The 57,671-nt window shown below is 40.3% G+C and carries 59 protein-coding genes (2 of these 59 only partly in view); 22 read left to right on the top strand and 37 right to left on the bottom strand.

What is annotated here, in order from left to right; translation table 11 throughout:
- On the top strand, positions 1-161 hold the 3' portion of the coding sequence (locus tag KN1_RS10835; protein ID WP_225905664.1) for a DUF1059 domain-containing protein. The gene continues 67 nt to the left of window position 1, outside the view; the window shows 161 of its 228 coding nt (coding positions 68-228); its start codon lies beyond the left edge, outside the window; it ends in the stop codon at positions 159-161.
- Positions 162-651: 490 nt separating this feature from the next.
- On the opposite strand, the gene KN1_RS10830 is transcribed toward KN1_RS10835, so the two are convergent.
- The 11 genes from KN1_RS10830 to KN1_RS10780 form a co-directional block, all read right to left on the bottom strand.
- Entirely contained in the window at positions 652-1,128 is a 477-nt protein-coding gene (locus tag KN1_RS10830) for a hypothetical protein (protein ID WP_221287575.1), read from the bottom strand.
- Between the two features lie 39 nt (positions 1,129-1,167).
- On the bottom strand, positions 1,168-1,401 hold the full coding sequence (locus KN1_RS10825) for a hypothetical protein (protein ID WP_221287574.1): 234 nt from the start codon (positions 1,399-1,401) through the stop codon (positions 1,168-1,170).
- A gap of 23 nt (positions 1,402-1,424) precedes the next feature.
- Complete coding sequence (gene cobM, locus KN1_RS10820; RefSeq protein WP_221290707.1) at positions 1,425-2,222, bottom strand: precorrin-4 C(11)-methyltransferase; 798 nt, start codon at positions 2,220-2,222, stop codon at positions 1,425-1,427.
- Positions 2,215-2,895, bottom strand: coding sequence for a cobalt-factor II C(20)-methyltransferase (locus tag KN1_RS10815; RefSeq protein WP_221287573.1), 681 nt, complete (start codon positions 2,893-2,895; stop codon positions 2,215-2,217). The genes cobM and KN1_RS10815 overlap by 8 nt, the downstream gene beginning before the upstream one ends.
- The gene (gene cbiT, locus KN1_RS10810) at positions 2,892-3,473 is read right to left on the bottom strand and encodes a precorrin-6Y C5,15-methyltransferase (decarboxylating) subunit CbiT (protein WP_221287572.1); all 582 of its coding nucleotides are present in this window, start codon (positions 3,471-3,473) and stop codon (positions 2,892-2,894) included. The genes KN1_RS10815 and cbiT overlap by 4 nt, the downstream gene beginning before the upstream one ends.
- Positions 3,470-4,519 (bottom strand): cobalt-precorrin-5B (C(1))-methyltransferase CbiD, encoded by a 1,050-nt coding sequence (cbiD, locus tag KN1_RS10805; protein ID WP_225905663.1) that lies wholly within the window; start codon positions 4,517-4,519, stop codon positions 3,470-3,472. The genes cbiT and cbiD overlap by 4 nt, the downstream gene beginning before the upstream one ends.
- A complete protein-coding gene (locus KN1_RS10800; protein ID WP_221287571.1) occupies positions 4,497-5,258 on the bottom strand; it encodes a precorrin-3B C(17)-methyltransferase in 762 nt (253 codons plus the stop codon). Before KN1_RS10800 ends, cbiD begins: the two co-directional genes overlap by 23 nt.
- Positions 5,255-6,247 carry a precorrin-8X methylmutase gene (locus KN1_RS10795; RefSeq protein ID WP_225905662.1) on the bottom strand — a complete coding sequence of 331 codons (993 nt, stop codon included), beginning with the start codon at positions 6,245-6,247 and terminating at the stop codon, positions 5,255-5,257. Before KN1_RS10795 ends, KN1_RS10800 begins: the two co-directional genes overlap by 4 nt.
- Positions 6,248-6,296: 49 nt before the next feature.
- A complete protein-coding gene (locus KN1_RS10790; RefSeq protein WP_221287570.1) occupies positions 6,297-6,968 on the bottom strand; it encodes a cobalt-precorrin-7 (C(5))-methyltransferase in 672 nt (223 codons plus the stop codon).
- Positions 6,968-7,981, bottom strand: coding sequence for a cobalt-precorrin 5A hydrolase (gene cbiG, locus KN1_RS10785; RefSeq protein ID WP_225905661.1), 1,014 nt, complete (start codon positions 7,979-7,981; stop codon positions 6,968-6,970). The genes KN1_RS10790 and cbiG overlap by 1 nt, the downstream gene beginning before the upstream one ends.
- Positions 7,982-8,249: 268 nt before the next feature.
- Positions 8,250-9,593, bottom strand: a complete 1,344-nt coding sequence (locus tag KN1_RS10780) for an APC family permease (RefSeq protein ID WP_221287569.1) — start codon at positions 9,591-9,593, stop codon at positions 8,250-8,252.
- A gap of 322 nt (positions 9,594-9,915) precedes the next feature.
- Between KN1_RS10780 and KN1_RS10775 the strand changes: the two genes are divergently transcribed.
- Positions 9,916-11,193: a TM1812 family CRISPR-associated protein gene (locus KN1_RS10775; protein ID WP_221287568.1), complete on the top strand. Its 1,278-nt coding sequence runs from the start codon at positions 9,916-9,918 to the stop codon at positions 11,191-11,193.
- Between the two features lie 21 nt (positions 11,194-11,214).
- Here the strand turns inward: KN1_RS10775 and KN1_RS10770 are convergent, their stop codons facing one another.
- On the bottom strand, positions 11,215-11,979 hold the full coding sequence (locus KN1_RS10770; protein ID WP_221287567.1) for a sulfite exporter TauE/SafE family protein: 765 nt from the start codon (positions 11,977-11,979) through the stop codon (positions 11,215-11,217).
- An 86-nt stretch (positions 11,980-12,065) separates the two neighbouring features.
- On the opposite strand from KN1_RS10770, the gene acnA reads away from it, so the two are divergent.
- Together acnA and KN1_RS10760 are read left to right on the top strand one after the other, a co-directional pair.
- The gene (gene acnA / locus KN1_RS10765) at positions 12,066-14,609 is read left to right on the top strand and encodes an aconitate hydratase AcnA (RefSeq protein ID WP_221287566.1); all 2,544 of its coding nucleotides are present in this window, start codon (positions 12,066-12,068) and stop codon (positions 14,607-14,609) included.
- Entirely contained in the window at positions 14,599-15,846 is a 1,248-nt protein-coding gene (locus KN1_RS10760; RefSeq protein ID WP_221287565.1) for a ribonuclease FAU-1 family protein, read from the top strand. Before acnA ends, KN1_RS10760 begins: the two co-directional genes overlap by 11 nt.
- Here the strand turns inward: KN1_RS10760 and KN1_RS10755 are convergent.
- The 3 genes from KN1_RS10755 to KN1_RS10745 all read right to left on the bottom strand — a co-directional run bounded on the left by KN1_RS10755 (position 15,832) and on the right by KN1_RS10745 (position 17,905).
- The gene (locus tag KN1_RS10755) at positions 15,832-16,005 is read right to left on the bottom strand and encodes an AbrB/MazE/SpoVT family DNA-binding domain-containing protein (RefSeq protein ID WP_221287564.1); all 174 of its coding nucleotides are present in this window, start codon (positions 16,003-16,005) and stop codon (positions 15,832-15,834) included. The genes KN1_RS10760 and KN1_RS10755 overlap by 15 nt on opposite strands.
- A gap of 61 nt (positions 16,006-16,066) precedes the next feature.
- Positions 16,067-17,209, bottom strand: coding sequence for a VWA domain-containing protein (locus KN1_RS10750; RefSeq protein WP_221287562.1), 1,143 nt, complete (start codon positions 17,207-17,209; stop codon positions 16,067-16,069).
- A gap of 18 nt (positions 17,210-17,227) precedes the next feature.
- Entirely contained in the window at positions 17,228-17,905 is a 678-nt protein-coding gene (locus KN1_RS10745) for an FHA domain-containing protein (RefSeq protein WP_221287560.1), read from the bottom strand.
- A gap of 60 nt (positions 17,906-17,965) precedes the next feature.
- Between KN1_RS10745 and KN1_RS10740 the strand changes: the two genes are divergently transcribed.
- From KN1_RS10740 to KN1_RS10705, 8 genes are all read left to right on the top strand, one after another.
- Positions 17,966-19,054 (top strand): VWA domain-containing protein, encoded by a 1,089-nt coding sequence (locus KN1_RS10740; RefSeq protein ID WP_221287559.1) that lies wholly within the window; start codon positions 17,966-17,968, stop codon positions 19,052-19,054.
- A 38-nt stretch (positions 19,055-19,092) separates the two neighbouring features.
- On the top strand, positions 19,093-19,764 hold the full coding sequence (locus tag KN1_RS10735; protein WP_221287557.1) for a DsbA family oxidoreductase: 672 nt from the start codon (positions 19,093-19,095) through the stop codon (positions 19,762-19,764).
- A gap of 241 nt (positions 19,765-20,005) precedes the next feature.
- A complete protein-coding gene (locus tag KN1_RS10730) occupies positions 20,006-20,389 on the top strand; it encodes a CBS domain-containing protein (protein WP_420857146.1) in 384 nt (127 codons plus the stop codon).
- Between the two features lie 32 nt (positions 20,390-20,421).
- A complete protein-coding gene (locus KN1_RS10725) occupies positions 20,422-21,060 on the top strand; it encodes a class I SAM-dependent methyltransferase (RefSeq protein WP_221287556.1) in 639 nt (212 codons plus the stop codon).
- 580 nt (positions 21,061-21,640) lie between these two features.
- Positions 21,641-21,958 (top strand): hypothetical protein, encoded by a 318-nt coding sequence (locus tag KN1_RS10720; RefSeq protein WP_221287554.1) that lies wholly within the window; start codon positions 21,641-21,643, stop codon positions 21,956-21,958.
- Between the two features lie 383 nt (positions 21,959-22,341).
- Positions 22,342-23,946, top strand: a complete 1,605-nt coding sequence (gene thsA, locus KN1_RS10715; RefSeq protein WP_221287552.1) for a thermosome subunit alpha — start codon at positions 22,342-22,344, stop codon at positions 23,944-23,946.
- 72 nt (positions 23,947-24,018) lie between these two features.
- The gene (locus tag KN1_RS10710) at positions 24,019-24,489 is read left to right on the top strand and encodes a hypothetical protein (protein WP_221287550.1); all 471 of its coding nucleotides are present in this window, start codon (positions 24,019-24,021) and stop codon (positions 24,487-24,489) included.
- Between the two features lie 39 nt (positions 24,490-24,528).
- Positions 24,529-25,347: an isoaspartyl peptidase/L-asparaginase gene (locus KN1_RS10705; protein WP_221287549.1), complete on the top strand. Its 819-nt coding sequence runs from the start codon at positions 24,529-24,531 to the stop codon at positions 25,345-25,347.
- A 117-nt stretch (positions 25,348-25,464) separates the two neighbouring features.
- Here the strand turns inward: KN1_RS10705 and KN1_RS10700 are convergent, their stop codons facing one another.
- Together KN1_RS10700 and KN1_RS10695 are read right to left on the bottom strand one after the other, a co-directional pair.
- On the bottom strand, positions 25,465-25,794 hold the full coding sequence (locus KN1_RS10700) for a hypothetical protein (RefSeq protein ID WP_221287547.1): 330 nt from the start codon (positions 25,792-25,794) through the stop codon (positions 25,465-25,467).
- Positions 25,795-26,061: 267 nt separating this feature from the next.
- Positions 26,062-26,403, bottom strand: coding sequence for a hypothetical protein (locus tag KN1_RS10695; protein ID WP_221287545.1), 342 nt, complete (start codon positions 26,401-26,403; stop codon positions 26,062-26,064).
- A gap of 100 nt (positions 26,404-26,503) precedes the next feature.
- Between KN1_RS10695 and KN1_RS10690 the strand changes: the two genes are divergently transcribed.
- Positions 26,504-27,157 (top strand): PIG-L deacetylase family protein, encoded by a 654-nt coding sequence (locus tag KN1_RS10690; protein WP_221287544.1) that lies wholly within the window; start codon positions 26,504-26,506, stop codon positions 27,155-27,157.
- On the opposite strand, the gene KN1_RS10685 is transcribed toward KN1_RS10690, so the two are convergent.
- Positions 27,136-28,086 carry a glycosyltransferase family 2 protein gene (locus tag KN1_RS10685; RefSeq protein ID WP_225905829.1) on the bottom strand — a complete coding sequence of 317 codons (951 nt, stop codon included), beginning with the start codon at positions 28,084-28,086 and terminating at the stop codon, positions 27,136-27,138. The two genes, KN1_RS10690 and KN1_RS10685, sit on opposite strands and share 22 nt — an antisense overlap.
- Before the next feature lie 216 nt (positions 28,087-28,302).
- On the opposite strand from KN1_RS10685, the gene KN1_RS10680 reads away from it, so the two are divergent.
- Positions 28,303-29,418, top strand: coding sequence for an MFS transporter (locus tag KN1_RS10680; protein ID WP_221287541.1), 1,116 nt, complete (start codon positions 28,303-28,305; stop codon positions 29,416-29,418).
- Between the two features lie 564 nt (positions 29,419-29,982).
- The gene (locus KN1_RS10675; protein WP_221287539.1) at positions 29,983-30,456 is read left to right on the top strand and encodes a DUF2258 domain-containing protein; all 474 of its coding nucleotides are present in this window, start codon (positions 29,983-29,985) and stop codon (positions 30,454-30,456) included.
- A 26-nt stretch (positions 30,457-30,482) separates the two neighbouring features.
- Here the strand turns inward: KN1_RS10675 and KN1_RS10670 are convergent, their stop codons facing one another.
- A complete protein-coding gene (locus KN1_RS10670; RefSeq protein ID WP_221287537.1) occupies positions 30,483-30,740 on the bottom strand; it encodes a 50S ribosomal protein L13e in 258 nt (85 codons plus the stop codon).
- 137 nt (positions 30,741-30,877) lie between these two features.
- Between KN1_RS10670 and KN1_RS10665 the strand changes: the two genes are divergently transcribed.
- The 4 genes from KN1_RS10665 to KN1_RS10650 all read left to right on the top strand — a co-directional run bounded on the left by KN1_RS10665 (position 30,878) and on the right by KN1_RS10650 (position 34,050).
- Positions 30,878-31,789: a hypothetical protein gene (locus KN1_RS10665; RefSeq protein ID WP_221287535.1), complete on the top strand. Its 912-nt coding sequence runs from the start codon at positions 30,878-30,880 to the stop codon at positions 31,787-31,789.
- A gap of 86 nt (positions 31,790-31,875) precedes the next feature.
- Positions 31,876-32,841 carry an SPFH domain-containing protein gene (locus KN1_RS10660; RefSeq protein WP_221287533.1) on the top strand — a complete coding sequence of 322 codons (966 nt, stop codon included), beginning with the start codon at positions 31,876-31,878 and terminating at the stop codon, positions 32,839-32,841.
- The gene (locus KN1_RS10655) at positions 32,828-33,241 is read left to right on the top strand and encodes a hypothetical protein (protein ID WP_221287531.1); all 414 of its coding nucleotides are present in this window, start codon (positions 32,828-32,830) and stop codon (positions 33,239-33,241) included. The genes KN1_RS10660 and KN1_RS10655 overlap by 14 nt, the downstream gene beginning before the upstream one ends.
- Positions 33,242-33,270: 29 nt before the next feature.
- Positions 33,271-34,050 carry an aldose 1-epimerase gene (locus KN1_RS10650; RefSeq protein WP_221287529.1) on the top strand — a complete coding sequence of 260 codons (780 nt, stop codon included), beginning with the start codon at positions 33,271-33,273 and terminating at the stop codon, positions 34,048-34,050.
- Here the strand turns inward: KN1_RS10650 and KN1_RS10645 are convergent.
- Positions 34,020-34,553 (bottom strand): HAD family hydrolase, encoded by a 534-nt coding sequence (locus tag KN1_RS10645; RefSeq protein WP_221287527.1) that lies wholly within the window; start codon positions 34,551-34,553, stop codon positions 34,020-34,022. The two genes, KN1_RS10650 and KN1_RS10645, sit on opposite strands and share 31 nt — an antisense overlap.
- 48 nt (positions 34,554-34,601) lie before the next feature.
- The gene (locus KN1_RS10640; RefSeq protein WP_221287526.1) at positions 34,602-35,420 is read right to left on the bottom strand and encodes a cation diffusion facilitator family transporter; all 819 of its coding nucleotides are present in this window, start codon (positions 35,418-35,420) and stop codon (positions 34,602-34,604) included.
- A 209-nt stretch (positions 35,421-35,629) separates the two neighbouring features.
- Here KN1_RS10640 and KN1_RS10635 point away from each other — a divergent pair, with 209 nt between their 5' ends.
- Positions 35,630-37,153 (top strand): APC family permease, encoded by a 1,524-nt coding sequence (locus tag KN1_RS10635; protein WP_221287523.1) that lies wholly within the window; start codon positions 35,630-35,632, stop codon positions 37,151-37,153.
- A gap of 507 nt (positions 37,154-37,660) precedes the next feature.
- Here the strand turns inward: KN1_RS10635 and KN1_RS10630 are convergent.
- From KN1_RS10630 to KN1_RS10580, 11 genes are all read right to left on the bottom strand, one after another.
- A complete protein-coding gene (locus KN1_RS10630; protein WP_221287521.1) occupies positions 37,661-38,008 on the bottom strand; it encodes a DUF973 family protein in 348 nt (115 codons plus the stop codon).
- 77 nt (positions 38,009-38,085) lie between these two features.
- Positions 38,086-38,856 carry a hypothetical protein gene (locus KN1_RS10625; protein ID WP_221287519.1) on the bottom strand — a complete coding sequence of 257 codons (771 nt, stop codon included), beginning with the start codon at positions 38,854-38,856 and terminating at the stop codon, positions 38,086-38,088.
- A gap of 31 nt (positions 38,857-38,887) precedes the next feature.
- On the bottom strand, positions 38,888-40,240 hold the full coding sequence (locus KN1_RS10620; RefSeq protein ID WP_221287512.1) for an ATP-binding protein: 1,353 nt from the start codon (positions 40,238-40,240) through the stop codon (positions 38,888-38,890).
- A complete protein-coding gene (locus KN1_RS10615) occupies positions 40,237-40,746 on the bottom strand; it encodes a hypothetical protein (protein ID WP_221287510.1) in 510 nt (169 codons plus the stop codon). The genes KN1_RS10620 and KN1_RS10615 overlap by 4 nt, the downstream gene beginning before the upstream one ends.
- 867 nt (positions 40,747-41,613) lie before the next feature.
- On the bottom strand, positions 41,614-44,364 hold the full coding sequence (locus KN1_RS10610) for a hypothetical protein (protein WP_221287508.1): 2,751 nt from the start codon (positions 44,362-44,364) through the stop codon (positions 41,614-41,616).
- An 81-nt stretch (positions 44,365-44,445) separates the two neighbouring features.
- A complete protein-coding gene (locus tag KN1_RS10605; RefSeq protein ID WP_225905828.1) occupies positions 44,446-45,138 on the bottom strand; it encodes a class II glutamine amidotransferase domain-containing protein in 693 nt (230 codons plus the stop codon).
- Positions 45,139-45,726: 588 nt separating this feature from the next.
- Entirely contained in the window at positions 45,727-46,260 is a 534-nt protein-coding gene (locus KN1_RS10600) for a hypothetical protein (protein ID WP_225905660.1), read from the bottom strand.
- Complete coding sequence (locus KN1_RS10595; RefSeq protein WP_221290693.1) at positions 46,247-47,830, bottom strand: phospholipase C; 1,584 nt, start codon at positions 47,828-47,830, stop codon at positions 46,247-46,249. The genes KN1_RS10600 and KN1_RS10595 overlap by 14 nt, the downstream gene beginning before the upstream one ends.
- A 67-nt stretch (positions 47,831-47,897) precedes the next feature.
- Positions 47,898-48,887 carry an energy-coupling factor transporter transmembrane component T family protein gene (locus KN1_RS10590; RefSeq protein WP_221287505.1) on the bottom strand — a complete coding sequence of 330 codons (990 nt, stop codon included), beginning with the start codon at positions 48,885-48,887 and terminating at the stop codon, positions 47,898-47,900.
- Positions 48,862-50,424: an ABC transporter ATP-binding protein gene (locus KN1_RS10585; RefSeq protein WP_221287503.1), complete on the bottom strand. Its 1,563-nt coding sequence runs from the start codon at positions 50,422-50,424 to the stop codon at positions 48,862-48,864. Before KN1_RS10585 ends, KN1_RS10590 begins: the two co-directional genes overlap by 26 nt.
- Positions 50,421-51,158 (bottom strand): hypothetical protein, encoded by a 738-nt coding sequence (locus KN1_RS10580; RefSeq protein ID WP_221287502.1) that lies wholly within the window; start codon positions 51,156-51,158, stop codon positions 50,421-50,423. Before KN1_RS10580 ends, KN1_RS10585 begins: the two co-directional genes overlap by 4 nt.
- Positions 51,159-51,469: 311 nt before the next feature.
- On the opposite strand from KN1_RS10580, the gene KN1_RS10575 reads away from it, so the two are divergent.
- Positions 51,470-52,318 carry a hypothetical protein gene (locus KN1_RS10575; RefSeq protein WP_221287500.1) on the top strand — a complete coding sequence of 283 codons (849 nt, stop codon included), beginning with the start codon at positions 51,470-51,472 and terminating at the stop codon, positions 52,316-52,318.
- Complete coding sequence (locus tag KN1_RS10570) at positions 52,315-52,632, top strand: hypothetical protein (RefSeq protein ID WP_221287498.1); 318 nt, start codon at positions 52,315-52,317, stop codon at positions 52,630-52,632. The genes KN1_RS10575 and KN1_RS10570 overlap by 4 nt, the downstream gene beginning before the upstream one ends.
- On the opposite strand, the gene KN1_RS10565 is transcribed toward KN1_RS10570, so the two are convergent.
- The 5 genes from KN1_RS10565 to KN1_RS10545 all read right to left on the bottom strand — a co-directional run.
- A complete protein-coding gene (locus KN1_RS10565; protein WP_221287496.1) occupies positions 52,629-53,198 on the bottom strand; it encodes a carbonic anhydrase in 570 nt (189 codons plus the stop codon). The two genes, KN1_RS10570 and KN1_RS10565, sit on opposite strands and share 4 nt — an antisense overlap.
- A gap of 150 nt (positions 53,199-53,348) precedes the next feature.
- On the bottom strand, positions 53,349-54,488 hold the full coding sequence (locus KN1_RS10560) for an MFS transporter (RefSeq protein WP_221287494.1): 1,140 nt from the start codon (positions 54,486-54,488) through the stop codon (positions 53,349-53,351).
- Positions 54,489-54,513: 25 nt separating this feature from the next.
- Positions 54,514-55,017, bottom strand: coding sequence for a hypothetical protein (locus tag KN1_RS10555; protein ID WP_221287492.1), 504 nt, complete (start codon positions 55,015-55,017; stop codon positions 54,514-54,516).
- A 264-nt stretch (positions 55,018-55,281) separates the two neighbouring features.
- A complete protein-coding gene (locus tag KN1_RS10550) occupies positions 55,282-56,613 on the bottom strand; it encodes an APC family permease (protein ID WP_221287489.1) in 1,332 nt (443 codons plus the stop codon).
- Positions 56,614-56,946: 333 nt separating this feature from the next.
- Positions 56,947-57,671: the end of an AAA family ATPase gene (locus KN1_RS10545; protein WP_221287488.1), read on the bottom strand. The gene runs 1,051 nt beyond the window's last position; the window shows 725 of its 1,776 coding nt (coding positions 1,052-1,776); the start codon falls outside the window, past its right edge — the gene reads right to left on this strand; it ends in the stop codon at positions 56,947-56,949.

Raw genomic sequence — 57,671 nt, 5'->3', positions numbered from 1 at the left:
GTGAAGATATAGGCATGAAATGTGGATATCAAGTCAAAGGAGCCTCAAGTGAAGACGAATTATTACAGATCATTAAGATTCATGCGGAAAAAGCTCACGGATTAAAACAGATAAACCAAGATTTAATAGAAAATATAAAGAAAAATATAAAGAAAAAATAGAAGTTAGTTTAGACTTTTTTAATTTCTTTTAACTCTTTTTGTTAAAGAAGTTGGTTCGAATAATTTTTATGGGTATAATCGAGATTTATCTGCTGTTATTAACTTAATCATATATAGAGTAACTCTACGTTATTTGCTATTAACAAATTATAAAAAGATATTAGTAAGTTCACTAATAAGCAACTGCTTACTCATGGTATAGTTAAGGTTGGGTTTTAACTTAGTCCCAGTTAATCCAAAAGGTACTACTCGTTCTGATGACCATGAGAGGTTGATGAAGGAGAGGGTTTTGATAGCACTAGTTTATAAAGACAATAGTAATTAACTAGTATACGTATTCATCGCGAATATGATGGAAGACTTGCCCTTTAGTGTCTAACTGAGTATAATAGGTTTTATGAAGCAATCTTGTAGAAACTTATGGCTTAACAAGAGACCTAAGTTAACTTTCTACTTTCAAAAGATAGAGAGTAAAAACGATGCTAACTTTTTACCTGGTTTCTGGTGGAAATAATAGCTTAGTCCTATTCAATAAGACAGTCTTTAAGTTACCGAGAAGTGATTTTATTTGATAGACTTGGTCGGGAAAATTAGAAAGTGTTACTATTTGGTCTGCAATACTCACCATCTGTAAGTCGTTCTTATAAATCTCATCGAGTTGTTCTGTGAAAATTTTATACCTTGCATATATGTCCGCACCACCACCTTGCGCAGAGTTAAGTAATCCTATGATAGTCCTTATTTGTGAGATAGTATCTTCTATATTTTTAAGAAGAGGTGAGAAAGGATCTGTCCTGACTATTTGAGATTCAGAGTTTGAGAGGTTTGTCAGTGCTGTTTCTAGCTTTAAAATTGTAGCTTGTCTAACTAGAAAATCGTCCTGACGTATTAAGTCTTTAGCTTTATACCCTCTGTACCCGGGAACTAACAATTGTAATTTTTCTAACGGAGTTAACTCCTTAGGCATCTATATTACTAGCCACTTTTCAAGAAATTAAACTTAACGCTACGTAGATTGGGAAAAATGTTTCTCATTTGTCTGGTCAGTAGTTTCATCAACTCTTTCTGGTTTACACCTAGTGAAATAGCCAGCAGCTATAACTACTACTAGCAAACCTGATACACCTGTTACTACAGAGACTACACCTGAAGTCCTAAAACCTACATAGATCAGTAAAAAACCTACCACCTCGAGGACAATAAAGATGAGTCTATTTCGTAACTGGCTTAAAGATAACATAGTATTAGAATTGTGATCCCATTCTATATAAAATTCTTCCTAGCATTATCTTTCTTTGGTCTAAAGGAATGGGCGTGAGAGGGATCGTACACACTAGACCTTATCTGGTCTTTATACCTCGATGGATCAGCAATTTTACCTACTATTATCATGCTGTCTTTAGTTATCTTCTCAGCCTTCACCTTCGTTGCAATATCACCGACCGTCCCTTTGATAACCTTTTGTTCGGGCCATGTAGCTTTGTAAACAACTACCACCGGCATGTCATCTGGCACCCCTCCTTCCTTCAATTCTCTGACCACTTTATCGATCAATTGGACTCCGGTGTAAATTGCCATAGAAGCGCCCTTAAGTAAATGGGGTGCGTAATCTTTTATTGAACCTTCCATTGGGACGGCACCTGATGCTCTAGTTATTATCAGGGTCTGCGAAATTTTAGGAAGCGTTAACTCAATACCTAACACACTGGCCGTACCTATTGCAGCTGTTATCCCGGGGACTAGTTCATAGGGTACACCTGCATCTTCTAAAGCCCAGATCTCCTCTATTAGCGCACCGTAAATAGAGAAGTCCCCTGATTTTAACCTCGCTATTAACTTGCCTTCTTTAGCCCTCCTAATCATTATGTCCGTTATTTCCTCTAAAGTTAAGCTAGCGGTGTTTACAATTTCGGCGTCTTTCCTAGCCCACTTTAGTACTTCAGTGTTAACCAGAGAACCGGCATAAAGTACTACGTCAGCCTCTTCTAGCCTGTTCTTTGCTTTTACTGTTAATAACTCTGGGTCTCCGGGACCGGCACCGATGAACACTACCTTACCCATCTTCACGTTTTTTCACCCCTATAAGCATGGAAAAATAATCCTTGTCATAGACAGATAAATCCCAAGGTGTGATCTTCTCCCCGCTTAAATAACACCTACGCGCATAAATAAGTTTATATTCATCCTTAAGGGACTCGGAAACTTTGTCTAAGTTTACGTTCCCTTTCATGATAATTATCGTATCAAATTTCCCTTTAGCTTGTTCAACTAAATCAAGCCTATCGGCAGGGACAACGGCTATCCCCTCGTTACCTAGAGCTAACGGGAGGTTACTTTTACAAGCACATGCAGTAATAGAAGATATACCGGGTATTAGCTCTACCTTATCCACACAGTTTAAGAACTTAGACACCCTATAATACGTACTGTATAAGGACGGGTCTCCAAGAGTGACAAAAGTGTTGACTCCTTCTTCGAGGTTATTGCATATGACCTCACCTAGTTGTTTTAGGGAATTTTGGTCGACTTCCTTACCCATCGGGAACCCCAATTGTACTACTTTAGCCGTGTTGCTAAGGTAAGGTGAAATAACATTTAGCGCTAGACTCCTGTTAGTATTAGTGGAATAGGGGACAAATACCGTTTTAGATTCCCTGAGGAGTTTGGTGGCCTTTACTGTCAGGAGCTCAGGGTCTCCGGGACCTAAACCGATAACGAATAACTCCTTGGTCAAACCTTCTCACCGTAAATTACGAACACGGGGTTCCGGGAGATCATAGCATACCCCTTACTTGTCTTCATCCCTTTAGCTACTATGACCTCTATTATTTCGGTCTTATAACCTAGTTTTTCCATCGCGCTTACCGTGTTTACCGCCGTTTCTATAAGGATGGCATCTGCGACCACCCTCCCCCCTTTTTTTAACCTCTTGTCTACACGGTCTAAGATCTCTTTTATCCTCTCCGAGCCTCCACCTATGAATACGGCATCTAAAATGTCATTGACCTTGTCTATCGCCTCGGGGGCTTCCCCCTTAATGACCTCTACGTTTCTTACGTTAAATTTTTCAAGGTTTTTAAGCGTTAAATTATACGCGTTATCTTCTTTCTCGATAGCATAGACTTTCCCCTTGTCGCCCACTACTAATGCCGCTTCCACTGTAACACTACCCGTACCGCTCCCTACGTCCAGAAACCTCGCCCCTACAAATAGCCTTGACTTAGATAGTGCTAAAACCCTTATTTCCTCTTTCGTCATCGGGATTTTTTCTTCCCTTATAAACTCTTCATCAGGGATGCCGGGGACTCTCACAGGTCACCTACCTCCGAAATAACTTTACCGTTTTCCGACAGTGCTATTATACCCACTTTGACCTTAGATAAGGCCCTTATCCTCTTTAGGGCCCTTTCAGCTATTACTTTCATAACCTTAACCTTTTCCCCTTCATCTAAGTAAGTTAACGCTTCGGAGACCGTTAGAGATCCAGCTACTCTCTTAATTTTTTCATGGTCAATATCAGCCAGTACTGAAGCAAATGTTATAGTCTCGACTCTAGCATCTCCATACTTATTATGGGTGTTCATCAGACCTGCTGCCACTTTTACCAATTTGCCTGGAAGACTAACTAACACTACGTGTTCAAAACCCAGTTCCTCAGCAAGTTTTATTGTATCGCCTACTCTATCTCCTATTTTAACTACTATATCGCCGTACCTTTTTGAAGCGAAGTCAAAGCTTACATTCCCCGGCGCGATCACTAACTTCTTACTCCCCGCGTGCCTTATAACACAGATTTCAGCCCTTAAATGATCCATATAATCTTCATCACTGACAGGGTATTCAATCCCGGTTGTCCCCAAAATCGATATACCGTCATTAATCCCTATAGAAGGGTTCATAGTATTACGGGCTATTACTTTTCCGTTCGGGACTGTTATCTCTACTTCGACCCCTTCACTTACTACTTCCTTAACAGCTTCTATAATCATCGATAATGCTGTAGGACTTATGGATTTACTCCCTACTTCTCCCCTAAGGCCCGGCCTAGTAATGATACCTATACCGTCACCCCCTATGACCTTGAGGGACTCGCTCCTCCTCGAACAGGACGTGATCTCTAGCCCGTCTAGCACATCAGGGTTATCTCCGGCAAACTTCCTCACCGTAGCACAGTATTTTTCCTCTTTCTTAGCGTACTTCTCTACTGGGATCTCAAGCCTTAGACCTATAGGAGTAGGGATTGTAACACTCTTAGGGGTCTCCCCTCTGACGAGGAAAATCACGGATGCTTTGGAAGCCGCAGCCGCAGCTCCCCCAGTAGTTATCCCAAACCGTTTAAGAGTTGTTATTAAGCTCAAAGTTATACCTCCTATCGTAACCCCTTGGGGTAATAATTTTCCCGTTGCAGATGTAGCTCCTTGAATTACCTACAATAATAGTAGTTATCATGTTTATAATCCCCTCATATTTCTTCCAGTCCGATAATGTAGTGACCACAACTTCTTCATCTTCTCTATATGCACTTTTCACTATACCTATAGGTGTTTCTGGCTTCCTCCACTCTGCAATTATACTCATAGCCTTCTCCAGCAGAGGTTTATTTATAGGGTTGTAGAGGGCTATCACAAAGTCCCCTTCAACCGCCTTCCTGACTCTATGGAGGATCTCTTCAGCTGGGACTAATAGGTCGCTTAAGCTTATTGAGGCAAAGTCCATAGCCAGAGGAGAACCCAACCTGGCTGATGCCGCTAACGCAGCAGTTACTCCCGGTACGATTTCCACGTCTAAGTCCACGTTATTTTTGCACATCATCTCCAAGGCCGGGCTTGCCATACCGTAAACTTGTGGGTCGCCACTGGAGATCAAAGAAACTGTCTTACCTTCTAACGCTTTCTGGATAGCCACCCTGGCCCTGAGTAGTTCCTCTTTCATCCTAGCCGTGATCACTTCTTTACCGTCAACCAGGTCACCGACTAATTTAGCATAAGTAGTGTAGGCGACTATTACGTCGCTCTGTTTTATGGCTTCGACCATCCTGAATGTCCTTACTGGGGGTGCACCGGGGCCGGTACCCACTATAAATAGTTTACCCTTCATTTCATAGACACCCTGATTAACTCATTAATAATTGCAACGGCTATACTACTACCGCCGTAAGTCCCCCTAACTACTATAGAAGGGAGGCCACTCTTTATAAGCTCTTCCTTCGACTCAACCGCATTTGTAAAACCTGGTGGCGTCGCGACGACGAGAGGGACCTCCAGTGAGTTTTCCCTCTGTACCCTCAATACTTCGACCAGTGCTGTCGGTGCGTTGCCTATCACTACGATTTTAGGCGAGGTCAACCCCATCCTGATGTTTGCGGCTGTCCTAGTTATTTTAAGTTTTTTAGCGAGCTCAGCCGAAGAATCGAGGTAGTTTTCCACTTTTTTCCACCTTATCCCTGCCATGACCATCTTTACGTCCGTAAGGATGGGCATTTCAGCTCTCAGTGCTTCGACCCCGCTTGTAATCGCGCCCGGTGATATGACTACGTGCTTAGCCAATTCCAAGTTCCCGCTCGCAAATACAGCCCTACTGACGACTTCTAATTCTTCCCCTTCGACCTTCAGCTCTTCTTTAACTTTTTCCCTTATCATGTTCATAGTCCTTTCCTCTATTTCTTCAGGGTCTTCAATATAATCGGGTTCTTCTCCCGTCTGAAAAGCGCCTTTAACTCTATAAAATAGGGCTAATTTAACGAGCTCCGAGTCCGCTAACGGGCGGGTAAAATACACATTTATGTCCCTATCCTTGTACTTTGTCTTGGTCCACTGGTAAAACTCTGAGGCGCCTACTTCACCCATTATGTCCCTAGCTACGTGGTTTCCCCTGCCCAGAAAAGCTAATGCAAAGACAAAATGGTCAAATCCTTTATCGGAGAGGTCGAGCAGGATATTCCTCCAGTTGGGTTCCGTATACTCGTTATGGGATAGAAATACTGGGACTTCCAGTTTTTCCTCAAGGTATGTAGCTAATTTCTGCATATCTTCTACAAATGTATGTCTCCTTGACCCGTGGGTTATCATGATAATCGCGGATCTCAACTTAGGTATGGATAGATTATCCACATATTTAACTTTTGTTAACAGTTTTTCACGAGTTTCTTAAACAGCTAGGGACGTGTACTATTACAAGGTCACTAAACTTTAAATCGTCATTAACAACTTGTTCAGCAGTAACAGTATAGATTTTCTCATCAGAAAATGTTAGTTTCTCCATCACCGTCAAAGTCGGGTTACAGTTCAGGCTGAGTAGAACTTGGGCTATCTTCTTAACTCCGTCAGGGTAAGGTTCAGGTATTATCAGCAGATCTCTTCCAAGTGCTATCGATTTCCCGATGATAGAGTAATCTAGGTCACCCCTTACATGGAAAGTAATAAAAATAACTTGAGAGAGGTCTTTTTCCACGTAAGCTAAGGCCCTTAACACTGAAGATATCCCTGAAAGTATTACATACCTTACACCTACTTTAGCACACTCTTTCTTTATGCGGTCTAAGAACTGGTAGTCAGACACCATTGGGTCTCCGTGAAAAAGTATAGCTATATCGATAGTCTTAGACCTCTTAACTAACTCAGGGATTTGCTTTTCTTGTTCCTTATAGTTAAGGTATACTATCTCCTTAGAGCTATCGGTCTTAATGAAGTCGAACCGGTCTATAACACTCCTCCACCCAGCAATTACCTTACAGCTCTTTAATGTGTTAACCGCCTTAACTGTGATTAGTTCTGGGTCTCCGCTTCCGACACCGACTAAGTATATCACTACTGCTCACCTACCGTAGCTACGGCTACAGTGACTTCTCTTTTGTACTGGATCTTCCTTAAAATCAGTTTCGCACCATTCCCACCGGAAATCAATGCCGAGACCTCAGCCACTCCTTTTAGCCCTAGTTCGGATAACTTCTCCGAAGGAGGGGTTAGACACTCATCGTTAAAGGAGTTAATTTCCTCGGGTGTGATTTTTCTAAAAGGCACACCGAGTTCTTTGCTCACACTCTCTACTGAGTCCCTCAAGGACGCTATTACCGATACTCTGTCCAAAGTGAGGGAGAGGATGTCCAAGGCGTGAAAGACCGCTTCTTTAATAACCGTCGGGCTTGCCTCTTTTTTTGCCCCTACTCCAACAGCTACCTTCAGTAACTTAAGGCACACTGTGTTTTCGTCTCTGCATTCCACCTCTTTGTCTGTGACCACGACATTATACTTACACTCTTCACCTATCACATAGTTCCCCCTTACACCTTTAGGGAGCTCTTTTAATCCCTTTACACAGACATTTTCGCCCCTTAATAGTGCTGACGTAACTTTAACGATAGCATTAACGTTTATTACCTTAGCTATTAACGTATTGGCAAGTTCTTCAATACTTGTAATCCCACTCTGCTCACTTGCAGTAGTTATCACTGGAGTAGAGTTCAGGGCTTTTGCGAGCTCCTCGGTTAACTTATTTGACCCCCAATGTGAGCCTAAAACCGGGATAACAAACTTTAAACCGTCATCCACTGTTACCACTGATGGGTCTTTGTCCTTCCCTTGAGCAAACCTGCAGACCGTCCTCACTACTCCTCCTAATGCCATGATAAACACTATGGCATCGTAGCAACTCCATGCCCTTTCAACGTTCTCTAGGCTATATTTAAAAAGAACTGCAGGGTAACCGTTTTCCTTTAGGGCCTCTAACACCTTCTTAGCACTTTCTTCATTTGTAGCGTAAATTACTGCAATTCCCCTCCTCCACCACATTTTAACTACAACGTGTTCAAATTGATAGGACATAGTTAAATGTATGACTACTGGTTCTCGTTAAATGGTATTAAGATATTTTCTCGATCTAAAAAATAGAGTTTTTAAAAAGATAGTGGGGGGGGGGGGGGATTATAGAGGTGACCTTAAAACCCCCCTCACAAATATTGTAAAAAGTCGTTCACAGTCTTGGAATTTATTACCTAAAGTATTCTAACAGTTGACTCTATAACTTTAGAACTAACAATGTAATTTAAGACTATCTCCTAAAAAGTGGAGAATTGTGTCTTTAATTCCTCTTTTATCTGCCTTCGTCTTGTTGCTCCTGCTTAGCCATATCTATTATTTCCGCGACCATAAACCCGGCTAACAACCAAAGTACGAAGGCACCGAGTGCTGCTGCAGCCGCCGAAGGTATAGAAGTTATCATTACATATATTGTAAACGCAGCTGCACCTAAGGACAGTGAAATCTCTAACTTTCTCTTCTTTAACCTCTTTAACGATATCCTCGTAAGAGAGAAGTCCGTAGCTAGGTGGACATAGAGGTTACCGAGTAGCGACATAAACCCTACTGCAAAGAACGCATTAAACGCATTACCACTAAAGAGGACTAGAGAGAGTAGGACTATTATCCAATATGCTATTACGGTGACTACTACAGCATTAAAAGGTTCCCTACCGTTTTTCAGCTCAGCTAGTTTTTGGGGGAAGAAACCGTTAACTGACATCGCGTAAATAGTCCTGGAAGTGGCAAACATAAAAGTCAAAGTAGCTAATATGCCGTCATTTATAGCGGCTATAGAGGCGAAGGCTAAAGTCGCTAACCCGAACCTGTTTTGGATTAACGTAAGAAGGGACATCGAGGAACTTAAGTCCAAGTTATAGTACACTATGTGGTCAATTATAGCGTAGATGTCAAAGGAAGCGAAAAGCCCACCTAGTAAAATCACTGTAACGATAGCCCTTGGTACTGTCTTTTTAGGGTCTTTAACTTCGCCTGATAACGGGGTTATCGACCCATAACCTGTAGGTATGCTGGAGCCAAATATTATTGCAGCTGCGAGTGAAGAAATAGGGGGTATCTTCGAAAATGGGTTATAGAACGTGAAGTGAGTAGAGTAAAGAAATGTAATTGCAAGTACTCCCATAATAAGTATCTCGAGAGAGCTGGCAAAAATCGCATAAGTGAAAGACGGCCTCTTCCCAAGGAGCACTATTAGAGACGCCCCAGAAAGGAAAATTAGGGATAGTTCAAAGACGTTGAAGAAAGGGAAAACTGTAGAGATTACAGCTACTGCACCTAAAACATATGCACTACCGTATAATGCTGAATAAAATAAGTAAGTCCAACCTGTCTCAAACCCAAGCCTTTTAGTAAGGGAGTAATATGAGTATGTATAATACCCACCGCTCTGAGTGAACTTAACGGATAACTTGTACGCTACTAGACCGTTTAACAAAACTAACATGGTACCTAGGACTATTGCTATAGGAGTAAAAGCCCCTGCTTCAGAGTAAGACGCAACACCGTAAACTAAAATACTCAAAAAAGGGGCTTGCCCTCCAAGACTCATAAACACTAAGTCCCTTAGACCTATTTCTCTAATAGGCTTTTGAAGTCCTCTCTGAGACGATTTTGACATACGCCAAACATCTTTTTTATTGAACTAATAAAAAACTTCTTACTAAAGTTTAATTTAACTACAGATAGGGAGATTATTACAATATTAATAGTAAATGTGGACAAAATAGTTCGCTGTAAAGTGCTAGGGCTACCCTCGAGTCTTTTGTGGTAGTATTTTTTGGATATTTAATAGTTAAACTTAACTTTTGCGGGACAAATAGAAATCAGGAAAGAAACGGGAACTACTCATTGAAAATTTTTACAGAAATTATTTAGGGATTCTATAACTATCAACAAATGATAGAAAATAATATTAACCGGCGGTATTATCCTAATACTGAATGAAGACATTACTAGTTTCTACATGGACTAACATAAATACCTCTGAAAAAGAATATAAGGTTGTAGATAGCAGAGGGAATGAGACCGAGACCATAGTAAAGAGCTATAAACCATCATTAGCCGAGTACTCTTTCCTGAAAGAAGAGACTACCGATGTGAAAATACTAGCCTTTTTACCTTCTTTTCTGGCTACGAATTTGAACGAATTACCTACTTCATACTCTATTTTAGAGAACTCCCTTAAAGAACTTGTTATGCAGAGGCTATCCTTACCCGACATGAATGATGAAATATTCGTCCTACCCTCTTCAGGGACTTTTAAGTCAAGTAGTAACGTCCTCAGTATCCATGATGGGGGTATAGGAAATTTCAACTTCCTCAGTTATTTGTACACTTACAGCAAACTAGTATCTGAGGAGCCAGAGATGGTTATGGTAGATTTAAGCGAGGACTCATCGTATTTAGCATATGTGACATATAACGCGGTTAGGTTAGCTGTTGAAGATTACGCGTTTACGCATAAGAAACAGTTAATGTTAGTCGAGCTAGCGTCTGACTTTTCAAATAGGTTATTCCCGCTAAGAAAAAAAGTGATAAAGGACGTAAACCTACACCAGTACCTAACTTCAGACATTAAACTTGCTAAAGGGATGAACACACAAGGTAAGAGCGAACTCTACGGTATAGGTAAAGCGTTAGAGCTAGGCTTTCCGTTAGCCCTTATTTATTTAATCAGAGAGACTGGTGAACTAATTTCACCAGAGGAATTTAGGAAACAGATCTTAGAAGGACTGCAAATACAAAAGAGTAATGGGGTGTTCTCGCTAACTGCTTCGGTCAGGGCGAGTATGAGTGCCCCGTATTATTTCATGGGTTACCATTTTGTTGAAACCAACAAAAAGATAGTTGAAGGAGAGATAACTCTCGATAAACTAAATGAATTCTTAGATTATTATACGGGAGCTACTAGGGCGTTAATAAAGAGAGAGATAGAAATAATAAGGAAATTAAGTGAACTGGTCAAAGATGGAGAATACCTACTGGACTCCCTAATAAGGATAGGGAATACGAGAGTCCTTGACTGGCTGGAAGGTAAAGTATACGAAGGAGGAAAGGTAAAGTGTGATATTACAGAAGAAGAAATGGTCTCTCATGCAGGGATGGGCAGGAAATTTACCAAAGTAAATAAAGAAGATAGCGTAATAACTGTGAAATATGCTGAAGAATGTTTGGACAGTATATTGTCATGGATAAAGAGTATAGGTAGGGAGGATTAGTACCTTCTCCTCTTTTCACAGTTAAATTATCTTAAATATCTCAGACACCGTAGTTAGGACGAAGGTACTCCCCAAAAACAAGTATATAGTTGAAGGTCTCATCTTGTTCGCCATCCTTGCAAATAGGTACCCAAATAATAGGGCTGTAGTCCCTATTATTAATGAGTCTTCTAGATCTAGCAGCCCTACAGAGAAGTATGCAATCGCACCGCTTGTGGCAGAAAAAAGCATAGAAAGGGTCGCCGTCCCGATCATCTTCTTTATACACATAGAAGAAAAGAGGAGTATCATTAATGCTATGAACATTATCCCTCCACTAGCACCTAGAGTCCCGGTAACGATACCCACTAAGATCGCCATTAAAAACCCCGCAGGGAAAGATAACTTACCCAGATTTAGGTGCCTCAACTTCAGCTCAGGGTTCTTTGACCTCCTGAACGATATATAAGCCATGACCGAAGTGAAGACTGCAAAAGCCCCTTCAAGTAACTTCTCCGGGGTTTCTACTGCAATCCTAACCCCTATCTGTGAACCGACTACAGCCCCTAAGGCTAGGATACTACTGATCTTATAGTCGGTATTTTTGTTCTGGATATAGGCTACTACTACGGAAACCGTAGTAATTACATCTACAAGGAGACTTGAACCGACAGCGTCTTTGAAAGACAAGCCTAGATAGGAGAGTGCTGGTACTACAATTAGGACACCGCTAGACCCAGTTATCCCGGTCAGTGCACCTACCGCGACCCCTATAAGTATTAAAATTACGACTAACGCTAAACTCATTCCCATGAAGATTTATACAACACCCTAAAAATTCTTACCCTACTTTTATAAAACCCGTTTATAGTCTTTAAATGCGATATTTAACTATGGCGTTTTCACCAGAACTCCTAGAGGGGAACGTAAAGTTTTATAACCTTAAAAAACTTGAAAGCCTAGGTTACGACGTTTTTTCCTTACCTTATTCTATAAGGGTATTGGCAGAAAACGTAATGAGGAACTTGGACGGTAAGAAGGTCACAGATGAAGACCTCCAGAAAATAGGGTCATGGAAAACTGGAGAGGAGTTTTCCTTTTTACCCACGAGAGTAATAATGCAGGATTATACCGGTGTACCCTTACTAGTAGACCTAGCAGCGATGAGGACTGAATTAGCGAAAAAGGGAAAAGACCCGTTAAGGGTAAACCCGGTAATCCAGTCTGATTTGGTAATTGACCACTCAATACAAGTTGACTATTACGGGACTTCTTCCTCCTTGTTGCTAAACATGCAGAAAGAATTCGAGCGAAACTCAGAAAGGTACACTTTCTTAAAATGGGCTCAAAAGAGTTTTAGGAATTTAAGGATAGTCCCTCCGGGCAACGGTATTATCCACCAAGTAAACCTCGAGTTCTTAAGTAGAGTAGTAGATATAAGGGAGGTTAAAGGAGAACAAGTAGCATTCCCAGAAATTGTAATCGGCACAGACTCTCATACTACTATGGCTAATGGTGCCAGCGTACTCTCTTGGGGGGTCGGAGGGTTAGAAGCTGAAGCCGTAATGTTAGGTGAACCTTATACCATGATAGTCCCGGAAGTAATAGGAGTTAAACTGGAAGGAGATATCAAGGAAGGGGTGACACCTACCGACGTAGTTCTATATATAACAGAAGTTCTCAGAAAGAAAGGTGTTGTAGGTAAGTTTGTGGAGTTTTTCGGACCTTCTCTGTCACATTTATCCGTCCCAGATAGGGCAACAATTGCAAACATGGCACCAGAGTACGGTGCAACAGTAGGTTACTTCCCGATAGACGAAAGGACAATAAATTACCTCTACGCTACTGGTAGGGACTATAAGATCGTCGAAAGGTATGCAAAAGCCCAAGGGCTCTTCTACGACGAGGAGCCTAGATACACTGAAGTGGTGAAAATTGACTTAAACGATATTGAGCCTTCTGTTGCAGGCCCTAAAAACCCTGACGAGAGAGTCCCCTTGAGAGAATTAAAGAAAAAAATGAGAAAAGATAATAAAAAGTCTGGTTTGTACGTTAAAGATAACGACGTCGTCCTAGCTGCCGTAACTAGTTGTACTAATACATCAAACCCAACACTGATGCTTGGTGCGGGCATACTGGCAAAGAAAGCTGTGGAGGCCGGTCTGAGGAGTAAACCTTATATAAAGACCAGCATGGCACCTGGTTCACCCGTAGTAGCGGAATACCTTAAAGAATCCAACCTCCTACCTTATCTTGAAGCACTAGGGTTCCACATTGTAGGCTTCGGGTGTACTACATGCATCGGTAATGCGGGCCCACTCCCTCCTAAAATAGAGAATGATATCAAGACTAATAACTTAGAAGTCTATGGTGTGATTAGCGGGAACAGAAACTTTGAAGGTAGGGTAAACCCATACCTTAAAGGCGTATTTTTAGCGTCACCTATCCTTGTAATAGCCTTCGCTTTAGCTGGGAGGATAGATATAGACTTCTTCGAAGAACCCATAGATTACGACCCTAATGGTAGACCGGTTTACTTAAAAGATATCTGGCCCTCAATGAAGGAGATAGCTGATTTCTATAACTTAGCTATGAATCCGGAACTGTATAAGTCAAGGAGCGAGAAAATTTTCGAAGGAGATGAGAATTGGAAGAAACTTAAGGTACCTGAGTCGGAGCTCTATGATTGGGATGAGAAATCGACTTACATAAGGATGCCACCTTGGTTTTCCGCTGAAAACAGTTTCGGAAATATTAGAGGTGCACGTATCCTCTTACTATTAGGTGATAAAATAACTACAGACCACATATCTCCTGCTGGCCCTATAGACCCTAACTCCGTGGCAGGAGTATATCTAAGGCAATTAGGAGTTAGTGAGCTGAATACGTACGGTGCTAGGAGGGGAAACCACGAGGTCATGTTAAGGGGTGGATTTGCTAATCCTAAGCTGAAAAACCTCCTGGTAGACCAACTAGGAGGGTATACGAAACACTTCCCTGACGGTAAAGTTATGAGCGTATACGAAGCTTCTCAGAAATATAAGGAAGAAGGAGTCCCTCTGGTTATTGTAGCCGGAAAACAGTACGGCTCTGGTAGCTCGAGAGATTGGGCCGCAAAAGTTACGGCCCTTTTAGGTGTCAGGGCGGTTTTGGCTGAGTCGTTTGAGAGGATACATAGGAGTAACTTAGTCGCAATGGGCGTTTTACCGATAGAAATACCTGACTGGAGAAGCCTAGGTATAAAGGGAGATGAAATAGTAAATATTCAGTTAGAAAACTTAACTGTGAGGGGTAAAGTTAAAGTTGAATTCGTAAGGGGAGAGCAAAAGGTAGAGGTAGAAGGTAGAGCGAGAGTTGATACTAACATAGAACTAGATTACATCAAAGAAGGTGGAATTTTAAAGTATGTCTTCAATAAATTATTACATGAAGGTTAGAATAAGGGGGATTTATGCTACTGCTTTAACATATTTATTCCTAAAGTCTGGGTATACGATTGTCCAACAGACTCCCCAAATAGTAGAAAGGTTCGGGATAGAAGCGTCTAACGAACCGGCTGATATTACAGTAAAGGACGGGATAGATAAAGGAGAGATAGTATCAATAGGTGGAGATATATATGAGTTTCTGAGGTCGACTTTCAAGTATTCATCTGTATGGAAGTCTCCGGTAAAACTCTACTCCGTAATAGAACCGGAAGGCTGTGAATATATGGGGTACCGGGTCGAACCTTGTATCGAAAAGGGGACTATAATCAAACCGCCGGTAGAGGGGAAAATAGTACTTTCACCAGCTAGGGCTGTAGGAAAAGTAGCCATGGTATGGCGAGGTGAGGGAAAGACCTTCTTTTCAGAACACATAAAAGAAGAAATGAAAGAAAAACTGCTCGCAATAAGTCTACCCTTAAATAAAAAAGGCTATAACATAAAGTGGAGGAGTAATGCGATATTCGTTCCCGCTTCAGAATTAAAGAAAGAACTCGAAAGCCTAGTAATGAGGTACGAGTCAGGAGATTTTAGAAACCAAGGCGAAGAATTTATACGGGTGATCCTGTCTCTAGAAGATAAACTATTCCTTGACGGTATTAGGAGCTTAGTCGTTAAGACCATGAAGTTCCACCATATGCTAAAGTACAGTTACCACCACAATGAGGTAGACGAAGAAGAACAGAATGAAAAGCCTGACCCAATCCCTCTCCTGAAAGGACTAATACGCGACACAATGGCTATTGAACATGTGAAAGCTGATGGAAGGAAGTATACCCTCAGGGAGGGGAAGGTAATATACTCCGAAATAAATAAGGACTTCTATGTGATCAGGCTAAAGAGGGAATTTAAAGGAAGAGGTAACTATGACGGGCTTGAAATACCTATTGAAAACGGGGACTATGATATAGTAGAGTTTGACTCAAGACAATGGTACCAGCTACACAGATATTTTAGTGCAGAGGGGGAATTAAAGGGGATTTACGCTAATATTTCTACCCCACCAGAGCTTTTACAAGGCAAGATCAGGTATTTGGACCTCGAAGTAGACGTAATAAAGAAAGGTAACGAGATAAGGGTCATAGACCTAGAAGAATTAGAGAAGAAGAAGGAACTCTTAGGAGAAGAATTATATAAAAAAGCTGTATTGACTTCTGAGAGTATTAAAAATTCTTTAATGTCCCTCTAGTTCTTCCCTGCTTATTGGTATAATTTTTACTGAGTCTTCCCTTTCATCATATATTATTCTTACGAGATCACCTTCTCTAATGTTTATTTTCTGCCTTATCCTTGAGGGAATTGTTACCTGAAAATTCCTCGACACTTTTACTACATCTTCTACGGGCATACTAATCTATTCCTACTATTAGAACTCGTAATATAAAAGTTTTATACTAAAAAAACCTACTCTATGACCTTAGTTTTTTTGTGACTTCGCTAGAGACTTCTTTTGATAATTTCTTTGTCTGTTCAGAATCTCCCAATCTTCTAGTTGTCTCAAGGCTTTGTTGTAGTCTTCTGGTAGTCTCCATTAGCTCTATCTTTCTGGTCTGTTGAGCTAGCTGCTGCATCTGCTGTAGTGTCCTAGTAGCTTCGGTCAGCTTATTAGCGCTTAAGTCACTGGACAGTTTGTTCATTAGAGCATAATACTGGTATTCGCTCAGCAGGTCATTATTTATCCCGCTAAGGAACGTCTGGGTATCCCTAGCTGGGGTTACCTGGATAACGCTTACTTGCGAGTCGGGTCTACTGGTAGCTGGGTCTTCATAATTTACTTTTACCGTCATTAGGTTTCCACTATAGTTTGGCGGTATATTTACTTCTCCCAAAATCCTCACGACTCCCTCAATTGCCCCTAACTTTACTGGAGGCCCAGGGTAATTGAGTAGCTTTACTGGAGATTCGGAGACTATATCTACTATTACGTTTTTAGCCCCAATCTCGGTTACAGCAGCCTGAGGAAGTGCATTCGCAACTTCCATCGGATCGTTAATGTGGTTAAGGATTCCCCCGCTCTTATCGGCTAGGGTTTTAAGCAGCTGTTCGTTATAGTCATCACCAATGCCAAAAGCTATGACCTTAAATCCACCCGGTAATGGTAATCGGTCATAAGGGGTGATATCCGTAACATCTGTTGGCTGACCGTCTGTTAACAAGATTATGTAGCCCGGTGTCTCGTGTTTTCTAGCTATCTCTATTGCCTTACTAAGTGCTGAATATAAAACCGTTTGTCCCCCAGCGTTTACAGACTGTATTTGAGGAATTAGTGATGGTGCATCGGCAAATTCACTGAGGACATTTACTTGGCTGGAGAAAGTTATAAACGTAATCTTATTGCCCCTAGGGATCCTGTTCAAGAGTTCAATAGCGCCGTTCTTTGCAGTGTCAATTTTTACACCATACATTGAGCCTGAAGTATCTAAGAGTATAATGTAATGAAAACCTGTAGCCGTAGATACTCTTTCGGGGACTATTATTATCCTAAATACAGCTCTAACTTGAGAGTTAAAAGAATACTTATGGCTAACTTCTACTCGTGTAGAAATCGTCATAAAAACACCGCTTACCTTTCATTCCTTAATTATCTTAATCATGGTCTGATTTCCTAATTTTATTATTGAGTTAGGCTCGACCTTTTGTTTACCTTTCACTGGTTGGAATATTTTACCATCATAGACATATGTACCGTTAGTACTGTTTAGGTCCTCTATGTATAGGTCTCCATTCTCCAAAGAGATTACTGCATGTCTTCTTGATATCTCTGGGTCGGGCACGATTATTACGTTTTCAGGACTCCTCCCGACCGATATTGACGGGAATATGTCGAAAGACAGCGGTACTTTCTGGTTAATTAGGCCTGCATACGGAGTATTAATGAATAAGATATAGTACTTAGCACCTGTAGCCATTGGTTGAGGGGGAACTTGAGGTGGTGGTTGGGTAATAACTTGTTGAGCAGGAGTAGGAGGTTGAGGAATTGGAGACGGAGGGACTGGAGATGCTGATTGATCCATAGGGGGAGTGGAAGGTTGAGGTGTAGGTGGAGGAGCCATTGGAGCAGGAGGAGGTTGAACATTTTGATCTGTAGGAGGTGGTGAAACTGGTGTTGGTGGTGGAGTCTGTACAGGCATTTGTGGTGGCGTAGCTGCTTGAACAGTTTGATCGCTTGGCTTTTGAGTACCGCACTTTATACAAAACAAAGAGTCGTCAGTGTTTTCATATCCACATACGGGACATTTCCACGGCATGTATAATGTATTTTGTATAAAAGTATTTATAGTTTTACTCACGTAATATCATATTCAGTTATGACAATAAGTCTAAAGATTAAGAGCTCTACAAATTACGTTGCTTTAGAAAAACCCACAGAAGTCGACTTAATAATAAGGATAGTCCCTGAATCCTTTGTAAGATTTACCGGTATACATTACGTTATTCTAATAGATAACAGCCCGTCTATGAGAAAGGAGAACAAAATGCAAACAGCAATAGCTGCTGCCAACAAGTTAGCTAATGAGATCCCACCTGGTAATTATTTGTCGATATACCTTTTCTCTAACGATTTAGAAAAATTATATGAAGGACAGACTGGTATGCCGATAAATATACCGCCAGAGGTCAAGAAGGGGTATACAACTAATTTCCACAAGGCAATAAACAAAGCCCTAGAGATGGTGAGGGGTTACTCTACACCCGTAAAGTTGATAATACTCTCTGACGGTAAACCTACTGATAAAAGGAACCTAAGCGATTATGAGCCGATCCAAGTCCCACCGCACGTCCAAATAATATCGATAGGGATAGGAAATGATTATAACGAGGCGATAATGAAAAGGCTGGCAGACAAAGGTTCTGGTGTTTACTACCACATACTGGATCCTTCTCAGCTCCCAGTACTATTTGCCCAACAAAAAGTATCCGATGTGGCTGGTTATAATTTAGTACTGAACGTACCTCCGGGGTTTGAAGTCCTAAACTACGAAATGCCGGTGAATATCCCTATTGTAGATAAAGCTGTGACAGTCTACGCTGTAGGTAACGTCCCACCGGGTAACCAACCCGTAGTGCTTAACGTGACGGGGAGCTATTATGACCCTGCCAGAGGGGGGATAGTACAAATAAATGAGCCGTTATACTTACAGAGGGCAAGTTATGCTATGGTCCAACAGAGTATAAACCAGAGCGTAGTAGCTGAGGTAAGGTATTTCAACTTATTAAAACAATACGGTAACGCACTTATGGTCGGGAACAACAAGGAAGCTACACAGATCGCGCAAGAACTCCTAACTGCTGCTGAGCAAACCAGAAGAGAAGACTTGATAGAGGAGACGAGAAAACTTACTGGAGATAAGAAGTCAGACCTATCGGAAGTAACAAGGACTATGAGAAAACAATAGTAGATGGTTTTTAAAATTATCACATCTTTTTAACACCTATGATTAAGTTAACATTCTTCCATGACGTAATTTGTCCGTTCTGCTATATGACATCTAAAAGGCTAAAGAAAGTAGTTAGTGAATTTAAAGGAGAAGTCGTTGTCAAGCATAAAGCTTTCGCAATTATTTCGTCACTAGAGGACCTAATGGCAATAGCACCTACAGAGGAAGACGCAAAGCAAGTTTTCCTTAATGAATTCTCGATTTTAAAGAGGTATATGCCAGATTATGACCCTGAAAAAGTAATAGGAAAAGGCAAAATAAAGTATGTTTGGTCTATCCCACCTTTAATGGCTTGTAAGGCCGCTGAATTTCAAAAAGGTGATGAAGGGCACTGGGAGTTCTTCGATAGGGCACAAGACAAGTTCTTCCTCGAGGGAGAGGATATAACAGATGAAAAAGTCCTCGTCTCGATAGCTGAAGAGATAGGGTTAGATATAAGTAAGTTTAAACAGGACATAAAGTCAAAGAAGACTAAATTAGCCGTAATAGAAGATGAAGAAGAAGCAAAAGCGATGGGGATAAGGGGAGTACCAGCAATCCTTGTAAACGATACTTGGTTAATAAGGGGAGTACAAGAAGAGAATTATTATAGGGCTGTAATTAAAGACATATTAGAACACGGAGATCCAAAAGAAGTTAAACTTAAGGCATATTGGGAAAAAGAATAAGTCATTATTATGTGTACCAATATTAAATTTAGAATTTAAATAATATAACTTTAAAGTTTTTATATATCCGTATGATATAGAATAAATTAAGTGCTTCTTAATCCCTGACCTTGGACTTGTACTTGGGCATCACAGTATAAACTGTAATGGTATATGCATTTATTCATTAACATTTTATTTTACTTAATTTACTGAGGATCAAAAAGTAAGCTTATTTAGGGAGAGAAGTAATAAGTAAATTATGAAAACTGTAAAGAATTATATGTCAACACCAGTATTTCAAGTAGAGGCAAACACGTCTATTCAAGAGGTCTGTAAATTAATGATAGAAAAAGGTGTGGGGTCTGTAATAGTTACTGAAGGTGGGGAACCGAAAGGGATATTCACAGACAGAGACGCGGTCAAAGCACTATCCATGGGTTTAAGTCCAAACGATGAAGTTAGGTTGGCGTCAACTCTGGGGAACCTAATTACCGTAGATGAAGACGCAGATCCTTTTGCTGCGATAGACATTATGACCAAGAATAAGATAAGGCATCTGCCAGTAAGGGACAAAGCAGGGAATATAGTAGGGATGTTTGCCATAACTGATATATCAAAAGTAATGCATGACGTGTCTCCTTAACTTAAAAAACTTCTACCGAGAAATATTTACCAATGAAAATAGCAAAGCTATTACCTACGTCGGCGAGGAGTTTAAAGGAAATAAATGAACTAATAATAGAAGAGATAGAGAAAAATAGTACATTAAAAATTAGAAGAGAAAACGTGTCGCTTTCATACGGAAAAATCTCCTTAATTTCCCAGAATACATACGATTTAATTTTTTGCCCTAATTTGCTTGATGGCGAGTTTTCGCTACTATCCCTCTTATCGCCTTTAATAATCAGGGACAGTTCTTTTTTTAACTCGTCTAATACAAAGGAACCAATAGGATTTCAGCTGAGAGGAAGAAGTTTGTTAATAGGCTCCCCGTTACTCCAAGACCTAATCACTGTAAGCGGGGCAGAAACTATTATTAGGACAGATGAAGAGGTCAGGGCAATATACCCGTTACCTTTTAGGGATGAAGCTTTTGATAACGTGGTTATCTCCGAAGTAATGGATTATGACCTAGTTAGAGAGGCTTTTAGAGTAACTAAAACGGGAGGAAAAGGATATACAATAGTCCCATTTCATATAGACCCGGTTGACGCACTTAAAACACTCTCTATAAAATATAGAATAATTAATGCTAAAGCAATTAAACATTTTTGGATAATAGAGGGAGTCAAAAGCCAATCAAAGAGGGTTTAAACCATCTCTGCCCCCCTATATAAACATTAACCTTGATATGGTGATATCGAGAAGTAGTTAAGAATAGTTAAAAGCTATGAAAAATACTAAAGTCTCCTCTGAGCCTCCAATCCCCCGGGACTGGGATCATGCAGTTTTGTGCGCGGACACTTACCTCCGGTACCCACCTCAATCCGCTTCCCGTTTGTCCCTGCACTTTCATTTCGACTATTCATCTTCAATCATGACCAAGTGTGGGGACTTAGCCCTTGACCACCCCAACTGTAGCGGGTCATGGGCTCCTTCGAGCTCGACAGCACGGGGCTCACATTTCCGCGGTCACCCTTTCGGGCATAGCCAACATTGAGTGAGGTGTCATCCTCACTATAGAAACCTAACATAAACAGATACAAAAAGGGTTTCTATTAGCGTGAAAATGATTCAGCCCTACACTTTATCATTAGCGTAGTTTTAAGCTAAGGATGAAAACTTTATCCCGTCTCAAAGAGGCGAGGCTTGCAGTTCATTTATCATAGCAAAGAGTATTGAGGTTTTTAGTTTAACGAAAAACGTTTTTATCATCTCTACTCTTTTATCATTAATGGTCAGAGTATATAAGTACGGGGACTATTACTTCGCTGGAGTAAGTCACGTGATTCCAGGTTATTTACAAGATGTGGTTTTTGTGTATAAACAAGGAAATACATGGACATCCATAAGCGCGGAAAAATTCAAAAGTAATAACGGGTCTCTAATTCAAATTACCGAGCGAATTAAGTACGCTACGCATGAAGACGACATTTCAAAGGCAGTATCAGACCTCAAGAGGATGGGGATAAATATCGAGGAAGTTGAAAAACCGCCATTCCCTCTAAAAATCCTTGAGGGAAAGAAAAAGATACAAGCGGAGTTTGACTAAATCAGGCCCAGATTCATTCATCATTATTTCAGTTCCGCAGAGAGTCTTCACTACTTGTACATGTGTCTACTAAAGTTAAAAGTTCTCAGCTCTTTTTTCCCTTAGAAAGCTTGAATAAGTAGGAAAAACTCGTTTAGGCGTTTATTGGAAAGCGACAAAAGTCAAGTATTAAGACCTAATACTTATCAAGGTACTTATGCTCTATTTTTACATTGTGAGTTTGAAACTCTACAGTTCTAAAATAAAAGTGTGTTAACACCATGTGTTTATTAAGCAAATTACACCAAGCGTTAGGATTTTACTTAGAGTACTTCTCGTTAACCTCTGTTTGCTTACGCTTTATTCATCTTCGTTTAAATATAACCAAAACAAAACTTAAACCCATGACCGCATTATTTAAAGAAGGAACTCATAGAGAGGGCGGTACAGAAATAATAAGGTCAAATATACTAGCTGTAAGGACATTGGCTGAAATGCTTAAGTCGAGCTTAGGGCCTAGAGGAATGGACAAAATGCTAATAAGCGGAGAATCCGATGTTACGGTAACAAACGACGGTGTGACAATAGTAAAAGAAATGGACGTACAGCATCCGGCAGCTAAAATAATAGTGGAAGCGGCTAAAGCTCAAGATACACAAGTAGGTGATGGCACTACTTCAGCAGTAGTCCTAAGCGGGTTCCTAGCGGAGCAAGCTGAAAAACTCCTAGACCAAAAAATCCACCCAGTTACGATAATAGACGGGTATAAAAAGGCATTAGAACTTTCGCTAGACCTCGGCAAGAAATTTGCTCTTAAGGTAGACCCTAATGATAGGAAAATACTCACGCAGATAGCTTATACTTCACTTAGCAGTAAGTTCTTTTCATCTTCGTCTGCCATGAATAGGATAATTAATATATCAATAGATGCCGTCCTGAGTATAGCGGAAAAAGCAGGAGACCAATACGTAATAGATACGTCAAATATTAAGTTCGTAAAGAAAAAAGGAGAAAGTGCAGAAGAGACAGAGTTAGTCAAGGGGTTCGTACTTGATAAAGAGGTAGCACATGAAGGTATGCCAAGGAGAGTAGAAAAGGCTAAGATAGCAATAATAGACTTCGCGTTAGAGGTAGAGAAACCAGAAATATCAGCTAAAATGAGCTTTACAGACCCGGAACAAATTAGAGAAGCATTAGAAGAACAAACGAAGTACGTGAAATCGCTTGTAGACTCAATTGAGAAATTAGGTGCAAAAGTGATTATAGGACAGAAGGGAATGGACGATATAGCACTGTACTTCCTTGCCAAGAAAGGGATAATGGGCATTAAAAACGTGAGTAGGAGTGATATAGAGAAGTTAGCGAAAGCAACCGGAGCTAGAATAATTTCGTCCATGAAAGACGCAACCCCAGAAGACTTAGGGTATGCAGAAGTAGTAGAAGAGAAAAAAATAGGAAATTCTAAGGCTATATTTATAGAGGGGGCTAAAGACGCCAAAGCCGTAACTGTGCTTGTCAGAGGATCAAGCGAAATAGTAATGGACGAAGTAGAGAGGAGTTTCCAAGACTCGATTAACGCAATTAAAAACGTGCTAAACTACCCATACATAGTGGGCGGAGGAGGAGCTTATGAAGTCGAACTGGCAATGAGGCTGAGAGAGGAAGCTAAGAAAGTAGGGGGAAAAGAACAACTAGCAATTGAGTCATTTGCCGACGCGTTAGAGGAGATAGCTACGACTTTAGCAGGTACAGCTGGGATGGACGAGATTGAAACAATGGTCCAACTGAGGAACTTACATGCTAAGGGGCACAAATTTGCCGGCGTTGACGTGGAAAAGGGTAGAATTGAAGAAGACATGACCAAAATAAATGTCATTGACCCCTTAGTAGTGAAGGAGAGCGTCTTAAAGAGTTCAGTAGAAGCAGTCACGGCATTACTTAAGATCGACGACTACATAGCTGCAGCACCTATGAAGCAAAGCCCACAGCAGCAACAGCCCTACGGATAAACTATTACGGAGTAAACAACTTAGAGTTATGAAAGGATTTTTTATTGTCTAGGTCTTAATAGAAAATTAAGCATGAACAAGATAACTCTTATTGGGATCGTGCTAGTTGTCGTGGGTATAATTTTATTTGTAGCAGACTCTACAATAGCCCCTACTTTAATTAAGCCGACAATGAGTGGGGCTGTACAACTTAAACCGAGCGGGACTGCTAACTTATCGTACCCAGCAAGTTCAATAGTTGTGATAACTTATAACTCTTCCGGACCGATAAAAATAGAAAATTTGCCCTCTACTTCTGCGGTAAATAATGTCTCAGGAAAACAGGTAGTCACAATAGAAAATATTAATTCTACCTCAGGTTACGTTACTTTCTATAACCCTAACCCCTACAGTGTAAGCGTATCATACGTTGAGACCATAACTGGACTTGCCCAAGCAACGGAGATAGGAGTGCTCTTCCTAGGTTCGATTGCGCTATTTATAATAGGTATTATACTAACGGTAGTCGGCTTCCTAAAGAGTAGGAGAAAACCCTCACCGTAAGCCTTAAAGTGAGATAAGAGATTACTTTAATGACCTAACGTGAGATATAATAAGCCTGTTATCGCTGTACATGGAGGAGCGGGTGATTGGTATAAGAGAGACAGCGAAAGAGCGTTAACTGAAATAAAAAATGCGTTGGAAAGAGGGTATGAACAGTTTGTTAACGGTTCTGCGATAGAAGCAGTTGTAGAAGCTATAGCATATATGGAGGACTCGGGAGTTTTTGACGCAGGAGTCGGAAGTGTTAAAAATTCTAAGGGGGAGGTAGAGATGGACGCGGGACTAATGCATGGAAATAGCATGTCAGTAGGTGCAGTGGCTTCCACAAGGAGGAAGAACCCGATAAGAGAAGCCCTAAAAGTTATGAAATACACAAAACACGTGTTAATAGTAGGGGATAAGGGAGACCGGACTCTCGAAGAGATAGCAGGGGGTATAAATTCTGGGGATACTGTAGGGGCCGTGGCTTTAGACGCAGACGGAAACCTAGTAGCCGGCACGAGCACTGGAGGTATTGCGGGGAAGCTTCCCGGAAGAGTAGGAGACTCACCTATACCCGGTGCTGGGTTTTACGCTACCGAAAAAGTTGCCGTATCATCTACGGGTATAGGAGAGGTCATACTGAAGGTATTACCCGCTAAAGAGGTGGATATTTTAGTCTCAATGGGACTTAGTATCGATGACGCAATAATGGGAGTAATAAATAAGGTCACTAACCGCTTCGGCCCCGATAACATTGGCATGATAGGTCTAGACTTTAGGGGCTATGTTGCAGCCTATTTTAACACTAAGGGGATGGCAAGGGGTGTAAAAAACAAGGAGTCTATTAAGGCCTTTATATTCGAAGGAGAGATATAATAAAGTATGAAAAGTACGTAATATATATATATACATACTCTACCTAAGTCTAATAAGTGCAAAATTATAATGCCTTAGCCTAGAAGAAAAAGACTTGCTCTCTTTAGCTCTTTTAGCCTATTTGTTATCTATTACTTCTGAGAAGACCCCTTTATCAGTGTAAAGTTGCACAAAACACTTAGGGTTATTGAACTTCACATACACTTTGCCTTTTATCTTATTAGAACTTGTGTTTATCAGTTTAGAGTTAAGGTTAGACACAAAAGCACTCATGCTCCCGTTGCTCAGGCTTATATTCTGTATCACGAGCATAAGTGTCGAAGTGGTGTTCAGCTCTACTTGACCTGTCCTTTTGGACACGTGCCCTGAAATACTTAATTGAGGGCCAGTATTAGACGGTGCTCTGGAATTATTAGATATATTTAATGGGTCTTTATCTCTAAGCATGACTTTCGATAAAAGGTATACCTTTGAGGATATAAATATATCTGTAGTTGATACATATAGCTCTGTTTTAAGAGGAATTTTATGAAAAATTTAGGTAAACTTAATGTCTAACATCAGACTTAACCTAAAGTATAGCTTACTTTTCTTTTATAAATTAATGCTGTTATATTAATGAGGCCTCTCGAGAGTGCATAAAGATAGTAACGCTTAGGGAAACCAGTTTAATAACTTTCACTGGAGAATAAACGAGGTATAAAACACTGTTTACTACTTCTTTGATAGTATTACCTGAACCGTCCCCATAAAGACTCCCTTATCCGTATAGATTTGAACGGTGCATTGGGGGTTATTAAACACTAAATATACCTTGCCTGTTATTTTATTAGTACCTGTATTAATCACCTTTGAATTGAGGTTAGACACATAAGCGGTAGCATTCCCATCGGTTACAACTACATTTTGGATAATACAAGTTGAAACTGAAACTATGTCTAGTTCTAGTATTCCAGTCTTTTTATCCAACCGCCCTGATATTTTTACCTGCGGTTCTGCATTAGATGATGGCAGTGGATTTTCAGATATATTTAATGGGTTTTTATCTGTAAACATAACTTTTGAGATAATCTACTATTTTGGGCAATATAAATATATCTACCCTTTAACATAATAAGCGATTTTTTAAAATGAAGCGGAATAATTTATAACTGTATTGAGGTACTTAATAGTAGCTCCTCACCCGGACGACGAGACTTTAGGATGCGGTGGGTTAATTAGGATGAAGAGTGACAAGGGCGAAGATGTATACGTCGTATTTATGACAGACGGTAGATACGGCTCACCTCTACCTGAAGAAAGAGGTAGTAAGGCGTTAATAGAAACGAGGAAAAAGGAAGCTGTTATCGCACTTAGTATTTTAGGCGTGGACAAGGATAAAATACTATTCCTAGATTTTGAAGACGGTAAACTAAAGAAAAATGTGAAAGAAGCCAAGATTAAACTGACAAACGTCATAGAGCAACTAAAACCAGACCTGATCTATTATACTGTACCTATAGACGCCCACAGTGACCACGAAGCAACGGGCAAAATTGTAGAAAGTATAATAAAATCCAGGCTCGGTGAAAGGGAAAGGTTCGGGAGGTCATTCCTTATTTGGAAGCCCAGACTAAAGGCTAGAGATCCTTCTATACCCTTAAAGTACGTAAAGAGCTTTTTCTTTAGGCGAGAAACAGAAATAATAGATATCTCAGACTATTTAGAAATTAAGAAAAAAGCGCTAAACGAGTATAAAAGCCAAGTAAGGTGGTTTTCGTCTTCGTTTATAAGGAGGTTTATAGTTGATCATGAGACTTTCTTTAAATAGCGATTGTACAGTGTAGAGTAGAGCCTCTTAGGAGAGACTAAGAACAGGAGAGATGCAACGACTAATTTTACCCCTGACTGGTCCCTAGTATTCATAAAATATGATAAAGCTATTTTCACGCTCTTGATCCTGTTGTTAAATGATGTTGAGCTGTAGACAGTGTAGTAAAATAAGTCGGATAAGTATTCCGCTAACGCTAACTTCTCCGCATATGTACCTTTAAATACGTCCTTAATCCTTTCGGAAATAACCACCCCAAACTCATAGCTTTTAGCATTTTTATCTATGAATTCATTTAATTGAATTTTACCAGAGTAAGCAAAGAAATTTCCGCTATGTGTCCTAAAAAATGTGAGCCTCTTAGAATCTTTAATTAATTTCCCACCATAATTCAATGCAAAATACGGCATTACTACATCGATTGAGTAACCTATATATCTTAACTTTTCTAAATCTACTGCCTCTTTCCGAATACATTCCGAACTCAAGTTATAAGAAAGCTTGGCTAGAAATTTTCTCACATTTTTTCTATTACTTAATTCTATCCTTGTTGAATCTTCCTTTTTTATTTCATTCCCGTCTTCATCTATGAAAATCTTTGAATTATTGTAAAAAACTAGATCATTATTGTTAAATTCACTCTTCACGTTCTCTAGTTTGTCTTTTGTAAACATGTCATCGTCATCGAGAAAACAGATTACGTCCCCTTTACTCTCTTCAATACCGATGGCGATCTTTTCTCCCGTAGGCTTCTTATCTGTGTATATACTCCTTATCCCGTTTTTTTCTAAATATCCGTCGTAATCCGTGAAATTTTTTACAACAATAACCTCATACTCCTCTCTAGGTAAAGTCTGATTTAAAACCGAATTTACAGCGTCCATTAAAAATTTCTTTCTATCATGTGCTGTTACCACTACTGATATCATCACTACTATTCAGCTAATACTAAGGTAGTATAAGTAAGTTACCCGTCCCTGCTCAAAACTATACCTTGTCAGTTTATAAAGGGAAACATTACTAGTGTAAAGCAGATTTATTTACGGGACGGGAGAGCAGGGACTTGCCCTTTAGTACCTAACCAAGCACACTTGACTAAGAAAACCTCGTGATTAATTTTTATATTATATACTAAATATTGTAGTATGCCTTTGAGAAATAAGGAAGAAGTGCTCAAAATATCGTTTTCAGCTTTCTTTGCCGACTTAGGTTACCAAGCTGCTGTAGGCTCCTTACCAATACTCCTCGTCGTATTTTTTCACGCACCGGTATTCATCTACGGGATAACCGAGGCACTAAACTACGGGGGAGGAAGCCTAATATCCCTATTAGGTGGATATATGGCAGACAGAGTAGGGAGTAAAATAGTAGCTGTTACGGGGAACGCGTTAATTATTATCCTATCCTTTACGGGACTCGCGCAGAACTATTTAGAAGCAGTAATCCTATTTGTAGCGGGGTGGTGGTCTAGAAATTTCAGGACTCCAGCAAGGAGGGCAATGCTAGCGGAAGTCACATCAGATGAAGAAAGGAAAGAAGCTTACGGTATATTGCATGCTTTAGATATAGGAGGAGCAATGCTAGCCGTTACTTACTTAACTTTAGCCCTATATTTTAACATTTGGATAGGGTATATTTTACTTTTTACCTTGATACCCCTGACAGTGTCTACAATGCTGCTTTACCTAGTAAAGGCTGGAAAAAAGGGGATCCCGAAAAGGCCCGGAAAAACGGCATTATTCCTTGTCGTGTCCACCATGTTCTTCGGGTTTAGCCAGTACAGCTTCGGTTTTCCCATACTCACGGCCTACGGGGTATCGCATAAGACTTACCTAGCTACAATTACCTACGGTGTGTTCTTAGGCTTTTCATCCCTGTTCGGGTACGTGTTTGGAAAGGCTAAATTACAGAGTTATAAAGGGTTAGCTTTCCTAGGTTACCTCCTAGCAAGTATAGCCACATTGGGTTTCGCAATCTTGTCGTCTCACGGACTGCTGTTTATTTACCTTCTCTCTGCACTGATGGGGATAGCAGTAGCGTCAACGGAAACGTTTGAACCTACAATAATGTCTAAGTTAAGTCCTCAAGGTACGGGGTCTAGTATGGGGGCACTATCTTTCGGGAGGAGCATAGGGTTGTTAGTTGGGAACTCACTTATGGGGTTCTTATATCAAATTAGCTACTCCTATGCTTACATTTTCGCCGCAATAATGTCGTTCATAGCTTTTATCATCGTTATTATTAAGGTAAGGGAAAGTTAGGGAAAATAATTTTTCAAAAAAATAAGAAAAGGACTAGGAAAATAATAAAAAATGAAAATAAAATGATGTGCCCTTGTACCGAGAGATTTTCCTTAAGTTGTTCACATTTCTTTGGAGATATTGGTAGAGGATAATACACCTCGTTAGTTTAATATTTCAATCTGTTCCGCACTTTGAACATCACGCTCTAAACTCACACTCCAGCATTTCTGCATAACACAAATATTCTAACTGCTTCCCGATATCATCAGACTAAGGTATTGTTTATACGAGCGTTTCCCTCGACTAGCCTTAATGGGTTGAGGGCTGTGTATGATCCCTTAAGGTGACCACACCCTGACGCTTCTAACAGACCTAGGTTTATAACCGTGGGAGGTATGCCCTAACGGGATTAAAAGTAACTAAAAGTTGAGGGTAAATTACGCTGTGCGTTGACATCGAGAATAATCTATTACGTTAAGGCAAAATGTAACCGTGATTAGTCTTGCATAAATTTAAGTGTAATATAAATTCTTTGTTGAATATAACGTAAGTCTTTAATTCCCTAAAAATATAATTATAATTATGGCTGAGGAGTACTCACGTGACTTAGAGAGAGCAGAGGAATACGAACAGTTAACCGCCAGAGCTACGGCTATAGGTAAGAATAAGATGGAATTAAGTACGGGATTGATCATTGCCGCTAGATATGCAGATAAATTGAGGAGAGTCGCGCTCGTTGCCTTCAGTAGAATGGTCCCAAAAGACATTATAATAAGGGATGTCTCGGAGTTGAATAAGGAGCTTTACGAGAAGATTGTAAATGAGATGAAATTAGACAAGCTGGACGTTATAAAAATAGTAGTGGATGCCGAATACGATGACCAAAACAAGAAGCTAGTCTTCTCCAACCTAAGGATAATGAGATATTATAATGAAGATAAAATCAGGAAAATGTGCAAGGAGTATGAAGATAAAATAAAGTCCCTTGAAAATGAGGTACAAAATTATAAGAAAAAAGTGGGCCAGATAGAAGAGTTATTGAAGAGTATGGAATAAATGTAGATTAGTTGTTAAACTTTTTTCTATTTCTTTTCTTCTTTTCCACCTTCTTTTTGTCCTTTTAGTTCTTCCATATACTTCAAAACAGCTTCTACGTTCTCACGGTGCACGCTTTTCCTTCGCTTGTCTATCCTTATGCCTAGCTTCTTAGCTCGCTGAAAATCTATCTTAGCTTCTTTAATTTCTCCTATACTAAAACCTCTACCTTCTTTGGTTTCTTTTCTATTATATTTATATTCGAAGTGGTAATTAGGCCTCTTAACTACAGGCTTGACCTCCATTTCAACAATTTGGAAACTAACTATGAATAAAAAATTTACTTAACTCATAGAAGAGTAATATGAATGGCGCACAGCACATACTTTTTGGACTTTGATAGTTTATGTTTTAAGCTAAATCTTATAAGATATTTTGAAAAATGCAAGAGATAGTTTCGGAACAAGACCTAGATCAGCTATATGATATATATAAAAATTCTATGTATAAGCACCCTTTGCTCAATCCGTATCAGATTTATGCAAGACAGAACATAAGGCGTGTAAGATTTATGATGATAGATGATGATTCCTACACTTACTTTAACACCAGAGAAAGATATTTCATAAAAATCTCTACAGCAATATTGCCGATAGTAACTTCTAAGGATTACGAACAAACCATAGCAAAATTTTTACAAATTGTAAAAAAGAAAATGGAGCTAATATCTTTACTTCACGTCCCCACTAGAAAGGAGGTAAAATTAGAAGCGTTTAAAGGAATGCCTAAACGCGAATTTAAGTATATAATTGTAGACAAAGAGTGGAAAGAGAGTTATTCAACTAAAAGGTACGTCAATATAGCAAAGAAAAAAGGAGTTAAAGTATCAGACACATTTAACTATGAGACCTATAAGGAATACTATAATAACTGTTATCTTAATACCCTTGAAACTAAAGAAAAAACCGAATTTGAAAGTGGATATAAGTTCTATAACTATCTTCACGAAAAAGGTATGTTAAGAGCTACTTTTGCATACTTGGACGATAAAGTAATTTCAGGGGTTTTTATTATACATGATGAGGAAAGTAAAATAGGGTATTATACTGATGCCGGGTCGTCGAACGAGGGAAGAGAATTAGGGGCTAATTACTTGCTTCTGAACGATCAAATTAATTACTTTAGAGATAAAAATTATATACTAGACTTAGGAGGAGTACAGCCTGGTAAAAATAAGAAGTGGGATAACATATTTGCATTTAAGAAAAAATGGGGAAAGGAAATAGACCTTCCTCTCGTCATGGTTAACAACCTGGTTTATAAATTACTCTCATTAATTGGTAAAGCAGACTAACGTAATTTCTTTAGGTTAAAATTGTCTAGTGTGTTGAATAAAGTTTTTTATCCAGAACGAATAAAACAATAATTTGACGAAATAAAATGTCATTCACAATTAGAGGTCAAGTGGTTTCGACAGAGTTGGACAACGGAAGCTCTGCGATGGGACAAGATGTAATAATTTTTAGGTATCCCAAAGAAAATATAACATCTAAATCTATAATAATTGTTCAACCGACAGAAAGATGCGTAGTAGTAATCCAAGGACAGATAGCTGCCGAACTCCCGCCCGGGAGCCATAATATACAGTCCCCTGCTAACCCTTTATCTGCATTTCTATCAAGATTTAAATATAACCAACTCCCCTTCGATACTGTAATATTTTACGTGTCTACAACGAGGCATGAAGTAAGGCTTGCAGGAGTAAGCCAAACTGACGATCTAGTCCCACTGGAATATGAAGTCGCAGTGTACTTTAGGGTCCAAAACCCGTCTCTCTTAGCCACTAATGTCCAGTTTGGAGGGCAGTTTTTCAGAGATGCTGACCTAGCAGCTTATATATCACCTATAGTAGACCAAGAAGTAAGCCAAGTCTTAAACCACGTAAAACTAATAGATGTATTTAAGAAATTTGGAGATATAACCACCGCAGTAACAGCTGGGTTGAAAACATTTTTATCAGAAATAGGGATTGAACTAATTTCTGTAAGAATGATAAAACTTATCCCACAAGACCCTGAGCTGAGAAGGATATTACAGCTCAGAGATCTAGGGATCGAAATATATGACGCAGTGAGGTTAGGGCTAGCAAGGATATTAGCCGAGAAGAGCGACCCCGCTAGTGTGAACATGGCCTTAGGGATCCCCTATTTCCCAGACCTATCTACAATTGTCGTAAGTGGCGGGTCACCTTATATGACTGGAATAATGACCGGTGGCAATCCTGGACAAGCACCGGGTACGGGGAGCGGGGGAATTGTTACCAGTTCGTCTCCAGCTCTCCAGACAGCTATAAAACAGATTTTCGGAGATGTAAAGACGTCTGGGACTAGAGATGATCAACAGTAGAGAATTAGGCTGGAATGTACTGACTGGGATAGGGTTCTCGTTCGTAATAACAATAGTTATGGCTATTTTAGCGGGTATCGTGAAGTTATTTTACCCGCCCACAGATATATCTATCTCTCCCATAATTTCGATTTTTCAATCCCCAGCCCTCGGAATAATACAGATAATAATGCTAGCGGGTATCATAGCATTCGTAACTCCAGTCAGATCTAAAGTAATCCGAGAAGAGCTAGGAGGAATAAGGAGGCTAGGGATTTATGTAGGAGTAGGCTATCTCATATTTTCAATTTTACCTTATGCGTTTCATGTACCTTATCCCCAGACTTACATAGGGCTGATTATAGCCTTTAACGTAATCAACGGTTTTGTAGGCGGGTATGCATCAACTATTTTAAGTTAAGAATTTTTTAAACTAATAGTGATGATTTTGTGGAAATACTAAATGATTCGTCTAGGGCTATAATCCTAGAAAAGGGAGCATACCTATACCACCTGACATTAAACGGGAAACCCGTCTTGTTAGAGGGTAAAGAGAGGCAAACAAGGGGCGGGATGGCATTACTGATACCTTATGCCAACAGAGTGAAAGGTGGGAAATACGTTTGGAAGGGCAAGGAATACTCCCTCCCATTAAACAGTGAAGGAAATGCGATTCACGGGTTAGTAATGGACAAGGTATGGGATGTAAAGAGGGTTAGGGAAAATGAAGTTGAGCTATCACTGGTCTTAAACTCCGAAGGGTATCCTACTATCTTACAAATAGTGGTGGAGTATAAAATAAACTCGCATTCGTTTCTAGTAAACCTTGGGATAACAAATATAGGAAAATCCGACGCACCTCTAACTGTCGGTTTTCACCCCTATTTTATAGTAAAGGGGGAATGGAGCTTAATGCCGAATAAGGCAAGGAAGTGCATAAGCCAGGATAAGATCCCTACGGGTGAAATGCAAGACGATGAGATCATAAATAAGCAATATGATGACTGCTTTTATCTACCGGAAGAAAATATAACCCTTTCATCAAGCTACTCTACCATTAGGATTAGGAAGAAAAACTTGGACTATATACAATTATACACAGTGCAAGGTGCTGTAGCTGTAGAACCTATGAGCGGAGCCCCTGACGCATATCATAACGGGCTAGGCCTTAAAGTCATATCACCCAATGAAACGGTAAGCTATGAGGTAGAGTTCACTTTATTAAGGTAGGGTATTATTTCTGAGGCTTTTACTAGAAATAACTTAGCACCTATCCTTAAATCAAGGAAATATTTTAGATTTTCTTCCTTATCGTCATAGACCTCTATTTCACCTTTAAATACTGAAATCATTTGCGCTTTCCACTCCTCGTCTCTCATTTTCATCTCATCGTCTGTCCTACAGATGACGCCGTTCACGATAAGCCCGTGAGACAGAAGAGACATGTCGACATAATTCCTTACCGAGCAATGCCTTGCAGTAAGGACGAAGACCTTATCTCCTTGTTTTATCCTCTCTTTTAGGTACTCTATTAGAGGTAAGTTTGGTTTAGCTAAATAATGGTACTTGGTATAGGCTAATGAATATACTGCGCTTTTTCCATTTCTCTTAGATTTCCTTATTTCTTCTCCGCTCAGCCTTTCTCCCCAGAGTTCTAAGGAAGCTTGCTCTACACAAGGGTCTGTGTTAAATAAAGTGTTGTCAAAGTCTACTAAAAGGACCTTAAACGGCATTATCAACAATCATGTCTACTAGTTATTTAATTTTTTGTTACAAGATTTTTAAAAATTATGGTCATGCGTTTTAGAGCTTTCAAACTGTATTGTAACATGGGTAACATTAAACCTCCTCTTTAGTATCTCCTCCGCTAGGGCCCTCTTATTGTCTAACTCGCTCAGAGTCAGGTCAGGTTTCTCCTTTACGTGTAAGGTAGCTACTACTATATGTTCGCACAAATTCCACACATGTATATCGTCTATACTATCAAATACTCCGTTTAACTGCTGTCGTACCTCGTTCACGTCAACCGGCGAACGTTCCATTAATATATAGAAAGAATTTCTCAGAACCTTTACGGAAGAGATTAATATTAGAGGGATTTCTATAATAGCAGTTAGCGGGTCTATATAATAATCCTTAGTCAACAATATTAACAAGCCCGCTACACTACCAACTAAGTATACAATACCGTCTTGGACCGCGTGCAATAAAACTCCGTTACTCTTTTCCTCTTCCTCACTATATCTAACGATTAATAAGGAGATTATGAGCGACGACAAGGAAGCTAGGATCAGGACAAGTGGGCTGTCCTTAACATCAGAGAATAGGAAAAATAGTGCTAATATCGCTCCGCTCAAACTACCTACTATTACTACTAACACATTCATTAATGAGCTGAACACTTCCAGTCTATGAAAGCCGTAAGTATATACGCTATTTTTCTTGTTGATAATCTTTATGGTATACGCAGAAAAAGAAACGGTTAAACCGTCAATTAGTGCGTGTATCGATTCGGTACCAAGAGTAACGCTCCTACCTATAATTGCCATAGCTAGAGTTACTATAAATATGCTCCAAAAACCCAGTTCTGTTCTTCTCACATTAGACTTATCTCCCACATATTTTATATACTTGACTTAGGGAAAACCTAACTTTCACGACATGAATACCTATTTCTTTCTTGGTTAAAAAACACTTAAAACCAATATAGATAATATTTAACATTAATTAATTAATATATGATTAATAAGATTATCTTATGAGTTATTTAAAAAAGATTATATATTCTTTGCCTCTCTATATGTGATCGATGCCTTTACGTAAAGAATTGGGCCTACTGGAGCTTATCATAATCGGAATTGCAGGTGCCGTAGGTACGGGAGTCCTTTTCAGTTCGGCGGGAATGGCAGCTGTAGCTGGACCGGGTGTAGTATTAGGCTGGATAATCGGATCAATATTCTACTTTTTTGTAAGTCTTACTTATGTAGAACTATCACTGACATATCCTGAGGCCGGGGGACCTTCTAGATACGCCTTGTATAGCCACGGGAGGGTTACCAACTTTATAAACGCGATGGCTGACCTAATCTGGTACTTATTTATCCCTCCCATTGAAGCTTTAGCTGTTGTAGAGGGCTTGAACTATTTTTATCCATATCTTATAAATTCTCAAGACGTCCCTACAATTCAAGGGGTCCTGGTAGGAGTTGCCCTACTGGTCTTCTTTATACCGTTTAATTATTTTGGCGTTAAAGCATTTGGGAAATCAACTCTTACATTCGGGACAATAAAATTACTCATGTATATCGCCGTAGCGTTAGGGGTTATTTTCGTGGGGTTTAACTTAGGTAACTTCACAAACTACGGGTTCCTGCCTTTTGGTGTCGCTGGGGTGTTCTCTGCAGTACCGCTAGCAATGTTCGCTTTTGGTGGAATAAGAGTCCTGCCGGATTACGCCGAAGAGGTTAAAGAACCTAAAAAACTTAAGGAGGGGATAATTTTAACGGTCATAGGGCAATCATTAATTTACGTACTTTTTGCAATAGCCTTCGTAGGCTCATTGAACTGGAAAGGGTTAGGTATAAGTGAAGGCAACTGGGCTTCGATAGGGAACTTACCAGGGAATCCATTTATAGATATCGCTTCCTCTTACCACGCTAATCTGTTACTATTACTTACGGTAATTATAGGTATTGTAGGTCCATTTGTAACGGGGTATATTTACCTGGGGGCAGGAACTAGAGTTTTATTCGCTATGAGTAGGTCTGGATATATGCCAAAAGTAATGGAAGACCTACACCAAAAATATGCTATACCCTCATGGGCACTTTTAGTGTTCGCCATAGTAGGGGCTATAGTAACGTATATTTCTTCGCCTCTCCCTACTATTTACGGCCTAATTAGCGATTCAGTAATTGCCGGGTATTTAGGGTTTTCTGTAAACCCTATAGCAATGACAGTCTTGAGAAAACAAGGGGTTACAAAGAAAATTATCCCTGCAGGTGAGGTAATAGCGGCTATAGCTTTTGTGTCCGCTTCATTAATAGTGTTCTGGTCTGGTTGGCCTTCTGTGCCTTATGCCGTATTACTCCTGACAATAGGAGCTATTATCTTCGGACTTATATTTAAGGTAAGAGAAAACTTCACTAACTCGCTCTGGTACATAGTATACATAGCATTCCTCACTTTAATGTCATATGTGGGAAGTGACGGAGCTTTAAATTTGATCAATTTCTATCTTTCATCCGCTATTGTAGCATTAGTATCTCTGGCGGTATTTTACCCTTGGGGGGTTTATTCTGGGCTGAAAGAAATTCGATTAAAAAAGATATAAACAATATTAAGTCACATTACTTTTTTATAATAAATATATCAATTAGAATTCTGGGTAGAATATATTCCGGTTAGTATCAATAGATTTTGACAAAAAAAGTTGTTGATATAATTAAGGTATATTGCAAAAAATTATAATATATGATTTTCTAATCATTTCATATACATGAAAGGAGAACGCATGATAATATTACGAGGACTCCTGCCAGTATTTGTCTCATTCGTTATTTATAAAAGGGGAAAGAGAGCTAGGGCTTCCGATATAGTTAAAGATTTACAGGCTCTATACGGGAAACAAATCCCAAAAAGCTTAGTCTTTACTACGTTAAAGAGGCTAGTGATACGGTGTAGTAGAAAAACAGAAAGAAGAAAGAAAGGTTTTTTACATACTTACAGATGACGGTGAGGCATTTCTTATAAGACATATAGAAATTTTAAGGAATATAAATATAGTTATAGAAAAAGTGATCAAAGACGTAGAAAATAAGGATGATCAAAGACAAAGTACTTAACCCACTACGACAGCGGGTATACCGACTACATCCTTGTCCCCAGTCGTTAATAGAACAGTCCTCCTTTCACCTACTTTTAAGGAATTAAGTATTCCTGAAAAGTATACAGTAATTTCATTATAGCCTTTCATCAAATAGTATGAGGACAAAGCTTGTGAAACATATGGCGTACTATCTATTTGAGCAGATAAAACAGAAACTTGACCCATGGAGTATAAGTACAATTTAGCTACTCCCCTCATATAAATTTCCCCAACCCTTACGTATTTCACCAGATTAGCTTGAGGGTAATTTACTTGTGGATAATTGTATACTGGATTATAACCTGGGTTATAACTGCTCATAATTAGTCTATTCTATTTCACTTCCTTATTAAAGTTTGCTCATCTTATAAGCTATTATGCGTCCTTAACCACTATATTTAAGTGCTAACGTTTACTTTATCATCTACTATAAATACTCTAGCCCTTTCATAATTAGCTTCAATATAATTAATTTTTTCTATGTTCTTGTCAGGATGACCAGCAGATATATGGTAACAATTTTTTAAATTTTTCTCTAACATGACCTTAAGAAGGTTCAAATTAGGCGGAGATACCTTATTACATCCGAACTCAGCATAATCCTTCTCAAAAATTCCCCCTCTTTGAACTAATAGCGGTAATAATGGTAAGTAGTATTGACAGTCTGAAATTTTTAGGGGCTTGATCACGTCACCGGCATAGAGCAAAATATTGATCAAACACCTCTCATCCCAGTTGGTCAACTCGACCAAGTCGTTTAAGACCACCGTACCCGTAGCTTCAAAATACTCTATTTTCCTAACCCCGTAACCTATTACCCTCTTCACTATCGATAAATTAGAACCGTGGAACACAACGATAGATGGAGCTTGTACTTTAAGTAGTTCATAAATAGCTAAGGCTTTTTTAAACAACTCCTTCAATTCACTGTATACTCTCAGCTCCCTCTTCCCGACATTATCATAAATAGAGAGGAAACCTTCGCCAACCCTAATAGTTATATCATCATTTCCTAATTTTAACAAGTTTTTAAAGTCTTCCTCATCTATATTTACTGACGAAATTACTTTCATATTTCCTATAGATAACTCTAACTCCCCTAGGAGCCTTAGATCACCTTTGTAAGCTTCGGCAAGCCTCAGGAAATTTATAATTCTGGCATCGATCACGAGACGTATTAAGGCCTCATAGCCTTAAAAATTATGTCACTACTTCAGATTCAGGAGATTTTACAGTATTCGTATCCTTCTGAATTAGGATGTTCTTTAATAAATTTCTAACCTTTTCGTCCAAGATAACGTTGTCCCCGCGGATAATCCTAACCACTTCTAGTGTAGACAGTTCAACGGTCTCAACTCCTTGTACGTCTATCTTACCGTTGGTTATTATAAATTTCTTAGCCACCTTATACTCCTTCTTATCATGTTCCACAACCTCCAGAAAAGATAACAGCTGGGCCTCTAAGTCTACCTCGGAACTGTTCATTAGCTTAACCAGCCCTATGTAAGCCATTTCGTTATAAATAAAGAAGATCCCGACGGTTATAGTTTTACCTTTTATCTCGACCCTTTTGCCCCTAGGGTGTACGTATGAGATCTCCAGCTCTTTAGAAAGACTATTTATAGTTTCTCTTATCATCTTTTCTAGTGTTTTAGAGTCGCTTTCGACATCTTTCAAAGTGTAAGAGCTTTTAATTTTCTCTTTTACACAGTCTACTTCCTCTTTACCACACGCATTTATAGCTTTGTCCACCTCACTCTTTATGTACTGTAAAATTGAACTTACCGTGTTTAGCTCCTTCCCGTTCCACATGGACAAAATTATAGGGTATAGCTCATCTGCAAGCGGTTTACAGTAGGCTTCTATTATTTCCTTTATATCTTCAGATGTTAATGCACTGTCTAGGCTTATCCTACTCTCGTCCAACCTCCTCCTTATAGCTAGGTCCGTGACTTTATTATAAGCATCAGTAGGTATTGCCATAAGTACTGGGACTGCCAGCCCTGAGTTTATCAGTCTGTGTATTTTAGATAGGTGGAAGTCCCTCACCTCATCTATAAAGAGGACGACGTCGGTAATCGCTTTTAAGTCCCCGATTAGCCTTAACATACCGTCAAAGTCCTTACTGTAGTCTACACAGTAAAGCCTAAGTAGCGGGTCGTTAAGCTTATTACATAGCCCTTCTAAGTGGCTTTCAAAACTTAAGCCTCTAAGCTTTTTAAAGAAAGAGTAGCCGTATTTTTTCTTGTCCATCTTAGGGAGTACTATCTCCCTTAACTTAAAACGGTCTATCCTACTCCAGAACTCTTCTTCTATCTCGTTTTTACTAGCTAAGTCTAAGAAGAAAGTGAACATCTTACCTTTGCACGACTCTTCAGCCTTCCTGAGGATAGTAGTCTTCCCCATGCCAGGCTGGCCGATAATTGACGCTACATCCTTAGAGTTAATAATATCTATAGACTTGTTGAGGTATTGCCTATAGGTAGGGCCTGCTAGGACTATATTATCTGACGACCACGTGGTAACTGTAACCTTAGGGATATTACATATCATTTCCCATTACCCCTCTTCTTTATTATCCCGTAAACTACCCCCTTCTTCATTAACCCCTCTTCTCCCCCTGCTATTAGGTCATAATTGGACTCTATGTGGTTCTTAAACCTAGAGTAGAACTCTTCTCTGGACAACCCTAGTTCTATACGTATAGATTGTAGTGATGCATAGCCTAAATTGTCCTTAACTTCATCATATATTTTATCAAAAATTGAGAAATCAATTCTATTCTTATCAGTCACTAATACTTCCAATCGTTTTAACTCTTCTTTTATTTCCTTGAGCATATAAAGTATTTGAGCGGTCGGGTCGCTCTTAACAGGCTCATAAGCCTTTCCTCCCCCAACGTCGTACCTCTTAATTAGCCCCTCTCCCTCTAACTCAGTCAAGAGTTCTTCGATAGTCTCTGGGCTCTCACGTACCTTCCTTTTTATTTTAGAAAAAGCAACGGGCTTTCCGTCATAAAGCTGTTGCAACACATTCATTAGCTGTTCCTTTGTAATCATACTTCTTTCCTTAACTCCTTCTTTTTAAAAACGTAAAGGGGCATAATACGATTAGCACTTATTATAAACCACAGCAGAATTACGTCAGCAAGGACTTTCAGAGGCCTTGTGTATGGCGTCCTAACGACCCCTCCAGTATAGTAACCGCATTTTTGTATAAAAAATAAGATTAATAATAAAATACAATTAAAAAACAGTAAATACAAATCAGATAAAAGTTTCATGTTGCAGTCATTAAGCTATAAATCTCTTCACAGTACTTGAGGCATGTTAAGTCCTTTTCCTATACCGTCGCTACGGGGCTGAATCCCTTTCACGCACGATCTATAGAATGATACAGCAGTTATTCTACTTTTCCTTGGTAATACGAAACACTTGGTATTACTGATAAAGTTTTTAGTTTTTACGTCCGGTTTATTGAAAAATATGGAGTACTAAAAGGGGCTGGGCATTACTAAGAGCTATCTCGGGATTGGGGAACTCCTCAGGCCTGTTGAAAATAGTTTAGGTAATTCACCGGTTCTATTGAAAATCTTTTAGATACGTTAAAGTAGAATAACTGCTGAATGATAGTGTCATGTCCTCCCTTAGTATCATAAGGGCAAAACAAGTAAACAGTTAGCGAAAAACAATATAAGCCCACACCCAAAAAGGGGATAAAACGATATTTACGGGACTCGCAATAGACCCGTTAAACTGTAGGTATATTAGAGACATAAGCGTATAGAACCTTTAATGGACAAAGGGACTTCCTCAATACGCTAAGTCGTTCAGGACTCTGTTGCATTTCAGACTGATGTCGGGTATAATATACTTTAAAACTACCGTAATTTTCCGGTATAAATGCCGTGGTTCCTACCTCGCTTTCTACAAGAAAATACGGGTATCTCTATCTCTACGTCTAGTAGGGGTCAGGAGCCCAAGCCTTATTGACCCAGGCTTAAATTTAACACTCGCAGTCACAGAAGGGTTTATCATTGGTTGAATATTCGCGCACGCTAAAGCTACTCCCTGATCCCTAGCAGACGTAATTATATCATCCAAGATAGAAAATGCCGAGGTATAGTTAGTGTTAAAAATTTCATTAAAGTTTTTAGTAAATAAGCCCTCATCTGGTATGTACTTCAGGGCCTCCTTAACGTCGGGGTATTTTAATGTTATTATAATTTCGGGGTGCTCATTACCTTCATGTTCTACATATACTTGTTCTCCTTTTACCATTATCTTATGCCCGTGATGAGCAAGTGTGAACTCATCTTCTAGTGTTATTATGGGTGTAGTAAAGGAAAATAATACGAAATTTTTTCTTGTGACCATAGTTGTCCTGCCGTTCACAGTAATGGTATTCCTATCTGGTACGTATATTAAAACCGGTAGAGGGACGTTCCTAAACGCCTCGTAATTTACTTTACTCTCAAAAGCCCCGAGCAAGTTAGGACTCAATAAAGGTAACCCGCAGTCAACCTCACTAATTAACGACGAAAACTCTTGTGCATTGAAAGACGAAGGGATCTCGTCCGCCGGGGGAAGTCTTAATCCTCTAATAAACGTGTTTAATACAAACTGTCGGAAGACAGGTAACAATATCTCCTTTGCTCTTTTCCCATATCTGGTATGATATTTATAATAGAAATTTATTAGTCCTTCAATTGTAGACGTTGCACTCTTTATCTCTGATTTAGGTATATTAGCCTTATTTATAGATAGAAGGTAGAAATAGTTTCTAGTAATTTTAATCCCGTTTGACTCTAACAATTTTATAAAATAGGCATCACGTAGAGTTAATACCAGATCGAGGATGAATTTCTCCCTATCATCACCGTATAATTTCAGTATATTCCTAATGAAAGACGCTTTAGGATTATAACATATTTTTTCAAATAACGCATAGACCCGGTGTAGGTCGTATTTAAGTTTAGCATAAGTTATAATAAATGCCCTTTTGGAGAGGTCTACTACCCTATCAACTTCCGGTTTAGGCTGGTTCTTATTATTAAAAAGTATAGCAACTATTAAGTCATTTAGAAGGCGCATCAGGAACTCATGCCTTACGTCTAGTTCTTTAACCAGGTTTAAATCAAGTTTGTCTACCTCGTCAATATAGCTCCTAACAGTGTTTATGACTCTTTCAACCCCGCTTAAAAGCACTAAACTACCGTCTAAAAGGATATTAACGAAGAGGTCACCTAACCCGTAAAATGTCTTACACCCCCATTGCTCTTCAATAAATGGAATTGTAAATAAGTAATTACTGTCCCTCTGGATAAGGAGACTACTAAATGGAAAATAATACGGCGAATTCTGGCAATCAGAGCTAGTAAGCTCATATATCGCTTTAGAAAAGTAGTAAGAGGGCCTTTCATAGTTAACGTTTTTACCAAGTATTTTTGAGAGTAGCGAAGCCTGCAAATCCCTTATTTTTTTCGCTTGATATTCCTTGAAGTTCTCTAATAAATCTCTAGCTTTCTCCTCATCCTTACTTAACACATACCCTATTAAGGCCTTAATAAAATCGAGGGTAATTATAGGAGTTATCAGCAGGTAAAAGTCACCTTGCTTAACTAAAGTTAGGTCTTCCACTCTAGTATACCCCGCGTCACTAACGAAGTCATGCCTCGCAATTAAATCTAAGTAGCCCTTTACATAGTCCTCTACCCTATCAGGCGGTGCCACGAACATATTGAGAAAAAGCTTCTCTACTCCACCAACGTATTCAGCTTGCCTACCTATTATATAAACGGGTACAATATCCGTAAAGAAGTCCATGAGGTCCTCAAAGAACATTAATGAAAGAGACTTGTCGACAACATCGTTGACGGCTTTTGAACCTATAAGGACTAAGTATTCATCAGGTCTTTCAGGTTTATACTTGTTTATCAGCTGATCTAGTTCATCTCTGAGGCTACCCAAGCACTTAGCCTCGTCTTGGTCTTCGAGGTAAGAAGACTTACACGGTTTATACAAAAAGGCGTTTTTATCCTCTAACTTCCCCTCCTTATACAAATACACTTTTAACGGAAAAGCTGAAGAATAATTAAGTATACTCCCTACTATAGATTGGTAAAATTGGTTATCGAACACTTTAGATAAAATATATTTTACAGTAATACGTTGTATTACGTAAAATTTTTCTACGAACTCAACCCTGTTCTCAGTGATGTTCTCTATAGACAGTTCAAATAGAAACGTATGGTTGCCATTTTCCCTTATGACTATAGGTACGAAGTTCACTACCGTTACTACGTACCTATTCCCCTCTATTTCCAAATAGTATTTAGCCTCAGTGTTTGGTCTAAGGAGCCTTATTGACCTATCTGACTTTATCAGCGAAGACCCTATTACATCCCCCTTGCTAACGTCCTGATCGTTTTCCAGCCTGAAATAAAGCCTCATTTGCTCTGCTTGTGAATCCAGGTCCCTTAACACTACGTAAAACTCCCTAGGTAATACCATATTTTGCGGGAGCTTAATCCTTATCTCCGATTCTCTAGGTTCGTCCATACTGGTAGGGTAATTCTCTAAGAACCACGACCCAACATAAACCTCCACACCCTCAACAGGTGAGCTCATCCTTCTGGTAGCGGAGCGAGTATGATCAAAACTCCTTACGATATCCATACCATTATCTTTATAAAATAATACTATAAACTTTTTTCAAATTGCCACAAATAGGGCAATCTTTCGCGTTATTAGACCTCTTTATATTTCGTCGAACTTTCCTACTTCTACCTGAATGTCTTTTCCACAGAAATAAGCTAATGAGGAAGAAAAAACTGCATTATTCTTCTTGTATAATTTATAATATTCTGCGGGTATCCCTCTCTTTTCTATATACTCCTGCCTATAGAAATTTAAATAATACAACTTAGGCTCTCTCGAATTCCTAGGAACCCTTAAGATAAATACGTTAAGGGCGCTTCTGGTAAAGCCTTTCAACTTATCTAATGATAGCTGATCCAACCCTTCTTTAACTATAAATTTTCCGATCAACTCTGAATCTACCATGTACTTAGCATCAATTCCCAAATATTTTCCCAAACCCTCTTTATCTACACTTCCGTTATGTGCTACGTAAATTAACTCGCCAGGAGTAGTCTCCAGATAAGGGTGGGAAAATTTAGCGTCTACTAAACTTTTGTCAGTAGCTAACCTTGCATGGACGATTACCCACATTTTACCTTCCAGTAACTCCAAGACTTTATTCGCGTTATTGTCTTCAAAGATAGGGAGGGCACTCCTATAGTGAACAAGAGTACCTGCGTCAGTATATGCTACTATCCCCCAGCCATCACCGTGGACGTCCCCGGTTATTGGGTCCTTCTTTGCTGACCTGACAAGACACGAAAACAATGACTCTAATTCACCTTTATCTTCTCCCCTATACGCTAGCATCCTACACACGGCTGAGCACCCTTTTTATATAGCTCTAGTACTAAAACTCACCCTAGTATTGAACTGTGTGTAGAAAGCCAACATTAGATCTTATCTTTAAAAACAGTTTTATTATTTTTAGCGGTTTCATTTATATAATACTCCGTCAGTTTATAGGGGACATTATTAACTCGAAGTATACGTATTCATCGTGAACATGACGAGGACCTGCCCTTTAGTACCTAATAGTGTCTGGCTGAGCATAAACCGGCTAAAATATAAGGTGACAACCTCGTACCACAACCTATCCTTTTCTTGTTACTTTACGGTGCACCTTTATGGGGATCACACTCGTCCACCGTGTTAGGAGAAACTAGACAATAATAAAGCTACTACTCGGTAGCTAAAAGCAATTTAATATGGAAAAGGGGACGCTATACCTTGGTCTACAGTTATACCAAACCTCTCCCCTTTAACGTATCCTTGGTCACACGGATTCTCTCTTAGTGCTCCATACCCGTGTATGACCTACTCCCGATTACTTTTATCTTGTCTAATTACATATTATAGAATATTTTAGATGAGATGCCTTTAAACAAACAAAAAAGCTTAAACTAACCCGCTAGTCAATACGATAAACCCTACTGAATACAGAATAATTACGGCTAATGTTTTTAGGGCTTGTTTAGGTATTTTCAGCGATATTCCTTTAAGGGCAAACAAGCTCCAGAGAAAACCTACAAAGCCACCGATTATCCCCAGGAAACTACCAGTCATTATCCATGAACTCACCGAAAATACGTCTACTTCTAACCCTTCCGCTATAATCCCTAGAAACGCTACTAAAAAAGCACCCTTAGGCTCAGGATACTCGCCCTTATAAAGAAAATATGTAGCCAGAGATAGGAGTAAAAAACCTAGCAGTAGCTTGGTATAATACTCTGTAACATCGGAAACCAGAGTCGGAAGTAATATATAAGTTAAATATAGCATAAGGGTCACTACAACAACTCCACCTACCACGCCTAAGTTAGCCTTAGCTTTGTCTTTTAAGGACGCTAAACTCCAGAACATACTCATTTCGAAGCCTTCAAAGCTGCAAGGCAAAAAAGACGCTAAAAACGCTATTTCACCTATATCCACCCGCTCTCACCTTGTTATCAAACTTTAATCTCAGTGCACCGGCCACTAAGAACCCTATCAGCCCGGAATATGTATAGTAATGTACTACGAAAGAATACATTACAAAAGACGAGTTATAATATAGTGCAATACCAGTGACTAACAGCATTAAGATGACCGAGATGTTCAACAACGCTTTTCTCTTAGATTTAACGAAAAACGAAGCCACGATCAAAGCAAACCCGGCAAACGTCATCGGGAACAAGAACGACACCGCAGGGGCAGGATAGACCTGAGCATAAGACTTCCCTTGGGAGACTTTTGCAATATATCCGTAGTGAACTGGGTACTGTAATGGGATAGGGTAAGTCCAGTTATTAGGAGTAAGTATTATAGGCGGTCTGGGGTTTGCCGAGAAATTAAACGCCTGTAATAGCCCCTCTACGTCGCTGTCCTCTACCCATTTAGTAAACCACGGGAGGTGCCAGTTATAATCAATAAACCCTAAAAGGGTATACCCGGAGAGCGTGTAATTGTCTACCCACGCCTCTTTTGCATAAGGCGAGATAATAAGTAACGGTATTCTCTGCCCTAAACCCATGGAGTTAATCGCAGGAGGAGTCACTTGGTCGTAATAACCTCCGCCCTCATCAAAAGTTATGAATATAACTGAGGAATTCCAATAAGGACTCTTCATCACCTCATTAATAATGGTGTTGAGTTCGACAGCACCTTCTGTTACGTTGTACGGTGGGTGCATGTCGTAGTAGTCCGCGTTACACCCTATTAACATAACCCAGCTTACTGATGGGAGGTTCCCGTCTCTGAGGTCACTGAAAAACTGGTCTAGCCCTTGAATATGAGACTGATAAGCACGGATCCCGGAAAACGCGTTCAGGGGCCACGGGATACCGCCTTGGTAATTATAGACGAAATAGTCCCACGAAACACCGTACGTAGTGAGCTGATAAAATATCGTCTGGTTCAAAGGCACTACGTCAGACGCACTATCTGAGTAGAAGTTAGGAGGTGCACCGGTCAGATACGCGACTCTATTAGGCTCAGTGAGCCCGAGAACCGGTGCATAATAGTTATCTGCTAGTACGTATTCCTCAGCATAGTCCCACAATATCCCGACCTGTTGATAAGAGAAATAAGCCATGGACTGGGGGCCTGAGTAGTATACAAACCCTACCGGCTTCCCGAACCAGTAGTCCCCGTGATAGGAAGACCAACCTTCGTAAGGGTCTACGGTATCCCACGCATTAGCGTAATAGGGGTGAGAGGCTCCTGCAAAGGGGAACCAAGGGACGTTGGGCACGGTTATGTAGTCGAGTACACCGTCTTTCGATTGTTCAAGTTGAGTATAATTGGTATATAGCCCTTCAGGCCACATAACCGAGAGGGTTATGTTATTTATTATAGGCGGCCATCCGAAGGGGTAGGTACCGAAGAGGTTATCAAAAGAGTGGTTTTCCTCAATTATGATAATGACGTGTTTAATGGGAGTAGCTGTAGGAGTAGTGGACGAAGTCAAGGGAGAGACTAAAATTAAGGTTATAAAAACTAGTAACATAACGATTCTATTTATAGACCTCATTTCATACACCTACTGATCGATATTCGCAACGATTTATAAATTTGTCTGACAAAAAAACTTACAACCCTTCATAGGGTATAGTCCTTCCAAAACCGTACATATTAGCTAAGACGTCCAATATAATTAACGCAAGGACTATCCCGAACATTATATAATCTAGCCTGCTAAACCCTAAATTCACCAAAGAAGTCCTACTTGGGTATGCCCTGAAACCCCTGGTGTCTGCAGATATAGCAAGGGTCTTAGCGCCCCTAAATAAGTACACTATCGCGGGCACTATAGCCATTAACCCCGCATAAAAGTAGTAACCGACCCTGAAGACCCTAGGCTTGTTATAGCTCAGCCCCCTTAGTAACTGCATCTTAACCGACGTATCTAAGATCTCAAATATCTTGGGTACCGTCCTCACTCCTACCATTATTGAAAAAGTCAGAGGTAAAGGGATCTTCATCTTAGTAAACATCCTGAAAATATCCGAAGTCGTAGTGGTAAGTATTAAGAGTAGTGCGGACACTAAAGTAGCTGTCACCCTAAAGGAGATCTGAAGGCCGTATATCAGTGCTTGGAGAGTTAAGGTAGGTTCATAACCCATGAAGGAAAAATAGCTGGGCCATACCCATACTGTCTGGTAAGCCGAAGTATCGGGGAAGACGAGCTGTAATACAGAAGGTGGCGTATAAGGGGCTGCAGCCCAAGCAGTACCTACAATTGTGGAGAAGACTAAGAGTACGACGTATAAGAACTTCTTTACCCCGTTATTTAACGTCAAATAAAGCGGTAAAATAGCTAACGTTAAAATAGCACCTATCCACCAGATGGTAGTCGAAGCCACGACCATAACGATAACTCCGAAAACGAGCTTTGTCACCGGGTTTAACTTATATAAGAACGTGTCTCCTTTTTCAAACCTCGTAATCTCTATAAACCCTTTTAGCCCTATTACACCTATAATAATAACTATAGGTAAGGCTACCCCGTAGAAGAATAAGAACCAGCTTATTATGTTCTGAGTTAATGGGTCTTCATATAGAAAACTCCAAGGTACCATATTTCATCACCAAGTACTCTGTTGGCGGGTGGATACCAAGTCCCTCCTTGAAGAAGACTTCTTCTGGCACTCCCTCCGCGACTATCTTACCTTTGTCCATGACTAGGACTCTGTCACAGAACTTGTCTACAAACCTTGAGTCGTGGGTCACTATTAGGAAAGAGAAGCCCTTATCTCTCAGGTGTATGACTTCCTTACCCAGCATCTCCCTGTGGTACCAGTCCTGCCCGCTCGTGGGCTCGTCCATTAATAAGATCTTTGCTCCAGATGCTATAACCGAGGCCATTGCGACCCTCCTCCTTTGCCCCATCGATAGCATTAACGGGTCTTCGCGCCTGATTTCGTACAGAGAAAACATCTTTAAGATCTCGTTTAACGTGTCCCTATTATATATGCCCCTATTTTTCATCGCAAATGCTACTTCGTCCTCCACAGTCCTCTTTATGAACATAACGTCGAAGTTTTGGGGGAGATAACCTATATATGCCCCCCTCTCCATAATGCTGGCTTTACTTATGTCTTTCCCTTCTACGACTAGCCTTATCTCAGACGCTAACTTCTTATCCAAGAGGCCCATTATTGCCTTAAGGAGGGTGGACTTCCCGGCACCGTTCCTCCCCATCAGGGCTGTTATTTCCCCCCTCCTTAAAGTCAAAGAAGTGTCAACTAGGACCTTCCCGGTCTTCCTCTCCCAGACCTTAACGCTCGAGTCTAGGACTACAGAGTCCCCTTTTACCCTAGGAGGCGGTGAATACACGTACTTTTGGACTGACTTGTGTTTCTTCATGTGAAAATAATAATCAGGCACTTCTACCCCGGCTTCGCTCAATATGTCAGCCTTGTCCACTAATTCGTCCTTACCGATGTCAAAAACTAACTTACCCTTATCAATTAAGACCACACGGTCAACGTAAGGTAAGACCCTCTCTAACTTGTGCTCTACAATTAACAAGGTCCTTTTTTCTTGCCTGAACCTCTTGATCAGTGAAAAAATCTGTGCAGTGCCTTCTGGGTCTATGTTGGAAGTCGGTTCGTCCAGTATCAAAGCCCTCGGCCCCATCGCTAAGACCGATGCGAGGACTGTCCTCTGCAGCTCACCCCCAGACAAAGTCTGGGTCTCCCTCTCCAAAAGTTCATAAACCCCTGCGACCTTTGAAGACTCGGTAACCCTGTTCATAATCTCTTCAGGCGGTAACATTAAGTTTTCAGGTCCAAAGGCTATTTCGTCTACGACTTTGTGGTTGAAGACCTGCATTTCGGGGTCTTGTAATACCGTACCTATATTCTTGGCTATTTCGAAAATAGGAGTCTTTCTGGGGTCTTTGCCGAATACGTTAATTTCCCCTTTAACTTGTGCCGTAATCATATTGGGGATAACGCCGTTTATTACACTTACTAATGTCGACTTCCCTGACCCCGACTTACCTACAATAAGTACTGATTCCCCTTCTTTTACGTTGAACTGTTCTACTGTTAATGAAGGCTTAGCCCTACCAGTATACGTCACCTCAACGCCCTTAAGTTCAATGAGGTTCATTGTCCCACCGCCCTCGCTATGTAGTAAGCTAGGATACCACCTACAATACCCATTATTATATCTCCTGGTAAAAAGGCCTCTATATGGAACAATATTTTAGCCCAGTTTACCGGATAGGCATAAAGGAAGGGACCGAAGAAACCGTCGTAGAATAACGGGTCTGGGAAAGCCCATAAGGCACCCACTACAGCCCCTTCAATGACAGCTAATAAATTAACTCTGCTGGTCGAAATGGAACTCGGAGAATCAACTTCTTTAGGCGTATACCCTATCCCGAATATTTTCCCTTGTGTGAACACTATCATTAGGTCTACGAACAGTCCGTAAGTTAAAGCCTCGTATATCATGAATACAGGTTCACCTCCAAACCCGTAATGGAACAAGTCCCCTAGGATATCGTAGATCAAAAGGGTAAGCATACCCACACCGGCCTTCCTCACAAGCCCAGCTACGATAAACACTATTACCAGCCTCCCCCAGAAGCCGACGCTAACAAAAGGTGTACTCGGCAGAAACCTACCTATGAAGCTCCCTATGTAAAACTCCCAGACCATTGCAAAAGCCCCGCCAATACCTATATATACTAGGTCTAACGTCGTAAGTGCCTTAAGTCCTCCGTATTTCCTTCCCATAATAAATACTATTACCACCGCCACTGCGAAGTAGCCTACAACGATTTCCCAAGGAAGTTGCCCAGGTTCATTTACGGCTCCATCTATACCATTAAATGTCATATGGCTCATTAACCTTTTCGGGCAATAATTTATAAGGATAACCTATTTAGACTATATACACTTTATATTTCACTTTACTATCACGTACCTTACATTTAATAGAGCTCCTATAACAGTAATGATAAAAATAAGGATGAGGAACCTTAGTGAATTTTAACAAGGAGAAGTTTGTAACGGAGAATTATTATTTTTATACCCCGTCAAGACAAGGTAATTTAATATGTGGACGTGTCGCGGCACTGACCGATGAGGAAGCTTGACCGCCTGAACTTTCTACATTGTTTTTAAACCTCACGGGCAAAATATACACTATGAGCAAAGGGATCTATTTTGTGAAAAACGGTAATAGGGTCACCGTAATTACGGGTAACTATACTGCAGAATTCGAGGGGGATACCGTTAAGGGCTTCATGGACTTCCAGGGCTTGAAAGTGGAATTCGAGGGGAAGATAAGCTCCCTACCTTCTAACGTCGAGGAGGCTAATGAAGCAATTAAATCGCTTTTCCTAACTCCACCCTCAAGGGTCAAGTTGGGCTCAGTAGTAGAAGCGGAGAACGATAAAGTTAAGGTTAGGGCATGGGGTATAATAATAAACGACGTTAGATCGCTTTTTAACAAACTATCGGAGATGAAGGTCTTCCCTGTTGATATAAATAAAATATCTGATTACTATGACCTCCCCCCTAAGAGAGTAAAAGTCCTGCTAAAGGACAGCCCACTGGAAATAGACGAGAAAGCCCAGAAAGACTTCATGCATAGATACGGTAGCCAATTACCCCGCATTGAAGAAATAGGTGAGTTCAAAGTAATCCTAGACGTGGACAAAAATTTTGGGATAGCGAGGCTCTTTTACGACAACTACCTGATATACTCTGTAAAGGTTAGCCTATCTACACTTGCACATTACCTGAAGCTAAGCCCAGAGGAACTTACGGAAGAACTTCTATATTCACTAGAGGCGCTGGTAAACCTTGCGGGAAAGGCCTCAGGGAGCCTCCTCCCTGGAGTAGTGGAAGTCTACAATGAAGGTAAGGTAAAAATCACGAGTTCTAACGAGACTGCAGAACTACCGATAAATGATATAAATAAGTTAAATGAGTACGTCGACGAGTTAAGGAAAAAGTTTATACTATCAACTCATAGATCACCACAGAGATGAGTCTATTCAATTTAGACGTAAAAAGGATCCACGAAAGTATTAGGTCACGCCTAGACGACATATCGGCTGAATCGCACGAAGTTAGGGGAGTATCAAAAGGGTATGAAGTAAGGCAAAAATACACTAGAAACGGTGACGTCGAAATCGAAGAAATATATTTACATAAAGGTGACTATACGGTAAGCCTTTACATCGCTTCTAACGGCGTCTACACTGCTACGATTAATAAAGACGGGAAAATAGAGGCTAAAGAACTCTCTAGAGAAGAATTGGAAAAAATTGTTAAAGATATTATCTCAATGATCTCTAGTTAGACCTTTTTGCACTCCCCGCCAGAACAGTCATAGATGTCCTTGAAGCCCAGCTTGTCTTTTGCTATTTCTATATCAGCACTTACGTCTTCGATAGAAGACGACTGCAGGATATATGCACCTACCTTATCTGTAGGCCTTGCAGAAATAGGGTAGAAGTAGACTTCCGCCCTTTTTTGGGGCCATTGTAGCTTACTGACGTCCACTAACTCAGTTTTTACGTTACTCGTAACTTCCCTTTTCAGCATTTCCTCGTTTAGTTTAGCGTTTAACCTCTCCAGCTCCTCTAGGGTCTCAAACTTTTGGCCTGAAAACACGCTTATTAACTTGTCTTTTACGTTCTCGCTGACTGCGTCACCCTTTTTCACCACGTTATATACCAACTTCATCGCTGCACAGTCAGTGTGAGGTAAGTAGACCACTTCGTCAGGCTTAATCTCCTTTAACCTAGATAAGAACTCCTTTACGTTAGCCCCGGCGTTTCTAAATATCACGGTGTCTTTATCCGCCCTTTTTAATACTTCTTCGGTCAACCTATAGTCCATACACGATATTATTACCCTTTTCATCAGTTAATATTCTACTGAGGCACTAATTAATTATGGATCAGAAGAATTGGTAACCTCTTTTTTACTTATGTTTAAAAAGTTTAAACTTTACAACACGGTCAGCCCGGGGCTCTCAGTCTATCACTTCACCGGTCGTGCCGGGTAGCGTCATCATCCCTTAAGCTCCTCTAAGGGAACCTTATTAGTTGTGTGTCCAAATACCATTAATAAGGTTGCTGATATGAGGGCAGCGACACCCACTACACCGGTCGAAAAGCTCAGCCCCAGATGACCTTGGAGGACGACATAGACTATAGGGCCTACTGCACCGCCCAAGTGCCCTATCCCGTCAGCAATACCGTATCCTAAGGTCCTCACTTTTGTGCCGAAGTTCTCTGCGGTATACGCATACATTACGGGGAACTTAAAACCTTGGAAAAACATAATGATAAAACCTATGGGTAAGAACAAAGGACCAGAGAAGGGCCATATCACCATTAATACCGCTGATACCAAGTTAGATAGTGAAGAAGTGTATTTCCTCTGGAAATGGTCGTTGATTATACTCGCAATAACGACTCCTAAGGGGTCTCCGTAGAGTATATAACTAAAGTACAAACTGCTAGGATCATAGCCATGCTGTGATATCAGGGAGAAGACCGGAGTCGAGAACAGAGCGTAACCGGTAAAGTAACTCGCAAACCATATCAGGGTAAAGACCAGGATGTCCTTGTCCCATTTTAGCTCCTCTTTACTCTTCTTCTCCCAGAGGACAGACTCAGGTAACTTAACCCTAAAAAATAACGCTATTAGAGCTAAGATTAGGCTGGGTACAAACAATAACCTCCAATACCCTTGGCCTAAAATTACGGCTACGGGTGTCACGACTAGGGTCATGAGAAAACCTGATAAGGTCGTTATACCTACGTTTCTTCCCCTGATCTTGGGGTCGGACATCTCAGACACGTAGGAAGGTACTACAGCTACTTCTCCCTCAATGCCTAGACCGATCAAGAGCTCTGCGACCAGTAGAGAAAAGAGGTTAAACGACAGTAACCCGACTAAGGAACCTAAGCTTATTAATAACATCGAGCTCATTAACCCGAACTTTCTACCGAGCTTCGACGCCATGTAACCGTTGACCATTCCCCCTAAAAAATAGCCTATCATCTCCGAGGAGAGTATAAGTGTAGCTGATACTTCGCCTATTTGGCTTGAGGCATAATTTTCTATGTAAGGGACGTTGAATATGTCCCAAAATGTCAGGGAAGTCCCTAGAGAGAGGAGCAATATCTGTTTTTTTGAAAGCATGGAAATTTAAAAAATTTAAACTTTTTTAATTTTTCTGTCCCTGCTCTGGCTCACCCAATTTATCCTGATCAGACTTATTTAATTTATTCAGCTTATAAGCTACGGCTAAACCCATCAGTACACACGATAAAGTATACACTATTGTCCCACCTAAAGAAGCTAACAGAAAACCTAATAGGAGGACGTCCAACAAGAGTGAGGCGATCCCACCCATTAACCCTTTCATGTACCAGTTGGGGCTTTTGTCCCAGAGCTTTGCTATTAAAAAACCTCCTAGGAGGCCTCCGGCTACTAGTCCAATTAAATCTAAGTATAGGAGGGTAAAGGGCAAATATACCGGTAACTCCTGCGTAAATTGTGTAGCTGCAGTAATGTTATCGTGAGTGCTGTTAAGTATTTCCTGATAATAATAGTGCTCCAGTTGGGGGAGCTGGGGATAAACAAATAAAGAGTAATAGACCACAGTGGATAATACCCCGAAAAGTAGCCCGAATACAAGCCCCCATTTTAGCCCGGTAGACGTTTTCATATAAGTATTTTGTACTGGAGTTATTTAAACAGAGCGTATAAAGGCAGAACGTCTTGAGGGAAAAACGTGTAGCGTCTTACGTAAAATCCTTACGTTTGAAATGTTTTTACCAATCAGACAATGATATTGCCAATTTAATGACTTTAGGCCCCGAGCCCTCCCGCGTTTAACGTGAAATGGAGTATATGAGCGCGTATGTACATGTCCGGTGGTACTTAACTGCCACTATTTTTCAATAACTACTGTCCGTATACCTCGCCCCATTTACTTATTGTCCTCTTCCGAAGTTTCAATTACCATCTCTCTTGCTTCAGCATAGAGGAACCCCAATATTATCCACCCCATAAAAGCATACACTACATAATCCTGAAAACCCGGAATTGAATACAACATTACAAACAAGCTGATCAAGACAGCGATAACCCCTACACCGATCTCTAGCTTATGTTTTGAGAACCTCTTAGAAGAGACCCTAATCAACGAAAAGTCGGCTGATAAATGGATGAACAAGTTAAACATCCCGGCTAATGAACCAAGTATCAAGAACGTATTATATAAGCCGAGGGAATAGCTCAGGAAAACTATTACAGATGTAAACAGTGTTGCAATCGCTATCTCAGAATAAAGCGGTTTATTATTCTTCTTGCGTGCTAATATCCCAGGGAAGACCCTGTCGTCCGCCATAGCCTTTAGAGTCCTTGAATTAGCCAGCATATAAGTCATACCCCCGAGAGTACCATCATTTAAAGCTATAAACGCTAACATGATAGCGACTAAAAAACCGAAATTGGTGAGTAAATATTCTACTAAATTGCCCGTAAACCCCAATGCACCTAAGGAATAGAAGAAGAAGGTAGCCAACAACCCCCCGAACAACAGGACAGCGATAGCCGCCTTACCTATGTCCCTAGATTTTGCCTCTTCTCCTAAAGGCGCTATAGACCCGTACCCCGTGGGTATCCCTAGGCCTAGGACTACGGCGTCAAGGATATTCGGGCTCAGTGAAGACGGGACCGGGTTATAAAACCTCCAACCAGACTCATACAAGAAATAAACACCGAGTGCCCCTATCGCTACCATTTCTATAATAGACATCACCATAGCGTATCTGGCAGAGACCTTAACACCGGCTAGTACTAGCGAAGAGGCAATTACACAAATGACTAGCGCAATAACCCACTGCTGAAAGACCGACATTAGACCGCTATTCCCAGCTACTTCCGAAAGGATCGTGTATAGAACATAAGCACCACCGGCCAGTAATGTCCCACCGTAAGACAAGGCGTACATAAGGTATGTCCACCCAGTATTTAACCCTAACCTCGGGGTCAGTGAGTAAAGTGCATACACATAATACCCACCTCCCCTCTTATACCTCTTGGAGAGGAAGTATACCACTAGACCGTTAAAGAGGACGACCACCGTAGCTACTAACATCGCGAATGAACCGGCAAGGCCTACCTCAGCGATCATAGCGGTCCCAAAGGTCAATAAGGATATGTAAGGGGCTTGACCCCCAAAGGATATAAAGAACAAGTCAAGAAAGGACAAGCCCGACTTATTTTTAGTAACTTCAGATTTACCTTGTGAGGACATCGTTATACAAATTTAGTAATGTTATTTATAAATCTAATGTGCTTATTGTAGTATTTGATATGAGCTCTCCATCTATTAGTTAAATAATACCTATTCATAAGAAATAAAGATTTATTATGTAGAAAAATAAGGCATGAAGTCTGATGAAATAAATGTACCGAGCGTTTTGTTTGTCTATAAAACAGACACCCCGTTTAAAAGGTCGATATGGAATATCATAAAACAACCTCGTATAGCCCAAACCCCACACCACCGTTTAAACAAGCCCTCGACACCTCTGACAAGCTCAGCGTATTTACGACCTCACTAATTCCCCAAACTACCTTTACCGCTTCATGTCAGCCTCTTATCCCTGAACTCTTCGTAGTCCCTGAGCTGGTCAGGGGTGACACTAGGTTTAACTGTGGCCAAGACCCTAACGAAGTCATTGAAAGTTACTGATGTCCTTAAGACACCGGTAGACGCCCCCTCTTTAAGGAGTTCCCTCTTTACCTCTTCTACGACGAGCTTTAGGTCGGCAGGAGTATAACCCTCCGTAATCCTGGCGACGTTATAGAGGGTCTGGTCGTCTACGTTAAGCCTCCTGCACAGCACTTTCAACACGCTAACCCTCCCTTGGAGGTCAGGCGGTGGGACGTAGACCGCTTTGTCAAACCTCCCCGGCCTCAGGACTGCGGGGTCGAGGTCCCAGGGCCTGTTTGTCGCCCCCACCACTACAATGTCCTCGTTTTCCCTGATACCGTCCATTTGGCTCAACAGCTCTGTCAGGGCCGTCCTCCACTCGTTCTCTCCCCTCGCCCTAGCTATCATGTCGACCTCGTCTATGAACACCACAGCGGGGGCATTGTCCCTAGCTATGTGGAACTTCTCCGCTATCAGCTCCCCAGCTTGAAAGGGGCCGGCGGAAGATATCTCCTCGCCCGAAAGGATAATAAAAGAGGCGTTAAGTTCGTTAGCTAGTGCCTTCGCTATGCTCGTCTTACCAGTCCCAGGCGGGCCGAAGAGTAGGATCCCCTTCACCGGTTTGACCCCCAGTTTTTCCGCCATGTCCCTGTTCT

This window comes from Stygiolobus caldivivus (assembly GCF_019704315.1).
In the GTDB taxonomy this organism is placed as follows: domain Archaea; phylum Thermoproteota; class Thermoprotei_A; order Sulfolobales; family Sulfolobaceae; genus Stygiolobus; species Stygiolobus caldivivus.
Note: the sequence above shows the minus strand (reverse complement) of the source record. Positions and strands in the feature narration are given on the sequence as shown.

Bases quoted from the DNA above. Each gene is read 5' to 3' on its own strand.
- KN1_RS10830 (WP_221287575.1), bottom strand. From the start codon at position 1,128: ATGCCTAAGGAGTTAACTCCGTTAGAAAAATTACAATTGTTAGTTCCC.
- KN1_RS10825 (WP_221287574.1), bottom strand. From the start codon at position 1,401: ATGTTATCTTTAAGCCAGTTACGAAATAGACTCATCTTTATTGTCCTC.
- cobM (WP_221290707.1), bottom strand. From the start codon at position 2,222: ATGGGTAAGGTAGTGTTCATCGGTGCCGGTCCCGGAGACCCAGAGTTA.
- KN1_RS10800 (WP_221287571.1), bottom strand. From the start codon at position 5,258: ATGAAGGGTAAACTATTTATAGTGGGTACCGGCCCCGGTGCACCCCCA.
- cbiG (WP_225905661.1), bottom strand. From the start codon at position 7,981: ATGTCCTATCAATTTGAACACGTTGTAGTTAAAATGTGGTGGAGGAGG.
- KN1_RS10780 (WP_221287569.1), bottom strand. From the start codon at position 9,593: ATGTCAAAATCGTCTCAGAGAGGACTTCAAAAGCCTATTAGAGAAATA.
- KN1_RS10775 (WP_221287568.1), top strand. From the start codon at position 9,916: ATGAAGACATTACTAGTTTCTACATGGACTAACATAAATACCTCTGAA.
- KN1_RS10770 (WP_221287567.1), bottom strand. From the start codon at position 11,979: ATGAGTTTAGCGTTAGTCGTAATTTTAATACTTATAGGGGTCGCGGTA.
- acnA (WP_221287566.1), top strand. From the start codon at position 12,066: ATGGCGTTTTCACCAGAACTCCTAGAGGGGAACGTAAAGTTTTATAAC.
- KN1_RS10760 (WP_221287565.1), top strand. From the start codon at position 14,599: ATGAAGGTTAGAATAAGGGGGATTTATGCTACTGCTTTAACATATTTA.
- KN1_RS10755 (WP_221287564.1), bottom strand. From the start codon at position 16,005: ATGCCCGTAGAAGATGTAGTAAAAGTGTCGAGGAATTTTCAGGTAACA.
- KN1_RS10750 (WP_221287562.1), bottom strand. From the start codon at position 17,209: ATGACGATTTCTACACGAGTAGAAGTTAGCCATAAGTATTCTTTTAAC.
- KN1_RS10745 (WP_221287560.1), bottom strand. From the start codon at position 17,905: ATGCCGTGGAAATGTCCCGTATGTGGATATGAAAACACTGACGACTCT.
- KN1_RS10740 (WP_221287559.1), top strand. From the start codon at position 17,966: ATGACAATAAGTCTAAAGATTAAGAGCTCTACAAATTACGTTGCTTTA.
- KN1_RS10735 (WP_221287557.1), top strand. From the start codon at position 19,093: ATGATTAAGTTAACATTCTTCCATGACGTAATTTGTCCGTTCTGCTAT.
- KN1_RS10730 (WP_420857146.1), top strand. From the start codon at position 20,006: ATGAAAACTGTAAAGAATTATATGTCAACACCAGTATTTCAAGTAGAG.
- KN1_RS10725 (WP_221287556.1), top strand. From the start codon at position 20,422: ATGAAAATAGCAAAGCTATTACCTACGTCGGCGAGGAGTTTAAAGGAA.
- KN1_RS10720 (WP_221287554.1), top strand. From the start codon at position 21,641: ATGGTCAGAGTATATAAGTACGGGGACTATTACTTCGCTGGAGTAAGT.
- thsA (WP_221287552.1), top strand. From the start codon at position 22,342: ATGACCGCATTATTTAAAGAAGGAACTCATAGAGAGGGCGGTACAGAA.
- KN1_RS10710 (WP_221287550.1), top strand. From the start codon at position 24,019: ATGAACAAGATAACTCTTATTGGGATCGTGCTAGTTGTCGTGGGTATA.
- KN1_RS10700 (WP_221287547.1), bottom strand. From the start codon at position 25,794: ATGCTTAGAGATAAAGACCCATTAAATATATCTAATAATTCCAGAGCA.
- KN1_RS10695 (WP_221287545.1), bottom strand. From the start codon at position 26,403: ATGTTTACAGATAAAAACCCATTAAATATATCTGAAAATCCACTGCCA.
- KN1_RS10685 (WP_225905829.1), bottom strand. From the start codon at position 28,086: ATGATATCAGTAGTGGTAACAGCACATGATAGAAAGAAATTTTTAATG.
- KN1_RS10680 (WP_221287541.1), top strand. From the start codon at position 28,303: ATGCCTTTGAGAAATAAGGAAGAAGTGCTCAAAATATCGTTTTCAGCT.
- KN1_RS10675 (WP_221287539.1), top strand. From the start codon at position 29,983: ATGGCTGAGGAGTACTCACGTGACTTAGAGAGAGCAGAGGAATACGAA.
- KN1_RS10670 (WP_221287537.1), bottom strand. From the start codon at position 30,740: ATGGAGGTCAAGCCTGTAGTTAAGAGGCCTAATTACCACTTCGAATAT.
- KN1_RS10665 (WP_221287535.1), top strand. From the start codon at position 30,878: ATGCAAGAGATAGTTTCGGAACAAGACCTAGATCAGCTATATGATATA.
- KN1_RS10660 (WP_221287533.1), top strand. From the start codon at position 31,876: ATGTCATTCACAATTAGAGGTCAAGTGGTTTCGACAGAGTTGGACAAC.
- KN1_RS10655 (WP_221287531.1), top strand. From the start codon at position 32,828: ATGATCAACAGTAGAGAATTAGGCTGGAATGTACTGACTGGGATAGGG.
- KN1_RS10645 (WP_221287527.1), bottom strand. From the start codon at position 34,553: ATGCCGTTTAAGGTCCTTTTAGTAGACTTTGACAACACTTTATTTAAC.
- KN1_RS10635 (WP_221287523.1), top strand. From the start codon at position 35,630: ATGCCTTTACGTAAAGAATTGGGCCTACTGGAGCTTATCATAATCGGA.
- KN1_RS10630 (WP_221287521.1), bottom strand. From the start codon at position 38,008: ATGAGCAGTTATAACCCAGGTTATAATCCAGTATACAATTATCCACAA.
- KN1_RS10620 (WP_221287512.1), bottom strand. From the start codon at position 40,240: ATGATATGTAATATCCCTAAGGTTACAGTTACCACGTGGTCGTCAGAT.
- KN1_RS10615 (WP_221287510.1), bottom strand. From the start codon at position 40,746: ATGATTACAAAGGAACAGCTAATGAATGTGTTGCAACAGCTTTATGAC.
- KN1_RS10610 (WP_221287508.1), bottom strand. From the start codon at position 44,364: ATGGATATCGTAAGGAGTTTTGATCATACTCGCTCCGCTACCAGAAGG.
- KN1_RS10605 (WP_225905828.1), bottom strand. From the start codon at position 45,138: ATGCTAGCGTATAGGGGAGAAGATAAAGGTGAATTAGAGTCATTGTTT.
- KN1_RS10590 (WP_221287505.1), bottom strand. From the start codon at position 48,887: ATGGTACCTTGGAGTTTTCTATATGAAGACCCATTAACTCAGAACATA.
- KN1_RS10585 (WP_221287503.1), bottom strand. From the start codon at position 50,424: ATGAACCTCATTGAACTTAAGGGCGTTGAGGTGACGTATACTGGTAGG.
- KN1_RS10580 (WP_221287502.1), bottom strand. From the start codon at position 51,158: ATGACATTTAATGGTATAGATGGAGCCGTAAATGAACCTGGGCAACTT.
- KN1_RS10575 (WP_221287500.1), top strand. From the start codon at position 51,470: ATGAGCAAAGGGATCTATTTTGTGAAAAACGGTAATAGGGTCACCGTA.
- KN1_RS10570 (WP_221287498.1), top strand. From the start codon at position 52,315: ATGAGTCTATTCAATTTAGACGTAAAAAGGATCCACGAAAGTATTAGG.
- KN1_RS10565 (WP_221287496.1), bottom strand. From the start codon at position 53,198: ATGAAAAGGGTAATAATATCGTGTATGGACTATAGGTTGACCGAAGAA.
- KN1_RS10560 (WP_221287494.1), bottom strand. From the start codon at position 54,488: ATGCTTTCAAAAAAACAGATATTGCTCCTCTCTCTAGGGACTTCCCTG.
- KN1_RS10555 (WP_221287492.1), bottom strand. From the start codon at position 55,017: ATGAAAACGTCTACCGGGCTAAAATGGGGGCTTGTATTCGGGCTACTT.
- KN1_RS10550 (WP_221287489.1), bottom strand. From the start codon at position 56,613: ATGTCCTCACAAGGTAAATCTGAAGTTACTAAAAATAAGTCGGGCTTG.